Origin of the sequence: Streptococcus sp. FDAARGOS_522 (assembly GCF_003812445.1) — a bacterium.
GTDB classification, from domain to species: domain Bacteria; phylum Bacillota; class Bacilli; order Lactobacillales; family Streptococcaceae; genus Streptococcus; species Streptococcus agalactiae.
On record NZ_CP033808.1, the window covers coordinates 1,798,529 to 1,856,199 of the forward strand.

Annotated in this window: 52 protein-coding genes, 1 tRNA gene and 1 pseudogene (2 of these 54 running past the window's edge); 35 read left to right on the plus strand and 19 right to left on the minus strand. The window is 36.1% G+C overall.

What is annotated here, in order from left to right; genetic code table 11:
* Positions 1–176: the beginning of a monomeric 2-dehydro-3-deoxy-D-gluconate 5-dehydrogenase DhuD gene (gene dhuD, locus EGX70_RS09415; RefSeq protein WP_000139173.1), read on the minus strand. It extends 637 nt beyond the left edge of the window; 176 of the gene's 813 nt are visible here — the first part of the coding sequence; the start codon lies at positions 174–176; the stop codon falls past the left edge of the window.
* Positions 177–454: 278 nt separating this feature from the next.
* On the opposite strand from dhuD, the gene EGX70_RS09425 reads away from it, so the two are divergent.
* The 7 genes from EGX70_RS09425 to EGX70_RS09455 all read left to right on the plus strand — a co-directional run bounded on the left by EGX70_RS09425 (position 455) and on the right by EGX70_RS09455 (position 7,405).
* The gene (locus EGX70_RS09425; RefSeq protein ID WP_000590441.1) at positions 455–889 is read left to right on the plus strand and encodes a PTS sugar transporter subunit IIA; all 435 of its coding nucleotides are present in this window, start codon (positions 455–457) and stop codon (positions 887–889) included.
* 2 nt (positions 890–891) lie between these two features.
* On the plus strand, positions 892–2,088 hold the full coding sequence (locus EGX70_RS09430; protein ID WP_000975706.1) for a glycoside hydrolase family 88 protein: 1,197 nt from the start codon (positions 892–894) through the stop codon (positions 2,086–2,088).
* Positions 2,089–2,142: 54 nt separating this feature from the next.
* Complete coding sequence (locus tag EGX70_RS09435) at positions 2,143–2,637, plus strand: PTS system mannose/fructose/N-acetylgalactosamine-transporter subunit IIB (RefSeq protein WP_000718802.1); 495 nt, start codon at positions 2,143–2,145, stop codon at positions 2,635–2,637.
* A gap of 35 nt (positions 2,638–2,672) precedes the next feature.
* Positions 2,673–3,539: a PTS mannose/fructose/sorbose/N-acetylgalactosamine transporter subunit IIC gene (locus EGX70_RS09440; RefSeq protein ID WP_000355266.1), complete on the plus strand. Its 867-nt coding sequence runs from the start codon at positions 2,673–2,675 to the stop codon at positions 3,537–3,539.
* A complete protein-coding gene (locus EGX70_RS09445; RefSeq protein ID WP_000147947.1) occupies positions 3,526–4,341 on the plus strand; it encodes a PTS system mannose/fructose/sorbose family transporter subunit IID in 816 nt (271 codons plus the stop codon). The genes EGX70_RS09440 and EGX70_RS09445 overlap by 14 nt, the downstream gene beginning before the upstream one ends.
* A gap of 79 nt (positions 4,342–4,420) precedes the next feature.
* Complete coding sequence (locus EGX70_RS09450) at positions 4,421–6,325, plus strand: heparinase II/III family protein (protein WP_000654952.1); 1,905 nt, start codon at positions 4,421–4,423, stop codon at positions 6,323–6,325.
* A gap of 78 nt (positions 6,326–6,403) precedes the next feature.
* On the plus strand, positions 6,404–7,405 hold the full coding sequence (locus tag EGX70_RS09455) for a LacI family DNA-binding transcriptional regulator (RefSeq protein ID WP_000038817.1): 1,002 nt from the start codon (positions 6,404–6,406) through the stop codon (positions 7,403–7,405).
* Between the two features lie 70 nt (positions 7,406–7,475).
* Here the strand turns inward: EGX70_RS09455 and def are convergent, their stop codons facing one another.
* Both def and EGX70_RS09465 read right to left on the minus strand, forming a co-directional pair.
* The gene (def, locus tag EGX70_RS09460; protein WP_001272875.1) at positions 7,476–8,090 is read right to left on the minus strand and encodes a peptide deformylase; all 615 of its coding nucleotides are present in this window, start codon (positions 8,088–8,090) and stop codon (positions 7,476–7,478) included.
* A 65-nt stretch (positions 8,091–8,155) separates the two neighbouring features.
* Positions 8,156–8,800 carry a cyclic nucleotide-binding domain-containing protein gene (locus EGX70_RS09465; protein ID WP_000350697.1) on the minus strand — a complete coding sequence of 215 codons (645 nt, stop codon included), beginning with the start codon at positions 8,798–8,800 and terminating at the stop codon, positions 8,156–8,158.
* Positions 8,801–8,923: 123 nt separating this feature from the next.
* On the opposite strand from EGX70_RS09465, the gene EGX70_RS09475 reads away from it, so the two are divergent.
* Positions 8,924–10,075 carry an MFS transporter gene (locus tag EGX70_RS09475; protein WP_000413715.1) on the plus strand — a complete coding sequence of 384 codons (1,152 nt, stop codon included), beginning with the start codon at positions 8,924–8,926 and terminating at the stop codon, positions 10,073–10,075.
* A gap of 45 nt (positions 10,076–10,120) precedes the next feature.
* On the opposite strand, the gene EGX70_RS09480 is transcribed toward EGX70_RS09475, so the two are convergent.
* Positions 10,121–11,104, minus strand: coding sequence for a Gfo/Idh/MocA family protein (locus tag EGX70_RS09480; protein ID WP_000566099.1), 984 nt, complete (start codon positions 11,102–11,104; stop codon positions 10,121–10,123).
* A 147-nt stretch (positions 11,105–11,251) separates the two neighbouring features.
* Between EGX70_RS09480 and EGX70_RS09485 the strand changes: the two genes are divergently transcribed.
* Positions 11,252–13,147: a M13 family metallopeptidase gene (locus tag EGX70_RS09485; protein WP_000599033.1), complete on the plus strand. Its 1,896-nt coding sequence runs from the start codon at positions 11,252–11,254 to the stop codon at positions 13,145–13,147.
* 49 nt (positions 13,148–13,196) lie between these two features.
* On the opposite strand, the gene EGX70_RS09490 is transcribed toward EGX70_RS09485, so the two are convergent.
* Positions 13,197–14,150: a S66 peptidase family protein gene (locus tag EGX70_RS09490; RefSeq protein ID WP_000737087.1), complete on the minus strand. Its 954-nt coding sequence runs from the start codon at positions 14,148–14,150 to the stop codon at positions 13,197–13,199.
* 166 nt (positions 14,151–14,316) lie between these two features.
* On the opposite strand from EGX70_RS09490, the gene EGX70_RS09495 reads away from it, so the two are divergent.
* Entirely contained in the window at positions 14,317–14,553 is a 237-nt protein-coding gene (locus tag EGX70_RS09495; protein WP_000080857.1) for a hypothetical protein, read from the plus strand.
* A 1-nt stretch (position 14,554) separates the two neighbouring features.
* Complete coding sequence (locus tag EGX70_RS09500; protein ID WP_000393087.1) at positions 14,555–16,624, plus strand: sodium:proton antiporter; 2,070 nt, start codon at positions 14,555–14,557, stop codon at positions 16,622–16,624.
* 71 nt (positions 16,625–16,695) lie between these two features.
* Here the strand turns inward: EGX70_RS09500 and EGX70_RS09505 are convergent.
* The 3 genes from EGX70_RS09505 to ahpC all read right to left on the minus strand — a co-directional run bounded on the left by EGX70_RS09505 (position 16,696) and on the right by ahpC (position 19,011).
* A tRNA-Cys gene (locus EGX70_RS09505) sits at positions 16,696–16,766 on the minus strand.
* Between the two features lie 134 nt (positions 16,767–16,900).
* Complete coding sequence (gene ahpF, locus EGX70_RS09510) at positions 16,901–18,433, minus strand: alkyl hydroperoxide reductase subunit F (RefSeq protein WP_000242129.1); 1,533 nt, start codon at positions 18,431–18,433, stop codon at positions 16,901–16,903.
* A gap of 17 nt (positions 18,434–18,450) precedes the next feature.
* Positions 18,451–19,011: an alkyl hydroperoxide reductase subunit C gene (gene ahpC / locus EGX70_RS09515; RefSeq protein WP_000060538.1), complete on the minus strand. Its 561-nt coding sequence runs from the start codon at positions 19,009–19,011 to the stop codon at positions 18,451–18,453.
* 276 nt (positions 19,012–19,287) lie between these two features.
* Here ahpC and rpsB point away from each other — a divergent pair, with 276 nt between their 5' ends.
* Positions 19,288–20,058 carry a 30S ribosomal protein S2 gene (gene rpsB, locus EGX70_RS09520; RefSeq protein ID WP_000268453.1) on the plus strand — a complete coding sequence of 257 codons (771 nt, stop codon included), beginning with the start codon at positions 19,288–19,290 and terminating at the stop codon, positions 20,056–20,058.
* A 93-nt stretch (positions 20,059–20,151) separates the two neighbouring features.
* The gene (tsf, locus tag EGX70_RS09525; protein ID WP_000808080.1) at positions 20,152–21,192 is read left to right on the plus strand and encodes a translation elongation factor Ts; all 1,041 of its coding nucleotides are present in this window, start codon (positions 20,152–20,154) and stop codon (positions 21,190–21,192) included.
* A gap of 159 nt (positions 21,193–21,351) precedes the next feature.
* On the opposite strand, the gene EGX70_RS09530 is transcribed toward tsf, so the two are convergent.
* The gene (locus EGX70_RS09530; RefSeq protein WP_001106578.1) at positions 21,352–21,813 is read right to left on the minus strand and encodes a small multi-drug export protein; all 462 of its coding nucleotides are present in this window, start codon (positions 21,811–21,813) and stop codon (positions 21,352–21,354) included.
* A gap of 172 nt (positions 21,814–21,985) precedes the next feature.
* Between EGX70_RS09530 and EGX70_RS09535 the strand changes: the two genes are divergently transcribed.
* Positions 21,986–22,450, plus strand: a complete 465-nt coding sequence (locus EGX70_RS09535; RefSeq protein WP_000985641.1) for a CtsR family transcriptional regulator — start codon at positions 21,986–21,988, stop codon at positions 22,448–22,450.
* Positions 22,447–24,894: an ATP-dependent Clp protease ATP-binding subunit gene (locus EGX70_RS09540; RefSeq protein WP_000020283.1), complete on the plus strand. Its 2,448-nt coding sequence runs from the start codon at positions 22,447–22,449 to the stop codon at positions 24,892–24,894. The genes EGX70_RS09535 and EGX70_RS09540 overlap by 4 nt, the downstream gene beginning before the upstream one ends.
* A 219-nt stretch (positions 24,895–25,113) precedes the next feature.
* Here EGX70_RS09540 and EGX70_RS09545 read toward each other — a convergent pair whose 3' ends face one another.
* The 9 genes and pseudogenes from EGX70_RS09545 to EGX70_RS09585 all read right to left on the minus strand — a co-directional run bounded on the left by EGX70_RS09545 (position 25,114) and on the right by EGX70_RS09585 (position 34,549).
* Positions 25,114–25,605, minus strand: coding sequence for a GNAT family N-acetyltransferase (locus tag EGX70_RS09545; protein WP_000586898.1), 492 nt, complete (start codon positions 25,603–25,605; stop codon positions 25,114–25,116).
* Positions 25,606–25,618: 13 nt separating this feature from the next.
* A complete protein-coding gene (locus tag EGX70_RS09550; RefSeq protein WP_000909527.1) occupies positions 25,619–26,260 on the minus strand; it encodes a deoxynucleoside kinase in 642 nt (213 codons plus the stop codon).
* A gap of 120 nt (positions 26,261–26,380) precedes the next feature.
* Entirely contained in the window at positions 26,381–27,358 is a 978-nt protein-coding gene (gene dusB / locus EGX70_RS09555) for a tRNA dihydrouridine synthase DusB (RefSeq protein ID WP_000192732.1), read from the minus strand.
* On the minus strand, positions 27,342–28,217 hold the full coding sequence (gene hslO, locus EGX70_RS09560; RefSeq protein ID WP_000357828.1) for an Hsp33 family molecular chaperone HslO: 876 nt from the start codon (positions 28,215–28,217) through the stop codon (positions 27,342–27,344). Before hslO ends, dusB begins: the two co-directional genes overlap by 17 nt.
* Positions 28,218–28,356: 139 nt before the next feature.
* Complete coding sequence (locus tag EGX70_RS09565) at positions 28,357–29,613, minus strand: toxic anion resistance protein (protein ID WP_001285392.1); 1,257 nt, start codon at positions 29,611–29,613, stop codon at positions 28,357–28,359.
* Complete coding sequence (locus EGX70_RS09570; RefSeq protein ID WP_000239574.1) at positions 29,610–30,428, minus strand: hypothetical protein; 819 nt, start codon at positions 30,426–30,428, stop codon at positions 29,610–29,612. Before EGX70_RS09570 ends, EGX70_RS09565 begins: the two co-directional genes overlap by 4 nt.
* Before the next feature lie 123 nt (positions 30,429–30,551).
* Positions 30,552–32,804 carry a bifunctional glutamate--cysteine ligase GshA/glutathione synthetase GshB gene (gene gshAB / locus EGX70_RS09575; protein WP_000582660.1) on the minus strand — a complete coding sequence of 751 codons (2,253 nt, stop codon included), beginning with the start codon at positions 32,802–32,804 and terminating at the stop codon, positions 30,552–30,554.
* Between the two features lie 169 nt (positions 32,805–32,973).
* A complete protein-coding gene (locus EGX70_RS09580; protein WP_000356661.1) occupies positions 32,974–33,648 on the minus strand; it encodes a transcriptional regulator in 675 nt (224 codons plus the stop codon).
* A gap of 100 nt (positions 33,649–33,748) precedes the next feature.
* Positions 33,749–34,549, minus strand: a pseudogene (locus tag EGX70_RS09585) (IS5 family transposase).
* A 316-nt stretch (positions 34,550–34,865) separates the two neighbouring features.
* Here EGX70_RS09585 and EGX70_RS09590 point away from each other — a divergent pair.
* Together EGX70_RS09590 and EGX70_RS09595 are read left to right on the plus strand one after the other, a co-directional pair.
* A complete protein-coding gene (locus EGX70_RS09590; protein WP_001021303.1) occupies positions 34,866–35,888 on the plus strand; it encodes a PTS fructose transporter subunit IIC in 1,023 nt (340 codons plus the stop codon).
* Positions 35,889–36,258: 370 nt separating this feature from the next.
* Positions 36,259–37,551 carry an adenylosuccinate synthase gene (locus tag EGX70_RS09595; RefSeq protein WP_000205039.1) on the plus strand — a complete coding sequence of 431 codons (1,293 nt, stop codon included), beginning with the start codon at positions 36,259–36,261 and terminating at the stop codon, positions 37,549–37,551.
* Positions 37,552–37,573: 22 nt separating this feature from the next.
* Here EGX70_RS09595 and EGX70_RS11085 read toward each other — a convergent pair whose 3' ends face one another.
* Positions 37,574–37,867, minus strand: a complete 294-nt coding sequence (locus EGX70_RS11085) for a hypothetical protein (RefSeq protein ID WP_172581986.1) — start codon at positions 37,865–37,867, stop codon at positions 37,574–37,576.
* 338 nt (positions 37,868–38,205) lie between these two features.
* Between EGX70_RS11085 and EGX70_RS09605 the strand changes: the two genes are divergently transcribed.
* From EGX70_RS09605 to EGX70_RS09690, 18 genes are all read left to right on the plus strand, one after another.
* The gene (locus EGX70_RS09605; protein WP_001224527.1) at positions 38,206–38,823 is read left to right on the plus strand and encodes a membrane protein; all 618 of its coding nucleotides are present in this window, start codon (positions 38,206–38,208) and stop codon (positions 38,821–38,823) included.
* A gap of 167 nt (positions 38,824–38,990) precedes the next feature.
* Complete coding sequence (locus EGX70_RS09610; protein WP_000427087.1) at positions 38,991–40,430, plus strand: PTS sugar transporter subunit IIC; 1,440 nt, start codon at positions 38,991–38,993, stop codon at positions 40,428–40,430.
* A gap of 27 nt (positions 40,431–40,457) precedes the next feature.
* On the plus strand, positions 40,458–40,736 hold the full coding sequence (locus EGX70_RS09615) for a PTS sugar transporter subunit IIB (RefSeq protein ID WP_000241475.1): 279 nt from the start codon (positions 40,458–40,460) through the stop codon (positions 40,734–40,736).
* A 66-nt stretch (positions 40,737–40,802) separates the two neighbouring features.
* Positions 40,803–41,288, plus strand: a complete 486-nt coding sequence (locus EGX70_RS09620; protein WP_001049922.1) for a PTS sugar transporter subunit IIA — start codon at positions 40,803–40,805, stop codon at positions 41,286–41,288.
* A 112-nt stretch (positions 41,289–41,400) separates the two neighbouring features.
* Positions 41,401–42,066: a 3-keto-L-gulonate-6-phosphate decarboxylase UlaD gene (locus tag EGX70_RS09625; RefSeq protein ID WP_000166859.1), complete on the plus strand. Its 666-nt coding sequence runs from the start codon at positions 41,401–41,403 to the stop codon at positions 42,064–42,066.
* 3 nt (positions 42,067–42,069) lie between these two features.
* A complete protein-coding gene (locus tag EGX70_RS09630) occupies positions 42,070–42,933 on the plus strand; it encodes an L-ribulose-5-phosphate 3-epimerase (RefSeq protein ID WP_000197816.1) in 864 nt (287 codons plus the stop codon).
* A 1-nt stretch (position 42,934) separates the two neighbouring features.
* A complete protein-coding gene (locus EGX70_RS09635; RefSeq protein WP_001129979.1) occupies positions 42,935–43,651 on the plus strand; it encodes an L-ribulose-5-phosphate 4-epimerase in 717 nt (238 codons plus the stop codon).
* A 10-nt stretch (positions 43,652–43,661) separates the two neighbouring features.
* Positions 43,662–44,309 (plus strand): fructose-6-phosphate aldolase, encoded by a 648-nt coding sequence (gene fsa, locus EGX70_RS09640; protein WP_000873297.1) that lies wholly within the window; start codon positions 43,662–43,664, stop codon positions 44,307–44,309.
* Positions 44,310–44,472: 163 nt separating this feature from the next.
* The gene (locus EGX70_RS09645) at positions 44,473–45,456 is read left to right on the plus strand and encodes a LacI family DNA-binding transcriptional regulator (protein ID WP_000462143.1); all 984 of its coding nucleotides are present in this window, start codon (positions 44,473–44,475) and stop codon (positions 45,454–45,456) included.
* A gap of 234 nt (positions 45,457–45,690) precedes the next feature.
* Entirely contained in the window at positions 45,691–46,710 is a 1,020-nt protein-coding gene (locus EGX70_RS09650) for a hypothetical protein (protein ID WP_000700537.1), read from the plus strand.
* A gap of 18 nt (positions 46,711–46,728) precedes the next feature.
* The gene (locus tag EGX70_RS09655; RefSeq protein ID WP_000358401.1) at positions 46,729–47,685 is read left to right on the plus strand and encodes an NAD(P)-dependent oxidoreductase; all 957 of its coding nucleotides are present in this window, start codon (positions 46,729–46,731) and stop codon (positions 47,683–47,685) included.
* Between the two features lie 97 nt (positions 47,686–47,782).
* A complete protein-coding gene (locus EGX70_RS09660; RefSeq protein ID WP_000888347.1) occupies positions 47,783–49,234 on the plus strand; it encodes a PTS galactitol transporter subunit IIC in 1,452 nt (483 codons plus the stop codon).
* A 21-nt stretch (positions 49,235–49,255) separates the two neighbouring features.
* A complete protein-coding gene (locus tag EGX70_RS09665) occupies positions 49,256–50,245 on the plus strand; it encodes an amidohydrolase family protein (RefSeq protein ID WP_000717730.1) in 990 nt (329 codons plus the stop codon).
* A gap of 65 nt (positions 50,246–50,310) precedes the next feature.
* On the plus strand, positions 50,311–51,828 hold the full coding sequence (locus EGX70_RS09670) for an FGGY-family carbohydrate kinase (RefSeq protein WP_000222909.1): 1,518 nt from the start codon (positions 50,311–50,313) through the stop codon (positions 51,826–51,828).
* A 19-nt stretch (positions 51,829–51,847) separates the two neighbouring features.
* On the plus strand, positions 51,848–52,609 hold the full coding sequence (locus EGX70_RS09675) for a sugar phosphate isomerase/epimerase (RefSeq protein ID WP_000806824.1): 762 nt from the start codon (positions 51,848–51,850) through the stop codon (positions 52,607–52,609).
* Between the two features lie 65 nt (positions 52,610–52,674).
* Complete coding sequence (locus EGX70_RS09680) at positions 52,675–54,354, plus strand: transcription antiterminator (RefSeq protein ID WP_123948103.1); 1,680 nt, start codon at positions 52,675–52,677, stop codon at positions 54,352–54,354.
* 316 nt (positions 54,355–54,670) lie between these two features.
* Entirely contained in the window at positions 54,671–55,762 is a 1,092-nt protein-coding gene (gene ulaG, locus EGX70_RS09685; RefSeq protein ID WP_001134214.1) for an L-ascorbate 6-phosphate lactonase, read from the plus strand.
* Between the two features lie 89 nt (positions 55,763–55,851).
* Positions 55,852–57,671, plus strand: partial view of a phosphoketolase gene (locus tag EGX70_RS09690; RefSeq protein WP_001288414.1) — the 5' portion only. It continues 559 nt past the right edge of the window; the window shows 1,820 of its 2,379 coding nt (coding positions 1–1,820); it begins with the start codon at positions 55,852–55,854; its stop codon lies beyond the right edge, outside the window.

Below are 57,671 nucleotides of genomic sequence, written 5' to 3' on the forward strand. Positions count from 1 at the left end.
TTATAGGCGGAGATGCCTTTGTCAACGAGTTCCTGCTTAATATCATTGAAGACAATAGTTGCTCCAGCTCTAGCAAAAGCAGTTGCTATTGAAAAACCAATGCCGTAAGAAGCACCTGTTATTAAGGCGACTTTACCTTCTAGTGAAAAGTTGTCTTTTAAGAATTGTTCAGTCATAATATGACCTCCGTAAAAAAATTCAGGAAGTAAACCTGTTTACATGAATAGTAACAAAGTAAACCGGTTTTGTCAACTATAGAGTTCTTCTTCTATAAAACTTGGCAACATATATAATAAAGATTTATCTAGGTTATAATTCTTAAAGATAAAAAAGACATCATTATAAAAAAATCAAGTAAACTGCTCAAAAAATATAAAAAAGATGTTGACACCTAAAAATGAAAGCGCTATAATCTGATTATAAAAGTAAACCGGTAAACTCAAGAGGAGAAAATATGATAAAAATTATTATTGTAGCACACGGCAACTTTCCAGATGGTATTTTAAGCTCTTTAGAACTTATTGCTGGGCATCAGGAATATGTTGCTGGTATTAACTTTATTGCAGGCATGTCTTCTAATGATGTTAGAGTTGCTTTGCAAAGAGAGGTTATCGATTTCAAAGAAATTTTAGTATTGACTGATTTGCTAGGTGGGACCCCTTTCAATGTTTCTTCCGCCTTATCAGTAGAATATACAGATAAAAAGATAAAAGTTTTATCGGGCTTGAACCTTTCAATGTTAATGGAAGCTGTTTTATCTAGAACGATGTTTGAACATGTAGATGACCTTGTTGATAAAGTTATAACATCATCTCGTGAAGGAATTGTTGATTTTTCTAATTGCCTTGCTACACAAATTGCAGAAGTAACTTTTGAAGGAGGCATTTAATAATGATGAAAATAAAACCGGTCAAGGTTGAGTCAATTGAAAATCCAAAGCGTTTTTTAGACGGTAGATTATTAACTAAGATTGAAGTTGAGGGAGCGATTGAAAAAGCCTTGAAGCAACTTTATATTAATATTGATTACTTTGGTGAAGAGTATCCAACACCTGCAACATTCAATAATACTTATAAAGTTATGGATAACACAGAATGGACAAATGGTTTTTGGACAGGGTGCTTGTGGTTAGCTTATGAGTATAATCAGGATAAAAAGTTAAAAAACATAGCCCATAAAAATGTATTGTCATTTCTAAATCGTATTAATAATCGTATAGCATTAGATCACCACGACTTAGGATTTCTTTACACACCATCTTGTACAGCAGAATATCGTATCAATGGTGATGTTAAAGCTTTAGAAGCCACTATAAAAGCTGCAGATAAATTGATGGAGCGCTATCAAGAAAAAGGTGGATTTATTCAGGCTTGGGGAGAACTCGGGTATAAGGAACACTATCGCTTAATTATCGATTGCTTACTTAATATCCAACTCTTATTTTTTGCTTATGAACAGACAGGTGATGAAAAGTATAGACAAGTTGCGGTGAATCACTTCTACGCTTCAGCTAACAATGTGGTGCGTGATGATTCTTCTGCTTTTCATACTTTTTATTTCGACCCAGAAACTGGAGAACCGTTAAAAGGTGTCACACGACAGGGTTATAGTGATGAGTCATCTTGGGCAAGAGGGCAAGCATGGGGCATCTACGGTATTCCGCTTAGTTACCGGAAAATGAAAGATTATCAGCAGATTATCCTTTTTAAAGGTATGACAAACTATTTTCTAAATCGTTTACCTGAAGACAAGGTATCCTATTGGGACCTTATTTTTACGGATGGCTCAGGTCAGCCTAGAGATACATCCGCAACAGCAACGGCTGTGTGTGGAATTCATGAGATGCTTAAATATTTACCAGAAGTAGATCCTGATAAAGAGACATACAAATATGCTATGCATACAATGCTTCGTAGTCTAATTGAACAGTATAGTAATAATGAACTTATAGCAGGACGTCCTCTTCTATTGCACGGTGTGTATTCGTGGCATTCAGGTAAAGGAGTAGATGAAGGTAATATTTGGGGAGATTATTATTACTTAGAAGCCTTAATAAGATTCTATAAAGACTGGGAACTTTATTGGTAAGAGTATTTTACTAACAAAATAAACAATAAATAATAGAAAACGAGGAGGTCAGAAATGGCAGCAGGACCAAATATTGTAATGACACGTGTTGATGAGCGTCTTATTCATGGACAAGGACAACTTTGGGTGAAATTTTTAAGTTGTAATACTGTTATTGTGGCAAATGATGATGTCTCCAAAGATCATCTTCAACAAACGTTAATGAAGACGGTGGTGCCAGAATCAATAGCATTGCGATTTTTTGATATTCAAAAAGTTATTGATATTATTCACAAGGCCAACCCAGCACAGACGATTTTTATAATTGTTAAAGATTTGAAAGATGTCTATAGACTTGTAGCAGGGGGCGTCCCAATTAAAGAGATTAATATTGGAAATATTCATAATGGAGAAGGTAAAGAGCAGGTAAGTCGCTCTATCTTCTTAGGGATGAAGGATAAAGAGATAATTAGAAAATTAAACCAAGAATATCACATTGCATTTAATACTAAAACAACTCCAACAGGTAACGATGGTGCTGTGGAAGTTAATATTTTAGATTATATTTAGTTGGACAAACTTACTATCATATAAAGGAGAAAAATATGGATATTAGTATTCTTCAGGCTGTCTTAATTGGACTGTGGACGGCTTTCTGTTTTAGTGGCATGTTGCTTGGCCTCTATACAAATCGTTGTATCGTTCTCTCTCTAGGCGTTGGTGTTATTTTAGGAGATATTCAAACAGCTTTGGCAGTTGGAGCAATATCTGAACTGGCTTACATGGGATTTGGTGTGGGAGCGGGAGGGACAGTTCCTCCAAACCCAATCGGTCCTGGGATTTTTGGAACTTTGATGGCTATTACAACAGCTGGAACTAAAGGAAAAATCACACCGGAAGCTGCTCTTGCATTATCAACCCCAATTGCAGTTGGTATTCAATTTCTTCAAACAGCAACTTATACTGCTTTTGCAGGGGCGCCTGAAACAGCTAAAAAAGCTTTGCAAGCAGGTAATTTCCGAGGATTTAAAATTGCAGCAAATGGTACAATTTGGGCATTCGCTGGATTGGGATTTGGTTTAGGAGTACTGGGTGCTCTTTCAACGCAAACTTTGACAGATTTATTTGCTCTCATTCCCCCTGTTTTGCTTAATGGTCTAACCTTAGCTGGGAAAATGCTTCCTGCAATTGGTTTTGCGATGATTCTCTCTGTAATGGCTAAAAAAGAACTCATTCCTTATATCCTACTTGGATATGTTCTAGCTGTTTATTTTGGTTTGCCAGTTCTAACTCCAACAGCAAATGGAGACGGAGTTTTAACATCAGTGGCTACTAACAGTGTGCTTGGGGTTCCAACTATCGGGGTAGCTATAATTGCAACAATATTTGCTTTGCTTGATATTTTCAGAAAACCAGCTGCACTTACTAAAGAAACTAAGACAGAAGGAGACAACCAAGATGACTGGATCTAAAAAATTAGCAAAAAGTGATTACACTAAAACAGCTTTACGTGCCTTTTATTTACAAAATGGCTTTAATTACAGTAACTATCAAGGTCTTGGTTATGCTAATGTCATATATCCAGCTCTCAAAAAATATTATGGAGATGACAAAAAAGCTTTAGCGGGAGCTCTAGAAGAAAATGTGGAGTTTTACAATACAAACCCTCATTTCTTACCTTTTGTAACTAGCTTACATTTAGCAATGCTTGATAATGAGCGGCCAGAAGAAGAAATTCGCGGTATTAAGATGGCGCTTATGGGTCCTCTTGCAGGTATCGGTGATTCTTTATCACAATTTTGCTTAGCACCCTTGTTCTCAACGATTGCAGCCTCTTTAGCGACAGATGGTTTGGTGGTGGGACCGATTCTGTTCTTTGTGGCTATGAATACTATTTTAACGGGAATTAAATTAGTTACTGGCATGTATGGTTATCGTCTTGGGACCAGTTTTATTGATAAATTGAGTGAACAAATGTCAGTTATCTCACGGGCAGCTAATATCGTTGGTGTAACGGTCATCTCAAGTTTAGCTGCAACACAAGTTAAGCTTACAATCCCTTACACTTTTGCTCCAGAAAAAGTAACTAGTACAACGCAAAAGATTGTTACTGTCCAAGGTATGCTTGATAAAATTGCACCAGCTCTACTTCCAGCACTCTACACTTTCCTTATGTTTTACCTTATTAAAAATAAAAAATGGACAACTTATAAGTTAGTTATCCTTACAGTTATTATTGGTATCCTTGGTAGCTGGTTAGGTATTTTAGCTTAATAAAATTTTGATAAATAAGGATTATGACATATCAATGACATAGTCCTTTTTATATCGGACGAGGACGTTTTGTAAAAAAATGAAAGATCGCTTATATAATAAATTCAAGGATTTTGATAGGGAATTTTGTCAAAAGTATATTAAAACATACCAATCTAATGCCTATCAAGAAATGAAAGCCTCTGTTAATTTGATGATGAGGAACACTTTTGTATTTAATGATAATTGGGATATGGAACCTTGTTCTAAAGCATATTGTCTTGATCCTTTGGAGTGGGATAAGCCAGTAACAGATGATCCAGAATGGTTGTATATGCTAAATCGTCAAACTTATCTTTTTAAATTCCTGGTGGTCTACATTGTTGAAGGCGATAAGTCTTACCTTAGACAAATGAAATATTTTATGTACCATTGGATTGATTGTCAATTTACACTAAAGCCAGAAGGGGCGGTAAGTCGTACTATTGACACTGGGATACGTTGCATGTCATGGCTCAAAGTTTTGATTTTTTTAGATTATTTTGGATTAATAACAGAAACTAAAAAAATTAAACTATTAACTAGTTTACGGGAGCAGATAACTTATATGAGGGACTATTATCGTGAAAAAGATAGTCTAAGTAACTGGGGAATTTTACAAACAACAGCAATATTGGCGTGTTTATACTATTATGAAGATGAATTAAATCTACCTGAAATTCAGAGTTTTGCTGAAGAAGAATTATTACTTCAAATCAAGCTTCAAATTTTAGATGACGGGAGCCAGTATGAACAATCAATTATGTATCATGTAGAAGTCTTGAAGTCCTTAATGGAACTAGTTATCCTTGCGCCTAAATATTATCTACCATTAGAAGAAACTATTGAAAAAATGGTTACCTATCTAATTGCTATGACTGGTCCGGATTATTGTCAACTAGCTATAGGGGACAGTGATGTGACTGATACTCGTGATATTCTAACTTTGGCAACGCTTGTGTTGAAATCTTCTAAAACAAAATCATTTTCTTTTGATAATGTTAATTTAGAAACTTTGCTTTTGTTTGGGAAGCCATCAATTTATCTTTTTGAAGAAATACCACGTGCGACAATAGGAGAGTCTGCTTATCTTTTTCCAGATTCTGGTCATGTGTGTTTACGTGATGATAGGCGTTATATATTTTTTAAGAACGGTCCATTTGGTAGCGCTCATACTCATAGTGATAATAATAGTGTTTGTCTCTATGATAAAAAGAAACCTATTTTCATTGATGCAGGAAGATATACTTACAAAGAAGAACAACTAAGGTATGATTTTAAACGTTCGACTAGTCATTCAACATGTACCCTTGATGAGCAACCCTTAGAAATGATCAAGGACTCTTGGACATATACTTCCTATCCAAAATGTGACTATTGTCAGTTGACTTCAAAGGATAGGTACCATTTGGTCGAAGGACAACTACATGTCCAAAGAGCTTCTGATATCTATTACCATAAGCGATGGTTGTTAACTTTACCGCAGGCCATTACCTTAGTTATTGATAAGGTGAGTTGTCCAGGAGAGCATGTCTTAACAAATCAATATATTTTAGATGATCAGGTCATTTATGAAAATGGGCTTGTTAACGACTTGAAATTAGTAAGTCCTACGACCTTTAATCTAGAAGATTGCCTTATTTCTAAGCGGTATAATCAATTGACAGAAAGTCATAAATTAGTTAAGAAAATAAAATTTGTTGATGAGGTGATGGATTATACCTTGATAGTTGATCGGAACTGTCAGGTGAAATGTGTTCCTTTAGTGCAAACGAACAGTCATAAGGAACTAAGTAATAGCATTGCATTTGATATTAGGTCTCAAGACTTTCATTATTTAATTGGAGTGCTTATGGATGATATTATCTTTGGGGATAAACTCTATTTGATGCAAGGGATAAAATGCAAAGGAAAAGTCATTGTATATGATAAAAATAATGGCAAAATGAGTCGTTTAAAAAATTAAGAGGGCTATTATTATGCTATACTAGTACTATATTAACCATAAAAAATAAAATCAGTAAAATTAGAAAGGAGGTTTGTTATGTCTAAAAAAATGACCATTAATGACATCGCTCAATTATCAAAAACTTCCAAAACAACGGTTTCTTTTTTCTTGAATCAAAAATTTGAAAAAATGTCGGATGAGACGAGGCAACGTATTCAAGAGGTGATTGATGAAACAGGTTATAGACCAAGTACGATAGCAAGAAGTCTAAATTCTAAAAAAACAAAACTACTAGGTGTCTTAATTGGAGATATAACAAACACATTTTCAAATCAAATTGTAAAAGGAATTGAGCATATCACCAAACAAAAAGGCTATCAAATTATTGTGGGTAATAGTAATTACGATGCCAAAAGTGAAGAAGATTATATTGAAAATATGTTAAATTTAGGTGTTGATGGTTTCATTATTCAGCCTACATCAAATTTTCGAAAGTATTCTCGTATTTTAAAAGAAAAAAAGAAACCAATGGTATTTTTTGATAGTCAACTTTATGAACATAAGACGAGTTGGGTTAAGGCTAATAACTATGATGCTGTTTATGATATGACACAGGAGTGTCTAAATCGAGGGTATAAAAAGTTTATTATGATTACTGCTGATACGAGCTTGCTTAGTACACGTATTGAGAGAGCTTCGGGATTCATGGATGCTTTAAAGGACAATGGTTTCGGTTATGACACTTTGGTGATTGAAGATGATGATCATTCAAAAAGTGATATAGAAGACTTTCTAAAAGCGGTAGTTCCAGATAAGGAGGAGACATTAGTATTTGCACCAAATTGTTGGGCTTTACCAATGGTTTTTACTGCCATGAAGAATCTCAATTTTGATATGCCACGAGTTGGTTTAGTTGGGTTTGACAATATTGAATGGACAGACTTTTCATCTCCTAAAGTGTCAACAATTGTCCAGCCGGCTTATGAAGAAGGCGAACAAGTAGCACAGATTTTGATTAATCGTATTGAAGGAGATGACTCCGTCGATAACCAACAGATTGTAGATTGCCAGATGTTTTGGAAAGAGTCGACTTTTTAAAAAAGATTTCTTATTTTATTTGCTATTAAAAAATAAAACCTAGAGAAAATTATCTCTAGGTTATTTGTCCTTATTCTAAAATAAGTAAGCCTTCTTTGACAGCGAAAGGATTTTTCTCATTGATACGGTCGTAAAACATAATACCATCAATGTGGTCAATTTCATGTTGAACAACAATAGAGTTGTAACCTTTTAATTTGAGTCGATGTTTTTCACCAGTTTTGTCGAAATATTCAATAGTTACACGCGCGTGGCGGACGACATAGCCAGGTACTTCACGATCTACTGATAGGCATCCCTCCCCGTCAGATAAAGCAGCATCTTGAACAGAATGCGATACAACTTTAGGGTTGTACATTACTTCTTGGAGGCTATAAGCTTCTTTAGGTGGATTTCCTTGAGCATCCTCAACGTTTGGAACAAGGACGGCAATGATGCGTTTTGAGATGTCTAATTGTGGTGCGGCTAAACCAACACCACCACGTAAGCCTAGCTTCTCAGCCATAATTGGATCTTGAGAGTGTTTTAAAAATTGCATCATTTTTTCTCCGAGAATTTCTTCTTTCTCAGAAAGTGGGAATGTGACTTCTTCAGCCACTTTGCGAAGGGTTGGATTGCCTTCGCGGATAATGTCATTCATGTCAATTAAATGACTAGCTTTTACTAATTTATCAATAGCAGACATATTTTCTCCTAACTGTATTCTCTGATTTAGTTTAGCATAAAATAATTAAATGATAAAGCTACGCTTCATGGCTGAATATTTAATGATTCTAGTGCGAAACGATTTTTGATAAAGTATTTTGGTTTTTCCTTTTGGATAAGGCCTTCTTTGACCATATCGTGGATAACTCTTAATAAATGACGATAACTGACGCCAAACGAATCAGCTAAACTACTTAACTCAAGGTGAAAGTAACCTTGTTCTTCAATTGCTAAAATATGACTTGCAAGTAACTCTTTGACGGTATACCCTAGATTAGTAGACGCTTTGATGTTTTGATCATGAAAAGCCTGAGCTAGCTCTTGACTAAGTTTTAGGAGGAAAGTTGCGTCTGTTAACAGTTTCTCTTTCCGTCCTTTAAGTGATAATTGAATGACTGTAAGATCCTCTAAGGCAATAACAGATGATACAATTTGTCTATTAGTCAAAAGTTCAATATCACCAATCAGTGTTGGTTTTGTTTTAATATCTAAAATATGTTCTTTGCCATTAAAGAGTCGACGTACAATTTTAAAACGTCCCTTGACGATGTAGTGCAAGTATTCTAATTGTTCTCCCTGTTTACAGACGGGTTGGCCAGCAGTTAGGGTGATTACTTGTAAATCCTTGAAATAATGTTTTGGAAAGATAGTCTCCAAACAGTAGTCTTGGCAGTAGTTTTCTATATCCATGTATTGACTCCCTATTTGAGATAGTTTTAGGACATATGTCATATATTTCTAGTTTAATATTGATTATACTTTATTTATATAAAAAAAGACATCAGAAAGAGGTATTGTCACTTGAAAATCTTTATGGAGAAGCTAAGTTTACTCTCTTTATCACTTATCTTGCTATCAACTTTTTCGACATCACCAGCCCTACCACAAATGATATCTTATTATAGAGATAAGGGCTTACCATCACCCCAAGTTGAATTATTATTTTCAATTCCTTCGATGGCTATTATCTTCATCTTGCTTATCACACCTTGGTTAAGTAAAAAACTTTCTGAGAAACATATGATTATCTTTGGGCTATTGCTAACAGCATTAGGGGGAGGATTGCCGGTTGTCAGTCAGAACTACCTTTTAGTATTTGTATCGCGTCTTTTATTGGGGAGTGGTATTGGTTTTATTAATGCTAGGGCCATTAGTGTGATTAGTGAATATTATCAAGGCAAAGAAAGAAGAAAACTCTTAGGATTAAGGGGGTCTTTTGAAGTTTTAGGAAATGCTGGTTTGACAGCTTTAGTTGGGCTATTGTTGACTTTTGGTTGGTCCAAATCATTTATGATTTATTTTTTAGCTTTACCAATCTTAGTTCTATATCTTGTTTTTGCGCCTAAGAAAGTGGTGAAAGGTACAAATGATAAGATTAAAACTAAAGGTCAAAAAGTCCCTAAAGCTGATTTGACTTATATTGTCGCCTTAGCTATTTTAGCAGGATTTGTCATAACTATAAATACTGGGATTAATCTTAGGATACCTCTGCTAGTAGTAGAATTTGGTTTGGGTACGCCAGCTCAAGCTAGTCTTGTTCTTAGTGCGATGATGCTTATGGGAATAATAGCAGGTATGAGTTTTGGTCAGTTGATAGCTATGTTTCATAAGCAATTAATTCCAATCTGCCTCGTCTTATTTTCTTTAACATTGCTTGGAGTTGGATTGCCTTCTAATCTAATGGTACTAACAATTAGTGCGATGGCATCAGGTTTCCTTTACAGCCTGATGGTCACTGCTGTGTTTAGCCTAGTAGCAGACCGTGTTGAATATTCGTTGGTTGGTTCTGCAACGACATTAGTTTTAGTATTTTGTAATATTGGTGGAGCTAGTGCGGCTATTCTTCTGTCTTGTTTTGATCATTTACTAGGACAAATAAATGCAGTTTTCTATGTTTATGCTATTTTGAGTTTAGCAGTTGGTATGATTTATTTCTTTAAATGCCTATTTTTTAAGAAAATGTAGTGTATATTAACTAAAAAGAGCTTGACAATCATTGTCAAGCTCTCTTCATTTTTCTTCTTCTGGGTAGGTAAATCCCCATTCTTGACGTAGCTGTGTCATGATATCCATAACGTCTTTGGTATAGTTTAAGTACATGTGGTTAGTTTTTCCTGAAACGGCTTCTTCCATATCAGCTACCTCATATTGGAGAGCATTTTCAGTTTTGCCAGCTTCGATAATATCTTGATGCCCATCCTTAGTATAAGTAATAACTGCCTTTTGTCCTCGCGGATATTCAAAAAGTTCAATGTAGCCTTTATCGTAAGCGATAGTTGCTCGTTTAGGTTGTTTTGCATGTAAACTAAGGCTGACAGTCGCCATCTCATTTGCTGGATTGGTTAGTAGGATACCAACTTGTTCATCAACCCCTGTTGGTGCAAATGTAACTTGAGAGGTAATGTTGTGAGGTGCTTCTGACATAAACCAGCGAATACAAGAAAGTGCATAAACACCAATGTCCAGCAAAGCACCTCCTGCTAGGTCACGACTGAAAAAACGGTTAGTCATATCATATTCTTTATAACTTCCGAAATTCATTTGAATCATTTTTAACGGTCCTAATTTTCCACTATCAACTAATGTTTTTAATTGGCGGTAAATTGGCATATGAAAAATAGTCATGGCTTCAGCTAAGACAACATGGTTAGTTTCGGCTAAATCTATGGCTTCTTTAAGTTCAGTGCTGTTTAAAGTAATAGATTTTTCGCAAAGAACGTGCTTACCATTTGCTAAAGCCTTTCGTAAAAATGAGATGTGAGTATTGTGGGGAGTAGAGATATAAATGATATCCACTTTAGGGTCTTCAAATACTTGATCTATGTGATCATAAACTTTTTGGATACCATATTTGTTAGCAAATTCAAGTCCTTTGTCGTAAGTTCTATTAGCTACAGAATATAATTTTTGTCCACGTGCTTCCAGTGCTTGGGCTAATTCGTTGGCAATAACGCCGGTTCCAAGCGTTGCCCAATTATAATATTTGTCAATCATAACAACCTCCTTGTTGGTTTATAGTATAGCAAAAATAACAAAATGATATTTAGAGAAAGCACCAATATGAGAGTATTTTTAATAGTCAAACTCTGAATTTTCTGTTAGACTGTAAGAGATTACATATGAGATATTAAGGAGAAAATAATGATAAAATATCAAGATGATTTTTACCAAGCGGTTAATGGGGAGTGGGCTAAGACAGCTGTTATTCCTGATGACAAACCAAGGACAGGTGGTTTTTCTGATCTTGCTGATGACATTGAAGCATTAATGCTGTCAACGACAGATAAGTGGCTGGCTGATGAAAATAAACCAAGTGATACGATTTTAAATCATTTTATTGCTTTTCATAAAATGACAGCTGATTATCAAAAACGTGAAGAGGTAGGAGTATCACCAGTATTACCATTAATTGAAGAATATAAAGGCCTACAATCTTTCTCTGAGTTTGCATCAAAAGTTGCAGAATATGAACTAGAAGGTAAACCAAATGAATTTCCATTTGGTGTGGCTCCTGACTTTATGAATGCTCAATTGAATGTACTCTGGGCTGAAGCGCCTGGGATTATTTTACCAGATACAACTTATTATAGTGAAGATAATGAAAAAGGAAAGGAACTCTTTGCTCTTTGGCGTAAAAGTCAAGAAGACTTACTGCCTTTGTTTGGCCTTTCAGAACAGGAAATTAAAGATATCTTGGATAAGGTTTTAGCATTGGATGCAAAATTGGCACAATATGTCTTATCTCGCGAAGAGAGTTCGGAATATGTTAAACTTTACCATCCTTATAACTGGGAAGATTTCACAAAATTAGCACCTGAACTTCCATTAGATGCGATTTTCCAAAAGATATTAGGACAAAAACCAGATAAAGTTATTGTTCCTGAAGAACGTTTCTGGACAGAATTTGCATCTGACTATTACTCAGAATCTAATTGGGAATTATTAAAGGCAGATCTTATTTTATCAGCTGCGAATGCCTATAATGCTTACTTAACTGATGATATTCGTATCAAATCGGGAGTTTACAGTCGAGCTTTATCAGGCACACCACAAGCAATGGATAAGAAAAAAGCAGCTTACTACCTTGCTTCAGGACCTTACAATCAAGCTCTAGGTTTGTGGTATGCAGGGGAAAAATTCTCTCCAGAAGCTAAAGCTGATGTTGAGCATAAGATTGCAACGATGATTGATGTCTATAAGTCACGCTTAGAAAAGGCGGATTGGCTTGCACAGTCAACGCGAGAAAAAGCTATTGTGAAACTTAATGTTATCACGCCACACATTGGATACCCTGAGAAACTACCAGAGACTTATACTAAAAAAATCATTGATCCTAAACTATCGCTTGTCGAAAATGCTACTAATTTAGACAAAATTTCAATAGCCTATGGTTGGAGTAAATGGAATAAACCAGTTGATAGAAGTGAATGGCATATGCCTGCCCACATGGTCAATGCGTATTATGATCCACAACAAAACCAAATTGTCTTCCCAGCAGCCATTTTACAAGCACCATTTTATGCTTTAGAGCAAAGTTCATCAGCAAATTATGGGGGAATTGGTGCAGTGATTGCACATGAAATATCACACGCTTTTGACACTAATGGAGCTTCATTTGATGAACATGGAAGTTTGAATAATTGGTGGACTGATGAAGATTTTGAAGCTTTCAAAAAACTTACAGATAAAGTAGTTGAGCAGTTTGATGGACTAGAATCTTATGGCGCAAAAGTCAATGGTAAACTAACAGTATCAGAAAATGTTGCAGATTTAGGTGGAGTTGCTTGTGCTTTAGAAGCTGCGCAGCGTGAGTCAGATTTTTCAGCGAGGGATTTCTTTATTAACTTTGCGACAATTTGGCGTATGAAGGCACGTGATGAGTATATGCAAATGTTAGCTAGTGTAGATGTTCACGCCCCAGCACAATGGCGAACTAATATTACAGTAACGAATTTTGAAGAATTCCATAAAGAGTTTGATGTTAAAGATGGTGATAACATGTGGCGTCCAGTTGAAAAACGTGTTATTATTTGGTAACTCTAAATGATAAACTCCCGTTACTCAGATGAGTAGCAGGAGTATTTTTTTATTCTTTTATAGATAAAGATAATGTAGTAGTGTCAACGCTTATCTCAGCTCCAATAGTCACTGTCAAAAGAGGTTGGGTATGCGCAAAATCCATATCATAAATAACAGGAATTTCCTTGAAAATAGCATGTTTTGAAAGGATATATTCAAAGACTTGTGGAGTCATGCCGCATTCTTTAGGAAAGCGCCCCATAAGAATAGCTTGTGGATGAGGATAAGCTTGTAAAATTGCAGCAAGGTTGCGGTCAAATTCATAAAAATTACTTTCCTCAGCCTCTTCAATCAAGAGGACATAGCGTTCAATTTTCGGTGCATAAGGAGTACCTCGAAGTAGGCCAAACGTAGAGAGATTACCTCCGATAATCGTACCGGAAGCTTTTCCGTGATTATAAATTTTCCATTCTGTTGGGAAAAATTGGCGTGGTTTGCTGGGATCATACCAGGGATCACTAGACCATTCTTCACTAGGCCAAAGTTCATAGTGGTTTTCTGTCATGGCAGTAAGCCAAGTTTGTGTTTGGTAAGGTTGACCTTCCTTCATTTTGAAAGAAGAATAAGCAGGACCCATGTAAGTTTGGATTTTTGCTTTAGCAAAAATAGCATTAAGGAATGCCGTTGAATCTGAGTAACCACAAATTATTTTGGGATTCTTAGAGATTAAATCATAATCTAAATATGGTAAAAGCTCGTTGGAATTGAATCCGCCAATGGTTGCTAATATGGCATCAACAGAAGGGTCGGCAAATGCTTCATGTAAATCTTCTACGCGGCTAGCAATCGAAGCAGAATAGAGGATATCATTTTCTAGATAGTGCTTAGAGAATGACACTTGAAATCCCAGCTTTTCTAGTACTTCTTTGGCTAATAGGTTAGCCTCAAAACCACCCAGACGTTCAATGGAAGAAGAGGGACTAAGAACACGAATGTGGCTGCCTTTTGTTAATTTTTTCATTGGTTAACCTCCTATTTAAATTGTTGTTAGTCTACCACATATGGAGATAATGAGCAACGATATTCTTAAATTCTATCAATTTAAGAAATGCGTGTTATACTAGAGATAGCCGATGAAAGAAAAAATACTTATTATTAATAATTTGGTTATTAAATAGGAGGTTATGATGTCTCAATTATCTTTGGAAGAACGATTGAATCGACTAAAAGATAAATACCTTTCTTCTAAAAATCAAGAATTTTCAAATGTTCACTCAAGTAAAGTAAAGAAGAAAAAGAAGAAATTAATAATACTTGAAAAAGAAAGATGTCGCTGTCGATTGGAGAGAGAAGATACTAAAAAAATCGATGATAAAATTGAGAAATTGAAGAAAGAATTGATAGATGTTATGAAGGAGGAATAATATGGAAGAAACTATTCTAATAGTCAGCTTTCTCCTGTTTTTGATTTTATCTAATGTTATCAATAGGATATTTCCTAAATTACCATTACCATTTATCCAGTTGGTCTTTGGGATTCTCTCTGGCTTAGTTTTTCATAAGTCACAAGTCCATATCGATCCTGAGTTATTTCTTGCCTTTGTTATTGCCCCTTTGAACTTTAGAGAAGGTCAAGAAAGTGATATTGGTAGTTTTATAAAGTATCGGACTATTATTCTTTACTTAATCTTACCAACGGTATTTTTAACAGCTATTGTCGTTGGTTATGTAGCAGGGCACCTTTTGCCAGTTAGTTTACCACTTGCGGCATGCTTTGCGCTTGGAGCAGCCTTAGGTCCAACAGATGCCGTTGCCTTTATATCGATTGCTAAGAGGTTTCAATTTCCTAAACGAGCAGAGAATATCCTCAAATTGGAAGGTCTTTTAAATGACGCTAGTGGTCTAGTTTCCTTCCAGTTTGCTTTAACAGCCCTTTTAACAGGTTATTTTTCCTTAACAAAAGCTAGTCTCAAGTTAGCATTGGCCATAATGGGTGGTTTTTTAATTGGCTTGCTTTTTGCTTTTCTAACGAGGTTATGTCTCACTGTCCTAGAGAAATTTGATGCTGCTGATGTTACAGGGGCTCTACTTTTGGAATTAACCTTACCTTTTGTTGCTTATTTCGTTGCTGATTTGTTGGGATTTTCAGCTATTATTGCGGTGGTAGTGGCAGGAGTAATGCAAGCAAATCGTTTGAAAAAAGTGACTCTCTTTGATGCTCAAGTAGATCGCGTTACCTCTGTTATTTGGGAAACCTTAAATTTTATTTTAAATGGTTTAGTTTTCTTAATATTTGGAAGAGAACTGACACGTATCATTGGTCCTCTTTTAACAAGTAACGCTTATAGTAATTTTGATCTTATTAGTATTGTTGTTTTAGTTACTTGCACACTTTTTCTAGTTCGCTTTCTAGCAGTTTCTTGCTTTTATGCTTGGAGATCTTTCAAATACCATAAATCATTTAAAAAGTATTGGAGAGAGATTCAACTGTTGACTTTTTCAGGAGTTAAAGGAAGTGTTTCCATAGCAACAATACTCTTATTACCCAAGCACTCAGTCATAGGAGAGTTGGGGTATAGTTTGATTCTTTTCACTGTTGGTGCAGTAACACTAATGAGTTTTTTAACGGGACTTTTAGTATTACCAAAGTTAGCGCCTCCCTTACAGGTGAAAGATGATTATTTAATACGTCTATCGATTTTAACAAAAGTATTATCTGTCTTAGAAGAAGACGGTAAGATTTCTGAAAATCAAGCTTCATTTTATGCAGTTATAGATAATTATAATAGCCGTATTCGTCATCTCATTTTAGAACAAGAATCTAGTGACATTAAGAAGGACTTAGCTGAATTGCAACTGATGATGCTTAGTATAGAAAGCGACGGGCTTGAAGCTGCTTATCGTTATGGCAATATTTCTATCAAAGAATATCGTATTTACCAGCGTTATTTAAAATACTTAGAACGTCAAGTTAATCGTAGCTTTGTGTCAAATATCACTTATAGTTTAACGATTCTTATGCGTGTTATTCGTGGTATTGTTCATGAGTTTTTAACATTTGGACAAGGAATACGAAATCGGAAAAAACATTTCAAAAATAGGAAACGGTTGCTAGCAGAAGTCAATCGTCAGCACTTAACAGATTTGTACTTATCAAATAATGATCTCATTTTAGAAACGCTAGAAGATATGGAAGGTTATTATAATGCAACTTTGATAGATTTCTTACAAAATGAACGCATTCGAGACGCAGAATTAATTAAATCAGGTTTATTTGTAGAACGTGTCATTGCACGCATAACGCCAGATATTTTAAATGAAACCCTAAGAGGATATTACTTGGAACGCAGAACAATCTCTGAATTTGAAAGGGACGGTTTAATTAGTTCTAAAGAGTCTCAAATTTTAAGGGATAATGTCAATGAATTAGAAAGCTATTCATTAAGAGATAGTCAATCTTCTATACCTTATCAATTATTGGATTTAAAAAAATAATTCTGATAACAAAAAAATCAACGAACAATCGTTGATTTTTTGTTATCTTTGGATAAAATCTTTTATATTTAAGGCGGTAGACGGATTTGAACCGACGATCAAGCTTTTGCAGAGCCGTGCCTTACCACTTGGCTATACCGCCATAACAGATAATATTCTATCGAAAAAAAAAAGATTCGTCAAGCCTCTTTCGTAAAATAGCCAATTTTAGCCCTTAAACTTCCTCATATTACCCCAAAAAAGAGATTGATACCTATTGTATCAATCTCTTTTAGATTATTGTCTGATTAAATAATCAAATGCGCCAATGGCAGCTGTGGCACCAGACCCCATGGAAATAATGATTTGCTTGTAGGCAGCATCTGTACAGTCACCTGCAGCAAAAATACCAGGGATATTTGTTGAGCCAAATTTATCAACGACAATTTCTTGACGTTCATTGAGTTCAATGCCGCTATCCTTGAGCCAAGATGTACTTGGTACAAGACCAATTTGTACAAAAACACCTTCTAAATCAATGTGTTTTTCTTCGTTTGTATCACGATCGGTATAGTTTAAACCAGTGACATGATCTTCACCAACGATATCTTTAGTAGCAACATTCTTAAGAATAGTTAAATTATCAGTTTTAGCTGCTCGTTCTTGCAGTACTTGGTCTGCTTTGAGCTCAGGTAAGAATTCTAGGACTGTAACATGTTTAGTGACACCGGCTAGATCTAAAGCAGCTTCCATACCTGAATTACCACCACCTATAACAGCAACATCTTTTCCTTCGAAAAGAGGGCCATCACAATGTGGACAGTAAGTAACACCTTTATTGCGGAATTCTTCCTCGCCAGGAACGTTGATATTTCGCCACTTAGCACCCAGAGCTAGGATAGCAGTTTTAGCTTGTAAAATAGCTCCGTTAGCCAGTGTTACCTCAACTAATTCTTTTTTTTCAATGCCAGTTGCTAATTGACTCTTGATAATATCAATATCGTAAGATTTGGTATGCTCTTCAATTTGAGCCATCAATTTAGGGCCTTCGGTGTACAATGTACCAATCATGTTCTCAATACCAACTGTTTCGATAACTTGTCCACCAAAAGTTTCTGCTAAAATACCTGTTTTTAACCCTTTACGGGCGGCATAAATTGCAGCACTGTTACCTGCAGGACCACCACCAATAACTAGAACATCATAGACACCTTTGTCAGCAAATGCTTCAGCATCAAGAGGTCCATCTAGTTGTTCTAAAAGCTGTTCAATTGTAGCACGGCCAGAAGTAAATTCTTCTTGGTCCTTATAAACAGTAGGAACAGACATGATACCTTTTGATTTGACTTCGTCTTGATACATGCCTCCTTCAATCATAGTATGAGTGATATTCGGATTCAAAACAGCCATTATATTAAAGGCTTGAACGACATCTGGACAATTATGGCAAGTTAATGAAACATAAGTTTCTAGATTGATAGTTTTCTCAATGCCCTTAATTCGTTTGATAATGTCTTCATCAACTTTTGGTGCGCGACCAGAGACTTGCAACAAAGCTAAAATGAAAGATGTGAATTCATGCCCCATTGGCAAGCCTGAAAAAATAACGCGACTTTCATGCCCTTTTTTTGCAATCCCAAAACTAGGTTGACGTTTTAAATGTGTTGATTCAAGGCTGATGCGATCAGACATAGCGACAATTTCATCTAGAAAATCCTTTACTTTTTGAGAATTATCGTTATCTCCTAAATCAGCTTGTAATACAATATCAGATTCTAGCAAATCTAAATATTGTGCTAATTGAGCCTTGATTTCTTTATCTAAGACCATGGATTACCTCCTGGTTATTAAATTTTACCTACAAGGTCTAAACTAGGAGTTAAAGTTTCAGCTCCTTCTTTCCATTTAGCTGGACAAACTTCACCTGGATGTTGGCGGATGTATTGAGCAGCACGGACTTTATCAATGAGAGTACTTGCATCACGTCCGATGCCATCAGCATTAATTTCCATCATTTGGATGACACCGTCTGGATCAATGATAAATGTACCACGTTGTGCTAGACCATCTTGTCCAAGGACATCAAAACCTTGTGAAATAAGGTGTGAAGGGTCACCAATCATAGGATATGTGATAGTACCAACGACATCTGAGTCATCATGCCATGCTTTATGAACAAAATGAGTATCAGTAGAGACAGAATAAACTTCTACATCAAGAGATTTAAGTGTTTCGTATTGCTCTTGAAGGTCACCAAGTTCAGTTGGGCAAACAAATGAAAAGTCTGCTGGGTAGAAACAAAAAACTGCCCATTTTCCTTTAACGTCTTCATTTGTAACAGTGATGAATTTTCCATCGTGATAAGCTTGAGCTGAAAATTCAATAATTTCTTTTCCGACTAATGACATAATAATGTCCTCCTTTATTTTTTAATAGCCTAATTATAAACGAAATACTTTTAAATCTCCAATAAAAACGTTTACATTTTTCTAAGAAAAGTATGATTTTTCTAATAGAGTAGAAGATTTTATAGCTTGTCAAATCTAACTTTTTTTGATAAACTATTATAGTTGCTTAAAGTGACAAATACTCATCTTAGATCAATTGTGGTCTTGTTGCCGAAAGGTTAGGCTGCAAGTCGAAGTCTGAGAGAGGAAAAAACATTTTTAAAGGAGAACTTACTCATGGCAGTAATTTCAATGAAACAACTTCTTGAGGCTGGTGTTCACTTTGGTCACCAAACTCGTCGCTGGAACCCTAAGATGGCTAAGTACATCTTCACAGAACGTAATGGTATCCACGTTATCGACCTTCAACAAACTGTAAAATTAGCTGACCAAGCTTACGAATTTGTTCGTGATGCTGCAGCAAACGATGCAGTTATCTTGTTTGTTGGTACTAAGAAACAAGCAGCTGAAGCTGTTGCTGAAGAAGCTAAACGTGCTGGTCAATACTTCATTAACCACCGTTGGTTAGGTGGAACTCTTACTAACTGGGGAACTATCCAAAAACGTATTGCTCGTTTGAAAGAAATCAAACGTATGGAAGAAGAAGGAACTTTTGAACTTCTTCCTAAGAAAGAAGTTGCATTGTTAAACAAACAACGTGCACGTCTTGAAAAATTCTTGGGTGGTATCGAAGATATGCCACGCATCCCAGATGTAATGTATGTTGTTGACCCACATAAAGAGCAAATCGCTGTTAAAGAAGCTAAAAAGCTTGGTATTCCAGTTGTAGCTATGGTTGACACTAACGCTGATCCAGATGATATCGATGTTATCATCCCAGCAAACGATGACGCTATTCGCGCCGTTAAATTAATTACTTCTAAATTAGCTGATGCAGTTATTGAAGGTCGTCAAGGTGAAGATGCTGACGTTGACTTCGCTCAAGAAGCACAAGCAGATTCAATTGAAGAAATCGTTGAAGTAGTTGAAGGATCAAAAAACGACTAATATTTAATTTATTGTAAATCCTAAAACGGGGCAGATGCAAACCGCTCTGTCTCGTTTTTTTAATCATTATTTGAAATTAAGAGGAGAACGAAAATGGCAGAAATCACAGCTAAACTTGTAAAAGAATTGCGTGAAAAATCAGGTGCAGGCGTTATGGACGCTAAAAAAGCATTAGTAGAAACTGATGGTGACCTTGATAAAGCGATTGAATTACTTCGCGAAAAAGGTATGGCTAAAGCAGCTAAAAAAGCAGACCGTGTTGCTGCTGAAGGTTTAACAGGTGTTTATGTTGATGGTAACGTTGCAGCAGTTATTGAAGTTAACGCTGAGACTGACTTTGTTGCTAAAAACGACCAATTTGTAACATTAGTTAATGAAACTGCTAAAGTTATTGCAGAAGGACGTCCTTCAAACAATGAAGAAGCACTTGCTTTAACAATGCCTTCAGGTGAAACTTTAGAACAAGCATTTGTAACTGCAACTGCTACAATTGGTGAAAAAATTTCATTCCGTCGCTTCGCTTTAGTTGAAAAGACTGATGAGCAACATTTTGGTGCATACCAACATAATGGTGGACGTATCGGAGTAATTACTGTTGTTGAAGGTGGCGACGATGCACTTGCTAAACAAGTATCAATGCACGTTGCAGCTATGAAGCCAACTGTTCTTTCATATACTGAACTTGATGCACAATTTGTTCATGATGAGTTAGCTCAGTTGAACCACAAAATTGAGCAAGACAACGAGAGTCGTGCTATGGTTAACAAACCAGCTCTTCCATTCCTTAAATATGGATCAAAAGCTCAATTGACTGATGAAGTTATTGCCCAAGCAGAAGAAGACATCAAAGCAGAATTAGCTGCAGAAGGTAAACCAGAAAAAATCTGGGATAAAATCGTTCCAGGTAAAATGGATCGTTTCATGCTTGATAACACTAAAGTTGACCAAGAGTACACACTCCTTGCTCAAGTTTACATCATGGATGATAGCAAAACAGTTGAAGCTTATCTTGAGTCAGTAAATGCTAAAGCAGTTGCTTTCGTACGTTTTGAAGTTGGAGAAGGTATTGAGAAAGCTTCTAACGACTTTGAAGCAGAAGTTGCAGCTACAATGGCAGCAGCACTTGAAAAATAATTAACACTCGCTTTATATTATAATTTGGCAGCAAAATGTTGTCAGTAAATATATTTTAAAATAAGACACTTGGATTAAGTCAAGTGTCTTATTTTGGTATCGAATTGGTGGATTGGCAAATATTAAAAAAGGAGAGACAGTCATCTCACCTTAACTTTTCTAGAATAGGTTGAAGCCGATAATGGATAATGTTCCCATGATGCATCCAGCTAGTATAACACCTAGCATAACAGCAATAACACTATGTTTAAATTCCCAATCTAGGAGGCTAGCTGCAAGCGTGCCAGTCCAGGCTCCTGTTCCGGGTAAGGGAATGCCTACAAACAATAGCAAGGCAATAAACAATCCTTTTTCTCCAGCTACTTTTTCAAGTTTTTGACCACCGCTATGTCCTTTTTTAAGGCACCATGTGAAAAACTTACCAGTATAAGGTTTATCTGCTCCCCATTCTAGAACTTTGCGAGCAAAGAAGAAGATGATAGGTACAGGTAGCATGTTTCCAACAACACCGATAGCTAGCGCTTCCCACAAAGGTATTCCATTAGCGATTGCAAATGGCACAGCTCCTCGTAGTTCCACTAAGGGAATCATTGAAATCAAAAATGTAATAATGTAATTCATTAAATAAAACCTTTCTATGGTATTATTCCATTTTATCTTATCTTGCTAGTAATGACAACTAAAATCCGCGGTCATTCTAGTTTTACTATCCTTAGATAGATTTCATTTCCGTATCTTTTAAAAATTTGATATAATAATAGTCAGTTATAGTCAAAGAGGAAGGAGTGAATTTGTGGCCATAAAAAATACTTCCGATAATATTGAAGAATATATAAAATCATTATTAGAACAATCAGGAATTGCTGAAATAAAGCGTTCCAATTTAGCTGATACTTTTCAAGTTGTTCCTAGTCAGATTAATTATGTCATTAAGACACGGTTTACTGAAAGCCGTGGTTATGTGGTTGAGAGTAAACGAGGTGGTGGAGGTTACATCCGCATTGCTAAGGTTCATTTTTCTGATCAACACCAATTATTTGGAAATATGTTATCAACGATTGGCGAGCGTATCAGTGAACAAGTCTTTGATGATTTGATTCAATTATTATTCGATGAAGAGATAATTACAGAACGTGAAGGAAATTTGATTCTGGCGACATCAGGTGATGACGTCTTAGGAGAGCAAGCCTCTGTTATTAGAGCTCGTATGCTCCGTAAATTATTACAACGATTAGATAGAAAAGGATTCCATTTATGAGTCATTATTCCATAAAATTACAAGAAGTATTCAGATTGGCGCAATTTCAAGCAGCACGCTATGAAAGTCACTATTTAGAAAGCTGGCATCTTCTTTTAGCAATGGTTTTAGTTCATGATTCAGTAGCTGGTTTGACATTTGCTGAATATGAGTCTGAAGTTGCAATTGAAGAGTACGAAGCAGCAACAATTTTAGCTTTAGGTAGAGCACCGAAAGAAGAGATTACCGATTATCAATTTTTAGAGCAATCATCGGCTTTGAAAAAGATCTTAAAGTTAGCAGAAAATATTAGTATCGTAGTAGGAGCTGAAGATGTGGGTACTGAACATGTCTTGCTTGCTATGTTGGTTAATAAAGATTTATTAGCCACACGTATCTTAGAATTAGTTGGTTTTAGAGGTCAAGACGATGGTGAATCAGTTCGTATGGTTGATTTACGTAAGGCTCTAGAACGTCATGCCGGTTTTACAAAAGATGATATCAAAGCAATTTATGAATTACGTAATCCTAAAAAAGCAAAGTCGGGTGCTTCTTTTTCTGATATGATGAAACCACCGAGTACTGCTGGTGATTTAGCTGATTTCACACGTGATTTATCACAGATGGCGGTTGATGGGGAAATTGAACCTGTTATTGGGCGTGATACAGAAATTTCACGTATGGTCCAAGTCTTAAGTCGTAAAACAAAGAATAATCCTGTCTTAGTTGGAGATGCGGGTGTCGGTAAAACAGCTTTGGCGTACGGTCTAGCACAACGTATTGCTAATGGAAATATTCCTTATGAGCTTAGAGATATGCGTGTTCTAGAGTTAGATATGATGAGCGTTGTTGCTGGAACTCGTTTTCGTGGTGATTTTGAGGAACGTATGAATCAAATCATTGCAGATATTGAAGAAGACGGTCATATTATTCTTTTCATTGATGAACTGCATACTATTATGGGTTCTGGCTCTGGTATTGATAGCACACTTGATGCTGCTAATATTTTAAAACCAGCTTTGGCCCGAGGCACTTTACGCACTGTTGGAGCAACAACTCAAGAGGAATATCAAAAGCATATTGAAAAAGATGCTGCTTTATCTCGTCGCTTTGCAAAAGTTTTAGTAGAAGAACCAAATCTTGAAGACGCTTATGAAATTCTACTTGGATTGAAGCCAGCGTATGAAGCCTTTCATAATGTTACTATTTCAGATGAAGCAGTTATGACTGCTGTAAAAGTGGCTCATCGTTATTTGACAAGTAAGAATTTACCAGACTCAGCTATAGACTTACTTGATGAAGCTTCTGCCACTGTGCAAATGATGATTAAGAAAAATGCTCCTTCGCTTTTAACAGAAGTTGACCAAGCTATTTTAGATGATGATATGAAATCTGCTTCTAAAGCTCTAAAAGCAAGCCATAAGGATAAAAAGCGTAAGCCTATTGCCGTAACCGAAGATCATATTATGGCAACTCTCAGCCGTCTATCTGGTATTCCTGTTGAAAAATTGACACAAGCTGATAGTAAAAAATACCTCAATTTAGAAAAAGAATTGCATAAACGTGTTATCGGTCAAGATGATGCAGTTACCGCCATTAGTCGTGCTATCCGTCGCAATCAATCTGGCATTCGTACTGGTAAGCGTCCTATTGGTTCCTTTATGTTCTTGGGACCAACTGGTGTTGGTAAGACAGAGTTAGCAAAAGCCTTGGCAGAAGTGTTGTTTGATGATGAATCAGCCCTAATTCGTTTTGATATGTCGGAATATATGGAAAAATTCGCAGCTTCTCGCCTGAATGGGGCACCTCCAGGTTATGTTGGTTATGATGAAGGAGGAGAGCTGACTGAAAAAGTACGCAATAAACCATATTCAGTTTTACTTTTTGATGAAGTTGAAAAAGCTCATCCAGATATTTTTAATGTATTATTACAAGTGCTTGATGATGGCGTTTTAACAGATAGTCGAGGACGAAAAGTTGATTTTTCAAATACTATAATCATTATGACTTCTAATTTAGGAGCAACTGCATTACGTGACGATAAAACAGTTGGTTTTGGAGCTAAGGATATCAGCCATGATTATACTGCTATGCAAAAACGTATTATGGAGGAGCTTAAAAAAGCTTATCGACCAGAATTTATCAATCGTATTGATGAGAAAGTTGTATTCCATAGTCTCAGTCAAGATAATATGCGTGAAGTTGTGAAAATTATGGTTAAACCTTTAATTTTAGCGCTTAAAGATAAAGGTATGGATCTGAAATTCCAGCCTTCAGCCTTGAAACACTTGGCAGAGGATGGCTATGATATAGAAATGGGTGCTCGTCCACTGCGTAGAACTATTCAAACGCAAGTAGAGGATCATTTATCAGAACTACTATTGGCAAATCAAGTGAAAGAGGGGCAAGTAATTAAGATTGGCGTATCCAAAGGCAAATTGAAATTTGATATTGCAAAATCATAAAACATTCCAGTACCGATGGGTACTGGAATTTTAATATAAAAAGAAAATGTCCAAAATATTTTGGACATTTTCTTATAGATTTATGAAAAGTAAAAGGATCTATATCTAACAATTGCACTTGTAGATATAGGTACGACTGAAAGTCGTTGAAAAATTTTAGGATAAATATATTATAATATCCTAATCTTTTGCTAACTTAAAATAAATCTAAAGATTACCTTAAGATTTCAATCGCTTTTGTAACCATACAATGTCATGCCATTGTTCAAATTTAAATCCGATTTTTGGGAAATGTGCGACTTGATTAAATCCTCTTTTTTTGTGGAATGCAATACTTATATCATTTGGTAAACTGATACAAGCGAGTAGATTAACATACCCTTGGCTAACTAATTCTTTCTCCAATGTATCATATAGTTGGCTACTAATTTTTTTGCTACGTGCATCTTTATCAAGGTAAATAGAAAGCTCGCAAGTCCAGTCATAGGCAGCTCTAGCGTAGTAAGTTGAAGCATATGCATAACCTAATATTTTCCCATTTTCTTCAGCAACTAAATATGGGAAAGATTTGCTGATATTTTTGATACGATTGGTGAATTCCGATATACTAGGAATATCGTATTCAAACGTTATTGTAGTGTCAGTAACGTAGGGAGCATAGATAGCAAGTAATTCTTTAGCATCTGAGGGTAGGACAGGTCTTATAATCATAGATATCACCTAATTATAGTAAATCAAGTTTTTGCAATTCGGAATCAATAGTGTCAAGGACGTGTTGAAGATCCTCTGGATTTTTGACGAAATCAAGTTTGTTACCATCGATCCGAATTTTAGGTGAAACGTCGTAATTTTCATACCATTCTGGATATTTAGAATGGACTTGTTTGTAGTAGTCGTATAATTCTGGGTTAGAATCAACTTGCTCAAAGCTGCGTCCTCGTTTGTCAATACGTTCTAACATTTTATCAAATGAAACATCAATGTAGACTAGCAAATCAGGTCTCTTCTTAGGCATACCTTCTAATTCTTCCAACATATTTGCAAGAAGTTCTTTATAGATATCTAGCTCTGTTTTAGTCACATTTCCATTCTTATAATTTAGAGTGAGGAATAGTTCATCTTCAAAAATAGAACGATCCAAAACATTGTTGTTAGCCTTATAGGCTTCTTTTATAGATTGGAATCGTTTATTTAAAAAGAATATTTGTAGTAAAAAAGCATATTTTTGGGGATCTTGATAGTAAAGATCTAAAACTGGGTTATTATCAACCGCCTCATAGAAAACATCTGTCCCTAGGTGTTGTCCTAGAGCAGCTGCAAGGGAGCTTTTACCTGCTCCAATGGTTCCAGCTAAAACAATCAACATAATTCTCCTTAATTCTGTTATGCTAAAATAATTTGTTATACTTTTGAGTTTTCATTACACAATGATTTATGCTAAATTTGTACAGAGATAGGAAAAAACAGTCAAAGGACTGTTTTTGATTTAGCGTAAACCTGCAAAAAGTTCTTGAACTTCTGCTAGTGTTTCTGCACGTGAAACAGCTCCTCTAATTTTTGCTGCGCCTGATTTTCCACGCAGATAATGAGGTGCTAACCCTCGAAATTCACGAACGGCAATAGTTTCACCTTTTAAATTAACTAGTCGAGTGAGATGATCCTCGGCAACATCTAACATCTTCTCAAATGGTAGGTCAGGAAGGATTTCGCCTGTTTCAAAGAAATGATTAATTTGTGTAAAGATGTAAGGATTGCTACGAGCACCACGTCCAACCATTATAGCGTCAGCTCCAATCTCTTCAATCATAAATTTGGCATCGTGAACAGTACGAATGTCACCATTGGCAATAAAAGGAATACTAGTAACAGCTTTAGCGACCTTGCCAAGTGTTTCATGGTCACACGTGCCAGTATACATTTGTTCACGCGTTCGACCGTGCATAGCAAGTGCAGATACACCAGCAGATTCGGCAGCGAGTGCATTTTCTACAGCATTAGATGAGTCAGACCATCCTGTACGCATTTTTACTGTTAATGGAATGTCAAGTACAGACGTTACCTCTTTAACAATATGATAAATTTTTTCAGGGTCACGTAGCCATTTAGCTCCAGCTTCGTTTTTAACAACTTTGTTAACTGGACATCCCATATTGATGTCTACGATATCTGCTTTCGTATTACTTTGGATAAAGTCAGCTGCACGTTTTAAGCCTTCTGCATCGCCACCAAATAGTTGAATTGACATAGGATGTTCATTTTCATCGATATGGAGCATATGTAAGGTCTTTTCGTTGTTATAAAGTAACCCTTTCTCAGAAATCATTTCCATAACAACGAGACCAGCACCAAATTCTTTAGCGATAGTACGAAAAGCAGAATTAGTAATACCTGCCATCGGTGCTAGTACGGTACGATGAGGAATTTCAACCTTCCCAATCATAAATGAACTATTTAATTGAGTCATTAATTATCTTCTCCAAATCTTCTTCTGTGAAATAGTAAGTCTGGTTGCAAAATTGACAAGTAATTTCAACACCTTTATCTTCATCCTTCATGGCTTGCAATTCTTTAGTTCCTAAAGTCAATAGAGCGGCTTCAAAACGTTCTTTTGAACAGTCACAGTAGAAGGCTAAAGAGTCTTCCGATAAGCGCTTGTAGTCGTCTTCTCCGTAAATAGCTGAAAGGAGAGATTCTATATGATTTTCAGACTCTAGCAGACTTGAAATAGAAGGCATCTCCTGAATGCGTTTTTCATAGCGAGAAATTTCTTCGTCAGAAGCACCTGGGAGCACCTGAAGCATGAATCCACCTGCAACTTTAACCTTATCCTCGTCATCTAAGAGGACATTTAAACCGACGGCAGAAGGTGTTTGCTCACTTTCGGTTAAATAATAAGCAAAATCTTCTCCAATTTCTCCTGTAATTAGTGGAGTTGTTGAAGTGTAAGGTTGCCCAGTTCCGTAATCGGTAATAACGACAAAGTGTCCATTCCCCATGAAAGGTCCAACTAAGACCTCTCCAGTAGCTGTTTTCTTGATATCAACACCCGTATTTTGGATGTAACCTTTAACATTTCCTTTAGTATCAGCTACAGAAATAATATGACCAAAAGAGCTATCTCCAATAACCTTGACAGTTACTTTACTATTTCCTTTTTGATTTGCTGCTAAAATTTGATTTGCAATTAATGTTCTCCCAAGAGCTACAGTAGAACTTGAAAGTGTCTGATGTTTTTCTTGAGCTGTTCTTACAGTTTCTGTACAATCAAGGACATAAGCCCGGAAAGAACCGGAAGTTGAAATTGATTTTATAATTTTATCCATAAGTCATATTATAGCATAAAAGGCTTATTTTGCATTGGAGATAGTCAGGAAAATATAGATGAAAACGGTATAAATTAATGATATAAAAACGATACGGTGTTTTACAGTATCGTTTTTATTTAGTGGATATGATAGTAAGTTAAGACTCATCAACTTTTTCTTGGGTAGATTTACCTTCGTTGAGTAAGGCTTCAACTATTTTTTTATCACGAATTTTGACAGAATCATTGATTGTTTCAGCCGATTTAATAACAGCAGATTCTAATTGGGCACGTTCTTTACGTCCTTTGTCTATGGCAGCGATAATACCATTATTTTGAGCCACTAAGCTTTCAGCTAATGCAGTGACAGATTTAATAGAAACAGTGGGGCTTTGTGCGGTCTTCTCTAACATCGGAATCGCTTCTTTACTAGTTTCAGCCAGCATCTGCAATGCTGCATTATTAGCGTTGACAATAGCATCAGCAGTGACACCGGATTTGACAGATTGTTGCATCATGCCTAACTGAGCGATTGAGAGTTTCATTGTTGGAATGGTATTTCGACGTAACATGCCAAGTTTTTGACGCATATCTGACGATACTTTGACCAAGTTTCGCATCTGTGGTGTTGTTGCCCATGCAACGTAGAGACGGCTGACATATTCAGTATGTTGCTGTTCGAAGGTATTGATAACTTCAGTCATTCGAGCTAATTGGTTACTTTTAATTTGATACTCGGACGTTTGGCTATCTAATGCTAGAATTTCTTGTTGTAAGTGGCTTGCACGATTGGCAGCCTCGGCTTGACTCGATTCAATAAAAGCAATAACTCCAACCAAATTTTCAATAGATTTAGTATTATCTTCAATGAGCATTTCAGCAGAGACGATATTTCTTGCCAAAGTATCTTCTTGTTTGACAACATTCGCTGCCATCATATCCATTTTTTGCTCGATGTTTTGTGAGTCAAAATAAAATTCCTGTAGCGAGGTCTTGCTTTGTTTGAATAATTTTTGAATCAAGTTTGGTTTTTTCTCTAATTCTGCCGGAGTAGCATCTTTATATTTGGCAATAAATCCATTTAGTTCGCGATTAGCATTTTTTAGTAAATCATCAACTTGAGGAATTTGAATTTTTTTCTGCTCAGACAAGATATGATTAACAGTGGTATTAACGCCTTCTACTGCGGATTGTCCAAAATCAAGGAGCGCATTTTGGTCACCGACAAAAGTATCTACCAAAGCTGGTGTTTTTTCAGAGATAGCAGACTTTTGTGCTGGTGTTAGTTTTTCAAAAAAGGCAATTTGCCCAGTTTGGCTTGTTGTCTGGTTGGAAATAATTTCTGTTGTTTTATCTGTTTTAGTGATAGCATTGTCTGCAATTTGGTCAATATCAAAATTAAAGGTATCGCTCATTTATTGTTCCTTTCGTCTTGCATCATTCTTAGGCTAACGTCAAAATCTTTCATATCACTTTCATTCAATTGGCGCAGCGTTTCATCTAAATCTAAATTAAATTTTTTAATTGCTTGTAATGCTTGTTCTAGGCGTTCCTTAGCATTGTTAAAATTTTTAGGAGATTGTTTGATTCTGATGTAGCCAGCCAGAACATCTGTAAAACGTTTCATATTGGCTTGATGAATTGCTGCTAATTCAGCTTTGTTATCTGCCTTTTCAATCTTTTTTAAGATAGCATAGTGGTCATCTTGAATATTGTGATAGAACGGTTTTAATTCCGGAGCAATGCGTATCATTTCATCTTCCTGATCAGAAATAGGTTCTAGTTCTGGAGAGGCATGTAGCTTTATTAGTTGTTCGTTAATCTCATTACTAAATGTATTTGCTTTTTTGGTGATACGTTTATAGATATTAGGCTCAATGGCTTTTTGTAGTTGGTTTGCTTCATTACGAATTAGGTCCAATTGAGGTAATATTTGATTTGCTAATTTTATATATTCCTTAGAAAGATTGTCTTTTTTTAAAATTTCCAAGTGTCTAATGTCTTGGTCAGTCTCTTTAATATTGGATTTTAAAGCTTCAATACGTTGGTTTGATGTAAAACGTTTAAGACGCTTTTTATCATAAACGTAATAGGCACAATAACCACCACCAATAATTAACAGAGTAGCAATCACCTCACTCCAAAAGTCTGAAATCAGGGAAGCAAGAACAACAATACCAAGTAATGTTATTAGATTATGAGAATTTTTGGAATAGCGTTTTTTAACCATAATAATATTTAACCTAACTTTCTGTAGTTGTTAATATTTTATCTTAAATGAACTAGTGATGACAAGGGATAACTTTATTTTAACCAAAAATTCCTTAAGCTTAGCCTAAGGAACTCTTTTTAGTTATAATTCTGGGAACAGTTTAGCCAAAATTCGAGGTGTAATAGATTGACCAGGCCCCTCTTGACAGTAGGTGTGCATATACATCAATGGGTTAAAGTTTAGTTCAATGCAAGTAGCATTTTTCTTATCTTTTGAGTATGCTTGAGTGGCATTAGGAATAATTAAATCAACTCCACAAACCCAAGCCCCCATAGCCTCTGCCATCTCAGCTGCTAGTTGTTTATATGTAGGATCCATTGTATTTGTTACATCTATAGAGTCACCGCCAGTGGAAATATTAGAATTACGGCGAAGTTCTATTTTTGTTCCTTCTGGAGGGATACTGTTAACAGTGTATCCTTGTTGTTCCAACATTAACTGTTCTACTTCTCCGAGCTCAATAACCTCTAGAGGAGAGCGATGATCATAGCCTCTGAGAGGGTTTTGGTTTTTAAGTTTAACTAGCTGACTAATAGTATGAATACCATCTCCAACGACATTAGCTGCTACCCTAAGCAATACAGCAATACAGTCCCCCTCAAGGACGAAGAAACGGTATTCGGTACCCTCAATATATTCTTCCACAAGAATAGCACTATCTTCGGCAAAAGCGATGTCAATTGCTTTTTCATAAGAAGCTAAGTTAGCTGATGTTTTAAAAATAGAAATGCCTAAACCAAAGTTTGTTGATTTTGGCTTAACGACGATTGGTTTATCTTGGATTTGTGAAAAATAGTTAAGTGCCTCTTTACGGTCAGTAAATTCATCTCCAAAAGGAGTTGGGAAATGCTTTTCATCTAGGATTTTTTTTGTAACAACTTTGTTAGCCATAGCGAGCGGTACAATATAGTTATCTTTTGAGGTCATATTACCATTTTTAACGTACTCAATATGACTATTGTGCCATAATTTTAGGAATTGATCTTGTTCATCCAGCACTTCGAAGTTGACTCCTTTTTGGATAACGTCAAATAGTAGCAATTGGGTAGAAAGTTCCATCGTTTCATATCCCTTTAAGGCGTAGGGAGCTTCCCAAGCATAATCGTGATAAATTTGTCCTTGTCTTTGTCCAAATGTTTCTAAGGAAAGTCCTTCAATCATTTCTAAAAGTTGACCAGCTACCGTTAATTCAGGTGACTGAATTTGCCTTTTTACAGATTCCAATAGGTCTTGATAGTGAGGTGGTAAGTTAAAATGTTGGATAACAGATTGCATAGCATCCACTAAGTCAGAAACTGGTGCTTGATTAGGTAATTTTTCTAATGGATGACTGAGTGCTATAAGGTCATTTAATCTATTGGCTTCCTTGATATCTTGGTCAATATGACTACTAGAATCTATCCACAAAAGCGCCAATAAGAAAAGGTGAACAGTATCAACAGTTTCCTGCGTTATACCGATTGGACTAAATGGGTTGAGATCAAAAGTGCGAAATTCTAAATATGTAATTCCTTTTTCTAAATAATTACGACAGGCCTTACTACCACGGAGACGAACAGGTGAATAAAATTCTTTCTCAGCAATCAATTGCCCACTTTTTACAGCATTTTCTAGATCGTTGACATAATCCTTCAAGCTAGTATAAGAAATACGAATATCTTTATGATTCACATAACCTAAGTGACTATTTCTAAGTGACCGAACAGGGTTATTCAGTTTCTGATTTAAAAAGTCTTCTTCAGCTACCGGGCTCGCTCCATATAGATAAGTTAGTAACCAACGGTAACGTAAAAAATTTTGAGACAATTTCATGTAAAGCTGGTTCTGAAAATCAATAGCATTGTCTGCTTGACTCAATTCAAAGAGAGAAGTTAATAACTCTTGACCTAAACCGAGATTATAGTGAATTCCAGAGATGGATTGTATTAGTTTTCCATAAGTTTTCTCCAAATATTTGCGATAATCATATTCAAAAGCATCCTCTAATTGGGCAATCTGTATGTCTTCTTCCCTCACTTTGGGTGGCATAGAAAGCGGCCATAAGTATTCATCGTGGTTGATAGAGCGTCCAGCAACATCACTTATAGCTTTCAAAAATCGAATGGCTTCTTGGCTATCCTTTGCAATAGGTGTAATGAGTTCTAATTGAGGTTCACTATAATCCGTTTGGATATAAGGATGATAGTTACGACTCCCTAATGTTTTGGGATGGGGTGTTTGAGCAACCCTTTGAGTGGGTTGGTGAATGCGAAGGCTTTCTCTCTCTAAGCCAAATGTAGCTTGTAGAATCGGTAGATGAGAGTGGCTTCTTTGTAACAGTTGATCGATAATCACGACAACATTCCTCCTAGTAACAGATGATACTAGTTTATCAAAAAAATAATAAAAACTAAGTTTTACGGCACAGAAAACTAAAATAATCTTATACCGGTGTCATAAAAAATAAAAGATTGAACTTTTGAGTCCAATCTTATTAATCTATAAGTTAAAAAGAGTTTTAGAGTTAATGAGTTTCAATTTTTTTAAGATAACGATAGACGCTTGGTTCGGAGATGTTGAGAACTTCAGCGACCTTTGAAACGGCACCTTTTAATTGGAATACACCTTTTTCGTGAAGTTTAGAAACAATTTCTACCTTAACTTCTTGACTTAAATGAATATTCTGATTTAAAAGACTAGGATCAACAATCTCACTAATAATATCCTGAATATTGCCTGATAGAACTTCTACAGGTTCCTCCTGTTGAGGGAGAGAAATTTTTTGAGGGGACTTAGGTAGTATTTTGTTAACATTTAAATTAACTAAGTCCAGAATATCCAAAGCAATATTTTGGTATGCAGAAATATCAAGGTTGATACATAACATCCCTTCAAGTTCATTTTGAGCATTCTTGATGAAGAAAGTAGATCCACGAACTTCTTTATTGAGAGGGCTGACAATCGCCTTATAGTTAGTAACAAAATCTTTTTCCTTATAAACTTTATTCTTGATTAAATCAAGGGCGAAAGTCGTTAGAGGTGAACTTATGGTTCGTCCACTAATGTGACTATTAACCAACTCACCAATATAGATATCATTTTCATCTACTACATGCAAAACAATTTCGTAATTATCACCTAAAACATTATGGAGAAACGTTATTATCGTCTTCCAATAGTCTAATTTTTCTTTATCCATATCGTAGTTCCTCTATGCTAATCTTACTATTATAGTAATATATTTATGGTTAAAAGACAATATCAGACTATTTTAAAAGATTAATAGACTTCCTGCGAAACTAAAATCCTAGTTCACGGTTGATCATTCCAGCAATCAAATTCATTCGTAATCCAAACCGTTTGCGTCGATTTCGATAGGTTGTTGAAAATATTTTAAACGTTTTTACTTTGGCAAAAATATTCTCAACCTTGATTCTCTCTTTGGATAGCGTATGGTTATAGGTTTTATCTTCAAGAGTTAGTGGCTTAAGTTTGCTTGATTTCCTCGGAGTTTGCGCTTGTGAATACATCTTCATGATCCCTTGATAACCACTGTCTGCCAAGATTTTAGCAGCTTGTCCGATGTTTCTGCGACTCATTTGAACAACTTCATATCGTGGCAATAGTTCACTGCAATATCCAAAGAAACAATTCTCCCTTGGCTTGTGACAATCGCCTGAGCCTTCATAGCATGACATTTCTTTTACCAGAATAATTCGCTAGTTGATTTTTTAGGACGATTGATTTTACCTCTGTTGCATCCACAATCACCGTATCCTCAGCACTAAGATGAGTTTTTGAAATCGTAAACCACTTTGAATAAGAGTTGATTCAACCCATTGACTTCGACGGATTAAGTTGCTTTCGTGAATGCCAAAATCAGCCGCAATTTGTTCATAAGTGCGGTATTCTCGCATGTATTGAAGAGTAGCCATGAGGAGATCTTCTAAGCTTAACTTAGGGGTTCGGCCACCTTTTGCGTGTTTACGTTGATAAGCTGTTTTTAACACAGCTAACATCTCTTCAAAAGTAGTGCGCTGAACACCAACAAGGCGCTTAAATCGTACATCAGTTAATTGTTTGCTTGCTTCATAATTCATAGAACTATTGTACCATATTTTGTTTCGCAGGAAGTCTAATATAATAAAAAATTATCGTAATAAAAAAAAGTTAAGAAAATTAAAAATTATTATTGACTATGGTTATGCTTTCAGGTAAAATGTGATTATATTAGCAACTAAGGAGTAATCCATGAGATAAGCCTAATAATTATGTCGGACTTCTTTATTGCACCTTATCCAGTTCGTAGTACAATTAAGTTTCAGTATTACCTAAAGGCGCCTTTATTGAAATTGAAGCAGTAGTACACAGACACTGAGAATAAAAAACTTAACTATTTTTAGCGGGAGTATATTTATGAATATCATTATTGGGACCAGTCTTTTAATACTTGTATTAGCGATTTTCACTTTATTTAATTATAAAGCACCCTACGGAACAAAAGCAATGGGAGCATTGGCATCTGCGGCTTGTGCATCCTTCCTTGTAGAAGCTTTTCAAGATTCTTTCTTTGGTAAAGTTTTGGGATTTCAATTTTTAAGTGAAGTGGGTGGTGCTAATGGTTCACTTTCTGGTGTAGCTGCAGCTATATTGGTTACTATTGCTATTGGTGTAACCCCAGGATACGCAGTTTTAATTGGTTTATCTGTTTCTGGAACAGGTATTATTCCTGGTTTCCTTGCAGGATATTTAGTGGGATTTCTTGTTAAGTGGATGGAAAGAAATATTCCTGGTGGTTTAGATCTTATTTCAATTATTATTATTGGTGCACCATTAACACGTCTTGTGGCCAAACTGTTGACGCCGCTTATTAATAGCACTTTGCTCACCATTGGAGATATCTTAACATCAGGTGCTCATAGCAACCCTATTTTAATGGGGATTATACTTGGCGGGACAATTGTAGTAGTGGCGACAGCACCACTTTCTTCTATGGCATTGACAGCTATGCTAGGATTAACCGGAATGCCTATGGCTATAGGAGCCTTGTCTGTCTTTGGTTCGTCATTTATGAATGGTGTACTTTTCCATAAATTAAAACTTGGAAGTCGTAAAGATAATATAGCTTTTGCTGTTGAGCCTCTAACTCAAGCTGACGTGACTTCAGCTAACCCTATTCCAATCTATGTCACTAATTTTGTTGGTGGTGCAGCTTGTGGTATTTTAATTGCCTTGATGAAATTAGTTAATGATACTCCTGGAACAGCGACACCAATTGCAGGATTTGCTGTCATGTTTGCCTATAACCCAATGATAAAAGTACTAATAACCGCTCTAGGTTGTATTATCCTATCTTTACTAGCAGGCTATTTTGGAGGCATTGTTTTTAAAGATTATAAATTAGTTACAAAAGAAGAGCTACAGGCTAGAGATAACTAGTTACTTCATGAAAAGCTAATAGTAAATATCATTAATATAGATATGATATCTGACTTGTGATAACTGTTCTTGATAATTTAAAATTCAACGACTCTAATAAAAAGATCGTTGAATTTTTTTATTGTTAAGAATGCTGGTATCAGTAAATTTCAAGATTTCTTTATCAACTATAATGTTAGTTTTTTACCGTTTTTTTACACTTCTAATAATTATTTTTTTCCTTTTTTCCGATAATATTTGAGGAATTTGGCAAAAAAAAACATTTTTTGCTATAATAAGGTGTCAGACAAACTCGCAGGTGAAATTCCTGCCATGTTTTTCCAGAAAGGATTGGGTAGTCCTAAAAAGGCTCACTCAGTGTTAAATAAATATGACTTCAGTTGTTGTAGTAGGTACCCAATGGGGTGACGAAGGTAAAGGTAAAATTACAGATTTTTTATCTGCTGACGCAGAAGTAATTGCACGTTATCAAGGTGGTGATAACGCTGGGCATACTATCGTTATTGATAACAAAAAATTTAAACTTCATTTAATTCCTTCAGGAATTTTCTTCAAAGAAAAAATTTCTGTCATTGGTAATGGTGTTGTCGTTAATCCGAAATCATTAGTTAAAGAGTTAGCTTATCTTCACGGAGAAGGTGTAACAACGGATAACCTTCGTATTTCAGATCGTGCGCATGTTATCTTGCCATACCACATCAAGCTTGACCAACTACAAGAAGATGCTAAAGGTGATAATAAAATTGGAACAACCATCAAAGGAATTGGGCCAGCTTACATGGACAAGGCTGCGCGTGTCGGTATCCGTATTGCTGACCTTCTTGATAGAGAAGTTTTTGCTGAGCGTTTGAAAATTAATTTAGCTGAGAAAAATCGTTTATTTGAAAAAATGTATGACAGTACACCTCTTGAATTTGATGATATTTTCGAAGAATATTATGAATATGGTCAACAAATTAAGCAATATGTGACTGATACATCCGTTATCTTAAATGATGCTCTTGATGCCGGTAAACGTGTTCTTTTTGAAGGAGCACAAGGAGTTATGCTCGACATTGATCAAGGAACATACCCATTTGTAACATCTTCCAATCCAGTAGCAGGTGGTGTCACAATTGGTTCGGGAGTTGGACCAAGTAAAATTAATAAAGTGGTAGGTGTATGTAAAGCTTACACTAGCCGTGTTGGCGATGGACCATTCCCAACAGAACTTTTTGATGAGGTTGGTGACCGTATTCGTGAGATTGGTAAAGAGTATGGTACAACGACTGGTCGTCCTCGTCGCGTTGGATGGTTTGATTCTGTTGTTATGCGTCACAGCCGTCGAGTATCAGGTATTACTAACCTCTCTCTGAATTCAATTGATGTTCTTTCAGGGCTTGATACGGTAAAAATTTGTGTGGCTTATGACCTTGATGGGAAACGTATTGACTATTACCCAGCAAGCCTTGAACAGCTAAAACGTTGTAAACCAATCTATGAAGAATTACCGGGCTGGTCTGAAGATATTACAGCTTGCCGTAGCTTAGATGGTCTTCCAGAAAATGCACGTAATTACGTTCGCCGTGTTGGCGAATTGGTTGGTGTTCGTATTTCTACTTTCTCAGTAGGGCCTGGTCGTGAACAAACAAACATTCTTGAGTCTGTTTGGTCAAATATTTAATATTAAAAGTCTGACTGTACAGTCAGACTTTTTGATGTTTACTTTTTCCTTTTAATAGATAGATACTAATAAGACTTAAGAACTTCCCAGAAATCAATAAAACTACTGTAAATGATAAAAAAAGAAGTGCATTGATACTGTGAATCAAAGTATGTAATAATACTAGCGATACAACTGTTAGAATACTACCAGTCATCAATAAGCGTTCCAGAGGATAGTAGCCATGTTGCTTATGCATTTCTAATTTTAATAGTAGACCAGCTAACAATTCTGCTAGGAAACAAATAGGTAGAGCTATCAAATTAATAAGAATCATAGACCAACCAAATCCTTGACCCAAACCTATATATGATAGACTATTTTTGGGAATTGTTGACGTGTGAATTATAAAATCAATCGTAAGGATAATGTCTATAAGAAGTAGTAGCGCTAACAGATAATGTAGTAAGAAGATTGTTCTTAACCGTTTATTAATCAATATTTCATTTCCTCCTACTTATTTACCAATAAGCTTATTATATCATAATGTATAATCAAACATTCGTTAGTACTGATTAAAAGGTTTATGAAGGGGTGGTCACTATTGTTTCATTGAATTAGTAACTTTAACGACGAAATGTTATAATGTTATTAGTTTATAAAAGAGGAGATTGTATGCGTAAATTTTTCCAAGATGTTATTGTAGAGGTGGCTTATTATTTAGAGATTGCTTTGTCAGTTATTCTGGCAACAGCTATTATTTTCTTTAGTTTAGCACTCTTTCATGATTTGTTTAGCATGTTGTCTGTTGATCAAAATGTTGATAAGTTGTTCCAGACTTTCCTTGCTCGCGCCATGACAATAGCAGTCGGGATTGAGTTGATCAAAATGTTTTCAAAACCTTCCCCAGATACTTTAATTGAAGTGTTATTGTTTGCCTTAGCTCGTCAACTTGTAATTGAACATGGTAGTGTTTCAGATTACCTTATGGGGATTGCTTCAGTTGCTATTTTGTTTGCTGTTCGTAAATATCTTTTCACCCATTTTGATGGGTCAAGCAACATTGTTTTACGTGCTAATAACAAAGTCAAAAAAGCTAATATTTTAGCTAGGATTCAACTACCTTGTCAACCCAATGAAACTTTAGGAGACTTACTTGTTCGTCATTTAAATGATGAGGAAAAGGACGTTGCTATTGGTTCAGTAGTCTATATTAATAACGTTGCATTGCGTGTTGATAGTATGCACGATGGTCTTGTGACGCGTGTAGAAATCATTAGGAGTCTACATTAAAAAATATAAAAAATCATGTATCTTAGGATACATGATTTTTTTGTAAATTAGGTTCAGCACAATTTTGCACACTTAAGTGTGTACTTCTTGGTCTTTTTTAAAACGCTTACAAAAAATATAATAAAGATACAAAAAAACATTACTTAAATAAAGAGAGGTCTTTAGTTATGGAAAACTTCCTAGCTCCCCTTAATTGGTTCTCGCAAAATATCTTGCAGAATCCAGCCTTCTTCGTAGGTCTATTGGTACTCATTGGGTATCTTTTATTGAAGAAACCACTTCATGATGTCTTTGCTGGTTTTATCAAAGCGACCGTTGGATATTTGATTTTGAACGTAGGTGCAGGAGGATTGGTTAATACATTCCGTCCAATCTTAGTTGCTCTTGCTAAAAAATTTAATTTAGAAGCTGCTGTTATTGACCCTTACTTTGGTTTAGCATCAGCAAATGCTAAGTTAGAAACAATGGGCTTTATCAGTGTTGCAACAACAGCACTCTTGATTGGTTTTGGGATTAACATTCTCTTGGTTGCTCTTCGTAAAGTAACTAAAGTCCGTACTCTTTTTATTACTGGTCATATCATGGTACAACAAGCTGCAACAATTTCAGTATTTGTACTGCTCTTGATTCCACAACTTCGTAATGGTTTTGGTGCATGGGCTGTTGGTATCATTTGTGGTCTATATTGGGCGGTAAGTTCTAATATGACCGTTGAAGCAACTCAACGCCTTACAGGTGGTGGTGGATTTGCCATTGGACACCAACAACAATTTGCAATTTGGTTTGTTGATAAGGTTGCGCCATTCTTCGGTAAAAAAGAAGAAAACCTTGATAACTTAAAATTACCAACATTCTTAAATATTTTCCATGATACAGTTGTTGCATCAGCAACATTGATGCTAGTTTTCTTTGGAGGAATCTTAGCTGTCCTTGGTCCAGACATTATGTCTAATGTTAAATTAATTGGACCTGGGGCATTTGTACCAACTAAGCAAGCTTTCTTCATGTACATCCTTCAAACATCATTGACATTCTCAGTTTACCTTTTCATTTTGATGCAAGGTGTACGCATGTTCGTTACAGAATTGACAAATGCCTTCCAAGGCATCTCAAACAAACTTCTTCCAGGATCATTCCCAGCGGTTGACGTTGCAGCTTCATATGGTTTTGGTTCTTCAAATGCAGTTCTTTCAGGATTTGCTTTTGGTTTGATTGGTCAATTAATTACAATCGCTCTACTTGTTGTCTTCAAAAATCCAATCTTGATTATCACAGGATTCGTTCCAGTATTCTTTGATAATGCGGCAATCGCTGTTTATGCAGATAAACGTGGTGGCTGGAAAGCAGCAGTAGCTCTATCATTTATCTCAGGTATTATTCAGGTGGCACTTGGTGCTGTTGCTGTAGGTCTTTTAGGACTTGCAGGTGGTTATCATGGAAATATTGACTTTGAATTCCCATGGTTAGCATTTGGTTACATCTTCAAGTATTTAGGTATCGCTGGTTACGTGATTGTATGTCTCTTCTTCTTAGCTATTCCACAACTTCAATTTATGAAATCTAAAGATAAAGAAGCATACTATCGTGGTGATGCGCCTGCAGAATAATAGAAATTTATAACGGAGGAAATAAAAATGGTTAAAGTTCTTACAGCATGCGGAAACGGCATGGGATCATCAATGGTTATCAAAATGAAAGTTGAAAATGCGCTTCGTCAATTAGGCGTTAGCAACTTTGAGTCAGCATCTTGCTCAGTCGGAGAAGCAAAAGGTTTAGCTGCGAACTACGATATCGTGGTTGCTTCAAACCACCTTATCCATGAATTAGACGGACGTACAAAAGGTCATTTAGTAGGTCTTGATAACCTTATGGATGACAATGAAATAAAAACAAAACTACAAGAAATTTTGTAAGTTAATAGACAAAGGGAGTGAGACAAAAGTTTCTCTCCCATATCTTTAGACTTTTAAGGAGAAATCATGAATTTAAAACAAGCCTTTATCGAAAATGACTCAATTCGTCTTAAATTATCTGCAAGCGATTGGAAAGAAGCAATCAAATTATCAATTGATCCATTGATTGAAAGTGGTGCTGTTGATGCAGAATATTACGATGCCATTATTGAATCTACAGAGGAATTTGGTCCGTACTACATTCTTATGCCGGGTATGGCGATGCCTCATGCTCGTCCAGAAGCAGGCGTAAAACGTGATGCATTTTCATTAATTACATTAACAGAGTCAGTAGTCTTTCCAGATGGCAAAGAAGTCTCAGTATTGTTAGCACTTGCTGCAACAAGTTCAGCTATTCATACTTCTGTTGCTATCCCTCAAATTATTGCCCTTTTTGAATTGGAAAATTCAATTCAGCGCTTGACGGAATGCCAAGAAGCAAAAGAAGTCCTTGCAATGGTAGAGGAATCAAAAAACAGCCCATATTTAGAAGGTTTAGATTTAGAAAGCTAATCAATAAACTGATATTAATAGAAAGGATAGGACCTATAAAAAATCTCTGTGATAAGAAACTCTTTGCCACAAATAAAATGAGTATTTTTATCAGGTCCTTAGAATAAACAACATGACAAAACGTTTACCAAATTTACAAGTTGCACTTGACCACTCAGATTTACAAGGAGCTATCAAAGCTGCCGTATCAGTAGGACATGAAGTTGATGTTATTGAAGCTGGAACTGTTTGCCTTCTTCAAGTAGGTAGTGAATTAGTTGAGGTCCTTCGCAGTCTCTTCCCTGACAAAATAATTGTTGCTGATACAAAATGTGCTGATGCTGGTGGGACTGTTGCTAAAAATAATGCTGTTCGCGGTGCAGACTGGATGACTTGTATCTGTTGTGCTACTATTCCAACAATGGAAGCAGCCTTAAAAGCTATCAAAGAAGAACGCGGCGATCGTGGAGAAATTCAAATCGAACTATATGGTGATTGGACTTATGAGCAAGCGCAACAATGGTTGGATGCAGGTATTTCACAAGCCATTTATCACCAATCTCGTGATGCGCTTCTTGCTGGCGAAACATGGGGAGAAAAAGATCTTAATAAGGTTAAAAAATTGATTGATATGGGCTTCCGAGTTTCTGTAACTGGTGGTTTATCAACTGATACTCTTCAATTATTTGAAGGTGTTGATGTTTTTACTTTTATTGCGGGTCGTGGTATTACAGAGGCAGATGATCCAGCCGCAGCAGCACGTGCATTTAAGGATGAAATTAAACGTATTTGGGGGTAATGTATGACACGTCCAATAGGAATTTACGAGAAGGCAACACCAAAACATTTTAACTGGTTAGAACGCCTACAATTTGCTAAAGAATTGGGATTTGATTTTGTAGAATTATCCATTGATGAGTCAGATGAACGTTTGGCACGTTTGGAGTGGTCAAAAGAAGAACGACTTGAGTTGGTCAAAGCTATTTTTGAGACCGGAGTTCGTGTTCCAACAATTACATTTAGTGGTCATCGTCGTTTCCCAATGGGATCTAATGATCCTGAGAAAGAAGCGCGTGCGATGGATATGATGAAAAAATGTATCGTCTTTGCTCAAGATATTGGGATTCGTAATATTCAATTAGCAGGATATGATGTGTACTATGAAGAAAAATCTCCAGAGACACGTGCACGCTTTATTAAGAATCTTCGTCAAGCTTGTACTTGGGCCGAAGAAGCACAAGTTATTCTGTCTATTGAGATTATGGATGACCCATTTATGAATTCCATTGAAAAATATTTGGCTGTGGAAAAAGAGATTGATTCTCCTTATCTCTTTGTCTACCCAGATACTGGAAATGTATCAGCATGGCATAATGATCTTTGGAGTGAATTTTATAATGGACATCGCTCAATTGCAGCGCTTCATATTAAAGATACCTATGCTGTTACCGAAACATCTAAAGGTCAATTCCGTGATGTTCCATTTGGTCAAGGGTGTGTTGATTGGGAAGAAATGTTTGCTGTCATTAAGAAAACAAATTATAATGGTCCATTCTTGATTGAAATGTGGTCGGAGAACTGTGAGACTGTAGAGGAAACACGTGCAGCCATTAAAGAGGCGCAAGATTTTCTTTACCCATTAATGGAGAAAGCAGGAGTGAAATAATATGGCAAAATCATTGCAAGAAATGCGTGAACGTGTGTGTGAAGCTAATAAATCACTACCAGTTCATGGTTTAGTTAAATTTACTTGGGGTAACGTTTCTGAAGTTGACCGCGAAGCAGGATTGATTGTTATCAAACCTTCAGGAGTTGACTATGACCAATTGACACCTGAAAATATGGTTGTCACAGACTTAGAGGGAAATATAGTGGAGGGGGATTTGAATCCATCATCTGATCTTCCAACTCATGTTCAACTTTATAAAGCATGGCCAGAAGTCGGTGGTATTGTTCATACTCATTCAACAGAAGCAGTTGGCTGGGCACAAGCGGGTCGCGATATTCCATTTTATGGAACAACACATGCAGATTATTTTTATGGGCCAGTACCATGTGCTAGGTCACTTAGTGAAGATGAAGTTAACACTGCTTATGAAAAAGAAACAGGTAGTGTTATTATAGAGGAATTTGAACGTCGGAATTTAGATCCAATGGCTGTTCCTGGTATTATTGTACGTAATCATGGACCATTTACTTGGGGGAAAGATCCAGCACAAGCAGTTTATCACTCAGTCGTTCTTGAAGAAGTTGCCAAGATGAATCGTTTCACTGAACAAATTAATCCACGTGTTGAACCAGCTCCAAAATATATTATGGATAAACACTATTTACGTAAGCATGGACCAAATGCTTATTATGGTCAAAAAGGACAAGAACATTAAGGAGAATAATATGAAATACTTTTTAGATACTGCCGATGTTTCTGAAATTCGTCGTCTTAATCGTTTAGGAATCGTTGATGGTGTTACTACCAATCCGACTATTATTTCACGTGAGGGGCGTGACTTTAAAGAAGTTATTAACGAAATTTGCCAAATCGTTGATGGTCCAGTTAGTGCAGAAGTGACAGGTTTAACTTGTGATGAAATGGTTACCGAAGCTAGAGAAATCGCTAAGTGGTCACCAAATGTTGTTGTTAAAATTCCAATGACTGAAGAAGGTTTAGCAGCAGTTTCACAATTATCAAAAGAAGGTATAAAGACAAATGTGACATTAATATTTACTGTGGCTCAAGGTCTTTCGGCAATGAAAGCTGGTGCAACCTTTATTAGTCCTTTTGTGGGTCGTCTTGAAGATATTGGAACAGATGCTTATGCTTTGATTCGTGACCTTCGTCACATTATTGATTTTTATGGTTTCCAATCTGAGATTATTGCTGCTAGCATTCGAGGATTGGCGCATGTGGAGGGCGTCGCTAAATGCGGTGCGCACATTGCCACTATTCCAGATAAAACATTTGCATCACTATTTACTCACCCGCTTACTGATAAAGGGATTGAAACTTTCTTAAAAGATTGGGATAGTTTCAAGAAGAAGTAGTGTTACGATAAAGCAAACTCTTAATTATACTAGTGCAAGACAAACTTTGATAATGGGTTTGTCTTTTTTTATAATCTTCTCCAATAAGAACACTTATTTTCATTTTTCTTATTAAATGATATAATACGGGTAAATTAAGTCTAATTAGAATAAGGAAATAGAGATGTTTGAGAAGGTAACCATTAGTGATATTGCAAATTTAGTAGGTGTGTCAAAAGCTACAGTTTCCTATTATCTCAATGGGAACTATAAGAAAATGTCTCTGCAAACGAAAGAAAAAATACGTTTAGCTATTAAGGAGACTGGTTATCAACCAAGTAAGATTGCTCAAAGTTTAGTTACAAAAAATACCCGTACTATTGGGGTCGTTATTGCTGATATTACTAATCCCTTTATTTCGTCTGTGATGAAGGGAATACATGATACTTGTCAACAATTTGGTTACTCGGTTAACTTTACTAACTCGGATAATGATATTGACATTGAGTTGGAAAATTTAAACCGTTTAAATCAGCAAAACGTTTCAGGAATTATTTTAGATTCTGTAGATCCTAATCATTCATTTATAGAAACTTTGAGTAATGATCGTCTTGTCATGGTTGATAGACAAGCTAAAGATATTAAGGTAGATACTGTAGTATCCGACAATAAAGAATCGACTCAAATATTTCTTGAAAAAATGCAAGAAACTGGGTATCATGACATCTATTTTGTCACTTATCCCATTGAAGGAATTTCAACCCGTGAGCTTCGTTACGAAGGTTTTAAAGAAGTGGTCAGTTCAAATCCTGATAAGTTGATTATTATCACTGAAGATGGTAGTACACAGAGAATTCTTGATATTATTGAACATTCAGAGCAAAAACCAGGGTTCTTAATGATGAACGGTCCAACTCTTTTGAATTTTATGAAAAAATTAAATCAATCAACGGTCAGCTACCCTGAAGATTATGGTCTTGGGAGTTATGAAGATTTAGAATGGATGCAGGTACTTACACCAAACGTTTCCTGTATAAAACAGGATTCATATGGCATTGGTTGCCTGGCTGCCCAATGTTTAATTGAAAAAATTAGTCAAGGAAACGAGCCAACTACTGCAAGGTTACTAGAAGTAAAAAATCAAATCGTTATTCGTCAATCTTTTTAAAAATGTTTGCGAGAGCAAGCATTTTTTTATAAAAAAGCAAAAAACACTATGTAAACGCTTGCTTTTATAAAAAATGATAGTATAATAGAATTATAAATGAGTTAACCGTTTAACTTAAGAATAGGTAAGCTTTTAACGAACCATCTCTAACTCTCTTAACTCAAATGTTTTTATTTTTTTGCACCATTAGTTAAACGGTTAACTCAAGTTTTATCTTCACCAAAGGAGGATAGAATGAAGATTAATAAATTATTGTCAGACAGACTTGAAGCTTGTTATTCAGTTTGTCGTTTGCAAAATCAAGACTATGATTTTTTATTAGTAGCTTCAGAGGTTGATCAAGCCTGCTTTGCTTATGATTTGAATAGCGATTTAGCAAAAATTGTTGTTTGGGAAGATGTGGGAGGTACCATGAGTATTATTCCAATTCCCGGAACCATGGATTTTTTGGCAACCCAGAAATTTTACCCAGGGTTTAAGGCCAAAGATTGTCAGGTTGTTTATGCAAGTTTTCAAGGAGATCATTGGGACATTTGTAACGCATTTGATTTTCCGTATTTACATCGCTTTGATCTCATTAAAGGTAAAGAAAATCAACTTTACTTTATAGGTTGTACAATTGCTAACAGTAAAGCCTACACTGAGGATTGGAGTGATAAAGGCCGAATTTTTGTTGCTCGTTTTAATACTCAAAACCATACATTGGAAGGATTGCAACAATTGCCTCAAACTTTATTAAAAAATCATGGATACTATGCCATTCAGGATGAAGGATATTCATTGATTACTTCAGTGGAAGGGGTATTCAAACTCACTTATCCAGAATTTTCTACTACAGGCGACTGGCAATTAGAACGGCTTTTCGATGAGGAGACAAGCGATGTGGTGAAAGTGGATATTAATCAGGATGGCAAGGATGAGTATATGATTATCCAAGGTTTTCATGGAGATCGTTTACGTATCTTCACTGAAGATTTCGGTCGAGAATTATTCCATTATCCAGAAAAAACCCCATTTGGTCACGCTATTTGGAGTGGTCGTTTACTTAATCAGACTTGTTTTGTATTCGGGTGGCGATCAGAAAAAGCAGAATTAAGGCTTTTTCACTTTGTAGATGGGCACTTGGTTTCAGAATTAGTAGATGCAAAAGCAGCTTCTAGTAATGTCTTAGCTTTTGAAAAAGATGGAAAAGCTTATCTTTTCTCAGCCAATAACGGACGTGGCGAAGTTGCTCTTTATCAATTAGTAAAATAAATTTAAGAAGGAGACAATATGGACAAGAAAAAAATCTTAGTAACGGGTATTGTGCCTAAAGAAGGTCTAAGAAAGCTTATGGACCGATTTGATGTTACTTATTCAGAAGATCGCCCATTTTCACGTGACTATGTGTTAGAGCATTTATCTGAATATGACGGATGGTTACTCATGGGACAAAAAGGCGATAAAGAGATGATTGATGCAGGTGAAAACTTACAAATTATTTCTTTAAATGCGGTTGGTTTTGATCATGTAGATACTGCGTATGCTAAAGAAAAAGGAATTGTAGTCTCTAATTCCCCTCAAGCAGTACGAGTTCCGACAGCGGAAATGACTTTTGCTTTAATTTTAGCTGCCAGTAAGCGCCTTGCATTTTATGATAGTATTGTAAGAAGTGGAGAGTGGATTGATCCGAGCGAACAACGTTATCAAGGTTTGACTTTGCAAGGTTCAACATTAGGTATTTACGGAATGGGACGCATCGGTTTGACAGTCGCAAATTTTGCTAAAGCATTTGGGATGACTGTTGTTTACAATGATGTTTATCGACTTCCTGAAGATAAGGAAAAAGAGCTTGGTGTAACCTATCTCGAATTTGATCAGCTTATTGAAACAGCTGATGTCATAACCATCCACGCCCCAGCATTACCATCAACAATCCACAAATTCAATAAAGATGTTTTTGCTAAGATGAAAAGTCGAAGCTACTTAATCAACGCTGCTAGAGGCCCAATCGTTTCTGAAGAAGCACTTATTGAAGCTCTGAAAGAAGGTGAAATCGCGGGTGCGGGATTAGATGTTTTTGAGAATGAACCGCAGGTATCTGAAGGATTGAGAAGTCTTGATAATGTTATCATGAGTCCACATGCTGGGACAGGTACTATTGAGGGACGTAGAACTTTGGCTGAAGAAGCAGCTGACAACATCATTGCCTTCTTTGATGGCAAGCCACAAAATATTGTCAATAAATAATTGGCTAGTGAGCGCAGAGCCATCTTTTGAAAAAATGGGACCTCCCATTTTTTTACGGGTAAATGTAAGCGCTTAATAATTTAATAAAGGTGAACTTATGCTAGAAGCTTTACATAAATTCTTTGAAGTTTTTGGTGCAGCAACTGTTGTACCCGCTATGATTTTTATTGTCAGCCTTTTTCTAAAGGTCAATCCAAGGCGAGCTTTCTTTAGCGCCTTACGAGCTGGTGTTGGACTCACAGGCTTTGGTTGGATTATATCAGCTTTTGCTCCTATGGTGACTAAGTATATCCAGCAGATGGTTAAAACTACTGGGCTCCATTTACCAATTGTAGATATTGGTTGGCAGGCTGGTTCTCTCACCGCCTTTTCTTCTGAGATTGGCCTCTCTTTCTTTGTTTTTGGCTTGCTAATTGAATTGGGGCTTTTCTTGCTCGGGATTACCCGAGTATTTGTCCCATCTAATCTTTGGAATAACTTTGGCTATATGATTTGGGGTACAATGGCCTATGCAGCAACAGGTAATTTTATATTGTCTTTCGCATTTATGGTTTTTGTCTTACTCTATTCATTAGTGATGTCAGAAGTATTGGCAGATCGATGGTCGGAGTATTACGGTGTTAAAAATGCAACGATCAACTCGATTCATAATATTGAAACCCTTATTCCAGCTCTTATTCTTGATCCTCTTTGGAACCTACTTAGTGTCAATAAGGTAAAGTTGAACCCAGAATCATTAAAGACTAAGTTAGGGATATTTGGTGAGCCAATGACACTTGGTTTTATACTTGGTGTGATTATTGGTGTATTAGGTAGTTTACGTAACCTTGCAAGTATTGATACTTGGGGAGGTATACTTGGTTTTGCAGTTGCTCTTGCAGCGGTTATGACTATTTTTCCTTTGATTACGGGGGTATTTGCTAGTGCTTTTGCTCCTCTTGCTGAAGCAGTTGAACGCAATAAGAAAAAAGAAAGTCAAGCTGAGCAAGGAGCACTGGATAAAAAACGTTGGTTTATTGCAGTAGATGACGGTGTTGGTTTTGGTGAACCAGCAACTATTATCGCAGGTCTCATTTTAGTACCAATAATGGTTGTTATTTCCTTGATTTTACCTGGAAATGAAGCTTTACCAGTCGTTGACCTTATTGCTATCCCTTTTATGATTGAAGCTATGATAGCTGTGTCAAAAGGAAATATTCTTAAAGCTATTTTGAATGGAATCATATGGTTTTCACTAGGTCTTTATGCTGCTAGTGCCCTAGGTCCAATCTACACAGAAGCTGTTAAGCATTTTGGAACTGCTTTACCAGCAGGGGTAACTTTGATTATGAGCTTTAATCTCCTAGCTCATCCTTTGACAGCTCTAGTCTTCTTTGCTTGGATATCTGGGAACCCACTCTATATTGGTGTGACAGTTGTTATTTATCTTGCTTTCTTGTTCTTGCTTCGTACTCGTCGTGAATCTATTTACGCATACCTTAAAACTATGGCTGATAAGAATAGCGGATATGAAGGTAGTTGTGAAAAAATCTTTATTGCTGAAGATTAAAAATCTGTTGGAGGAATACTCATGAAAAAAATTGATGGACATGCTCATATTGTTGATACAATTGCAGGATTTAATGGTAAAGGACGCCTTAATGCCCTTGGGAACGGTTATGCTATTTGGGATGATGGTGATTTAATTAAGCTCATCCCAGACGAATACGGTGACAAAGCATTTACAGCTGAAGCTTTTTTGAAGTATATGGATGCTAATGGTGTAGATAAAGCAGTCATTTTGCAAGGTCATCTTAATGGCTATCAAAATTATTATACGCATTTAGCTATTAAACGTTATCCAGAACGTTTTACAGGCGCATTCTCTGTTGATCCATTTGCAGATAATGCAATGCAAATTGTAAAACGTCATGTTGAAGTCCTTGGTTTTCGAGCTATTAAATTTGAAATTAGTCAAGGAGGGGGTATCCATGGATACCGTGGACAAAAAACGCCTTTCCGTCTTGATACAGACCCACATGTGAGTCGTATTTTGACTTATCTGTTAGACTATCCAGGATTTGTAGTTACAGTTGATTATGGCAATTGGGATCAAATTAGTCACCAACCTGATGCTATTGCTAATTTAGCTCGCCTTTATACGAGTCTCGATTTTGTTGTTTGTCACCTCTCTTTTCCACATGTTGAGCATTCAAATCGATTGCGTGCTGAACTTAATATGTGGAAAAACTTCAACAATATCTATACTGATATTTCAGCTATTCAAGATATTGATGCCCCAGATAGTTTTCCTTTTCCAAAATCAGAACAAAATGTACGTATTGCTAAAGAAGTTCTTGGGGCTAAGCGTATCATTTGGGGAACTGATTCTCCATGGTCAGCGACCTTCAATACTTACGAAGAATTAGCTACTTGGCTAGAGAATGTTGATATCTTCAGTCAAGAGGAACTAGAAGATGTTATGTACAATAATGCTGAGCGTGTTTACTTTAAAGAAGAACATGTAAAGGCTAACAGAGCAGGTATAGATGATACAACCAAAGAGCTCAATCTCTATTAGAAGAGTTTTCAAGGTACAAGAGTTTCTTGTACCTCCTTTTTAAATCAACAATGAGGAGACAAATTATGACTTACTACCTTAGCATTGACTACGGCGGTACAAATACCAAGGCGCTTATTTTTGACAAATTAGGACACCAAATCGCTGTTTCGAGTTTTGAAACTTTAAAAAATGAGGCTCAATCTGGTCATCGTCAAGTAAACCTTGTTAAAACGTGGAATGCTATAACTTCTGCTATTAGAGAGGTTATTCAAATCTCAAAACTCAGCCCTGAGCAGATTAGTGCAGTAGCATGTATTGGACATGGGAAAGGTCTTTATCTGCTAGATAATAAGTTGGAGCCACTTGAACAAGGAATTTTGTCTACAGATAATCGTGCCAAAGATTTGGCGCAATATTTCGAATCTAAACTTGATAATATTTGGGAGTTGACTCGGCAACATATTTTCCCTTCACAAAGTCCAGTTATTTTACGTTGGCTTAAAGATTATCAGCCCGAAACCTATAAATCAATAGGGGCGGTCCTTTCTGCAAAGGACTTTATTCGGTATAAGCTTACAGGAAAAGTACAGCAAGAATATGGTGACGCTTCAGGTAATCATTGGATAAATTTCCAAACAGGAACTTATGATCCAGCTATTTTAGATTTTTTTGGCATTAGAGAGATAGAAAACTCACTTCCTGAACTTATAGATAGTGCAGATTTAGTTCCTGGGGGAATTAGTTCTCAAGCAGCAAAAGAGACTGGTCTTGTAGAAGGGACCCCCGTTGTTGGAGGGCTCTTTGACATCGATGCTTGTGCTCTTGGATCAGGTGTTTTAGAGTCAGATACTTTTAGTGTTATTTCGGGAACTTGGAATATTAATACTTATCCAAGTTTAAAACCAGCAAAGCAAGATAGTGGTCTTATGACTTCCTATTTTCCAGATCGTCGTTATCTCTTAGAGGCAAGTAGCCCTACTTCTGCAGGGAATCTTGATTTTATGTTAAAAATGCTCATGCATCAAGAAATTGATAACGCTAAATCTAGTGGAGGTTCTATCTATGATAATTTAGAAGAATTTCTCACTCATACTGATGCTACACATCATGGACTTATTTTCTTTCCGTTTCTTTACGGTAGTAACACATCACAAGATGCTAGCGCTTGCTTTTTTGGGCTAACAACTAAATCGACGAAATCTCAGATGATACGTGCGGTATATGAAGGTATTGCGTTTGCACATAAGCAGCATATCACTGATTTAATAAAAAGTAGGGGCGGTGTGCCAAAAATAATTCGTTTCTCTGGCGGAGCTACCAACTCACCAGCATGGATGCAAATGTTTTCTGATATCTTAAACCTTCCTATTGAAACAGTAGAAGGCACAGAATTAGGAGGATTAGGAGGAGCTATTTTAGCACATCATGCTTTAGATAAGATTTCGTTAAAGGAAGCAGTCCAAGATATGGTTCGTGTAAAAGCTATTTATAAACCTCAATTATCCGAAGTAAAGGGGTACGAAAAAAAATATCACGCTTACCAAAAATTATTAGAAACACTGGATCCTATTTGGTCGGAACTCGGTCATCTGAATAAGTAGGGATATCAAAGGAGTTGTTATGAAACAAGAAGATATTATTATCAATAGTATTGTATTCAAAAAACAGTTAGACAAAGGTTTTACACAAGTTCAGCTCATTAAGTTAGTAAAGGATTTAGGATTTTCACGATTTGAGATACGTCAAGAATTGCTTCAAGATCCAGATAGAGAGCTACCCGCTTTAAAAGCAGAGGCTGACTTTTATGATATCAATCTTTACTATAGTGCTAATGAAGACCTTATCAAAGGAGGGAAAGTTAATCCTTATCTTAATAAAGGCCTTAAAGAAGCATCACAGTTAGGAGCTCCTTTCATTAAACTAAATGTTGGACAAACCAGAAACTTAAGTAAAGAAGAGTTAGAACCTCTTAAAGAGATATTGAAAAGCCAAACTATTGGTATAAAGGTGGAAAATAATCAAGACCCTAAAGCAGCTACAGTGGAGAATTGCCAATATTTTATGACTCTAGTGAAAGAATTACAAATACCAATAAGTTTTGTTTTTGATACTGCTAATTGGGCCTTTATCAACCAAGATCTATACCAAGCGGTAAATAGCTTAGCTTGTGATACCACCTACCTTCACTGTAAAAATTTTTTACAGGTAGCTGGAAAGCCTCACCTCTCGAAGAGCCTCTTCGAAGGAGAGATTGATCTGACTGATTTGTTAAAGAGTTTCTCTAATTGTGAGTATCTAGCTCTAGAATACCCCACAGAGTTGGAGGTATTAAAAAGGGATGTTCAACGTTTAATCTCTATCAGCAATAGTCAAAACTTTTAATGAAAAGGCTTTAAAAAGATGTTATAATAAGTCTGTATGAATTCGAGTAGAAAAGAGGTATATTCTTGATTATTCTCGATAAAAAAAGTTATGACCTCCTCTTTTACCTATTGAAATTAGAGGAACCTGAAACAGTTATGGCAATTGCCAACGCACTTAATCAGTCTAGGCGTAAAGTGTATTATCACTTAGAGAAGATAAACGATGCACTGCCTAGCGATGTGCCTCAGATTGTTAGTTATCCACGTGTAGGAATCTTGCTAACAGAAAAACCAAAAGCAGCCTGTCGTCTTTTATTAGATGAAGTGACTGATTATAGTTACGTCATGAAAAGTAGTGAGAGGTTGCAGCTGTCTTTAGTATCTATCGTGGTAGCTAAGGACCGCATAACGATTGATAGGTTGATGCAACTAAACGATGTTTCTCGAAATACTATCTTAAACGATTTAAACGAATTAAGAAGTGAGTTAGCAGAGAAAGAATATAATTTACAGTTACAATCAACAAAATGTCGTGGTTATTTTTTAGATGGTCACCCATTGTCCATTATCCAGTACTTATATAAGCTCTTAGATGATATCTACCATAATGGAAGTAGTAGTTTTATAGACCTTTTTAATCATAAACTGTCTCAAGCTTTTGGTGCCAGCACATATTTTTCTAAAGAGGTTCTTGATTATTTTCACCATTATCTCTTCATTTCTCAACGAAGTCTAGGTAAGAAAATCAACAGTCAAGATGGTCAGTTTATGATTCAGATTTTGCCTTTTATACTAATGGCTTATCGTAAGATGCGATTAAGTCCTGAAGTACAGACCTCTCTTAATAGTGATTTTAGCTTGGTTTGGCAACGTAAGGAATATGAGATTGCTAAAGAGTTGGCTGATGAGCTGGAAGAAAATTTTCAGTTATCACTGGATGAGATTGAAGTGGGACTAGTAGCCATGCTTATGCTTAGTTTCCGCAAGGACCGTGACAATCATTTAGAGAGTCAGGATTATGATGATATGCGAGCTACTCTAACCAGTTTTTTGAAAGAATTGGAAGAACGATATCACCTTCACTTTGTTCATAAAGAGGACTTACTAAGACAACTTCTTACTCACTGCAAGGCACTCTTATATCGTAAACGTTATGGTATTTTTTCTGTTAATCCTTTAACAGAGCATATTAAAGACAAATATGAAGAACTTTTTGCCATAACCTCGTCTTCTGTAAAGCTTTTAGAGAAAGCTTGGCAAATCAAATTGACCGATGATGATGTAGCATATCTAACGATTCATTTAGGAGGGGAACTTCGTAATAGTCAACAATCTCCTAATAAACTTAAGTTAGTTATTGTATCTGATGAAGGAATAGCGATTCAGAAACTTCTTTTAAAGCAATGTCAACGCTACTTAACAAACAGTGATATAGAAGCTGTTTTTACAACCGAACAGTATCAAAGTGTGAGTGATCTTATGCATGTAGATATGGTTGTCTCTACTAGTGACGCTTTAGAATCTCGTTTTCCGATGTTAGTAGTTCACCCTGTTTTGACAGATGATGATATTATTCGCTTGATTCGCTTTTCTAAAAAAGGTAACTGTGCAAATAGTAATCAATTTACCAATGAACTTGAAAAAACGATTGCTCAATATGTCAAGGAAGATAGTGAACGCTACGTGCTGAAATCTAAGATTGAGAAACTTATTCATCAAGAATTGCTCCAAGACGTCCTTCCCCTTCAAAGTACAGTTTGTTAAAATATAATTTTATGGTAGCCTCTCAGCTTTTCTGAAGACAGAAAAAGAAGCTGGGGCTTTTTTGGTGCTTTTAAACAATGTGCTAGATATTTAATCGCAATGAGTTCCTCTATGACATGATAATTAAAGTTGAGAAAGCTAGTACTTTTAATGGGAGTACTTTTTATTTGTGCTTATTTTAATTAAAATTATGAGTCTAATTTGGAACAGACAGCCCAGTTTTGAACACATAAATGTGTGACACTTGGTCTTTTTTTCCAAAGTATTTGAACTTATACTAGTAGATGTAAGAAACAATTAATCAGGAGGAAATAAAATGCCTAACGTTAAAGATATTACTAGAGAATCATGGATTTTATCAACATTCCCAGAATGGGGAACATGGCTAAACGAAGAAATTGAAGAAGAAGTTGTTGCTGAGGGCAACTTTGCAATGTGGTGGTTAGGAAACTGTGGTGTTTGGATTAAAACACCAGGTGGTGCTAATGTTGTTATGGACCTATGGTCAAACCGCGGTAAATCAACAAAAAAAGTAAAAGATATGGTTCGTGGACACCAAATGGCTAATATGGCAGGTGTTCGTAAACTCCAACCAAACTTACGCGCACAACCAATGGTTATTGATCCATTTGCTATTAATGAATTGGATTACTATCTTGTTTCACATTTCCACAGTGACCACATTGATATCAACACTGCGGCAGCCATTATTAATAATCCTAACTTAGACCATGTTAAATTTGTTGGGCCATATGAATGTGGTGAAATTTGGAAAAAATGGGGAGTTCCAGAAGAACGAATCATCGTGATTAAACCAGGTGAATCATTTGAGTTTAAAGACATCAAAGTTACTGCTGTTGAATCATTTGACCGCACTTGCTTAGTGACACTTCCAGTAGATGGTGCAGAAGAACATGATGGAGAACTTGCTGGTTTAGCCGTGACTGATGAAGAAATGGCTCGTAAAGCAGTTAACTATATTTTTGAAACACCAGGTGGAACAATCTATCATGGAGCTGACTCACATTTTTCAAATTATTTTGCTAAACATGGTAAAGACTACAAGATTGACGTAGCTATTAACAACTATGGTGATAACCCAGTTGGTATTCAGGATAAAATGACTTCAATCGATCTTCTTCGTATGGCAGAAAATCTCCGTGCCAAAGTCATTATTCCTGTACACTACGATATCTGGTCTAACTTCATGGCTTCTACAGACGAAATCTTACAATTGTGGAAAATGCGTAAAGAACGCCTTCAATATGACTTCCATCCATTTATTTGGGAAGTTGGAGGTAAATACACTTATCCACAAGATAAAGATAGAATTGAATACCATCACCCACGTGGTTTTGATGATTGCTTCGAACAAGAATCAAATATTCAATTTAAAGCACTTCTATAATGGCTAATGAGAGACTGTATGTCGCATGATATGCAGTTTTTCAATTTTAAAATATGTTACTAAAATCACAATTAAGATTAGGAGAAATAATGTCAGAATTTGATACAAAATCATATTTAGAAAAACTTGATGCATGGTGGAGAGCAGCTAATTATATTTCTGCAGCACAAATGTATCTAAAGGATAACCCTCTCTTGAGACGAGAGCTGGTTGAAAACGACTTAAAGGTTCATCCAATTGGTCACTGGGGCACTGTACCTGGACAAAATTTTATCTATGCTCACTTAAATCGCGCTATTAATAAATACGATTTAGACATGTTCTATATTGAAGGTCCAGGTCATGGTGGTCAAGTTATGGTATCTAATTCATATTTAGATGGTTCATATACTGAATTAAACCCCAATATTGAGCAAACAGAGGATGGCTTTAAGCAGTTATGTAAAATCTTCTCTTTCCCAGGTGGAATTGCATCCCATGCAGCACCAGAAACACCAGGGTCAATTCATGAAGGCGGTGAACTTGGTTACGCACTTTCTCATGCGACAGGTGCCATCCTGGACAATCCAGATGTTATTGCTGCGACTGTTATTGGTGATGGTGAAGGTGAAACAGGACCACTTATGGCTGGTTGGCTATCTAATACCTTTATCAATCCAGTAAATGATGGTGCTGTTCTACCAATCTTCTATTTAAATGGTGGTAAAATCCATAACCCAACTATCTTTGAACGTAAGACAGATGAAGAATTATCTCAGTTTTTTGAAGGATTAGGTTGGAAACCTATTTTTGCAGATGTTGTTGAACTCTCTGAGGATCATGCGGCTGCTCATGCTTTGTTTGCAGAAAAATTAGATCAAGCTATTCAAGAGATTAAAACCATTCAATCAGAAGCACGACAAAAACCAGCAGAAGAAGCTATCCAAGCAAAATTCCCTGTCTTAGTTGCACGTATTCCTAAGGGTTGGACTGGTCCAAAAGCTTGGGAAGGAACACCAATTGAAGGTGGCTTCCGCGCTCACCAAGTACCAATTTCAGTAGATGCCCACCATATGGAACATGTTGATTCTCTTTTGTCATGGCTTCAATCATACCGTCCAGAAGAATTATTTGATGAAAATGGTAAAATCGTTGATGAGATTGCTGCTATTTCACCAAAAGGTGATCGTCGCATGTCCATGAATCCAATAACCAATGCTGGTATTGTTAAAGCAATGGATACAGCAGATTGGAAGAAATTTGCTCTTGATATTAATGTTCCAGGTCAAATTATGGCACAAGATATGATTGAATTTGGAAAATATGCAGCAGATTTAGTAGATGCTAACCCAGATAATTTCCGTATTTTTGGTCCAGATGAAACGAAATCAAATCGTCTTCAAGAAGTGTTTACACGTACTAGCCGTCAATGGCTTGGTCGTCGTAAACCAGATTATGACGAAGCTTTAAGTCCAGCTGGACGTGTTATTGATTCCCAATTGTCTGAACATCAAGCAGAAGGTTTCTTAGAAGGTTATGTTTTAACTGGTCGTCACGGCTTCTTTGCTTCATACGAATCATTCCTTCGCGTTGTAGATTCAATGGTAACACAACATTTCAAATGGTTACGTAAATCAAAAACACACACAACATGGCGTAAAAATTATCCAGCGCTTAACCTAATTGCAGCTTCAACTGTTTTCCAACAAGATCATAATGGTTATACTCACCAAGATCCAGGTATTTTAACTCACTTAGCTGAAAAAACACCTGAATACATTCGTGAATATTTACCAGCAGATACTAACTCACTTCTAGCTGTTATGGATAAAGCGTTTAAAGCTGAAGATAAAATTAATTTAATTGTGACATCTAAGCACCCTCGTCCACAATTTTACTCTATTGCTGAAGCAGAAGAGTTAGTGGCAGA

Excerpts from the sequence above, each read along its gene's own strand:
- EGX70_RS09565 (WP_001285392.1), bottom strand. The coding sequence starts at position 29,613 with ATGAGCGATACCTTTAATTTTGATATTGACCAAATTGCAGACAATGCT.
- EGX70_RS09435 (WP_000718802.1), top strand. The coding sequence starts at position 2,143 with ATGGCAGCAGGACCAAATATTGTAATGACACGTGTTGATGAGCGTCTT.
- EGX70_RS11085 (WP_172581986.1), bottom strand. The coding sequence starts at position 37,867 with ATGATTCTTATTAATTTGATAGCTCTACCTATTTGTTTCCTAGCAGAA.
- EGX70_RS09650 (WP_000700537.1), top strand. The coding sequence starts at position 45,691 with ATGAAGATTAATAAATTATTGTCAGACAGACTTGAAGCTTGTTATTCA.
- EGX70_RS09500 (WP_000393087.1), top strand. The coding sequence starts at position 14,555 with ATGGAAGAAACTATTCTAATAGTCAGCTTTCTCCTGTTTTTGATTTTA.
- EGX70_RS09455 (WP_000038817.1), top strand. The coding sequence starts at position 6,404 with ATGTCTAAAAAAATGACCATTAATGACATCGCTCAATTATCAAAAACT.
- EGX70_RS09615 (WP_000241475.1), top strand. The coding sequence starts at position 40,458 with ATGGTTAAAGTTCTTACAGCATGCGGAAACGGCATGGGATCATCAATG.
- EGX70_RS09485 (WP_000599033.1), top strand. The coding sequence starts at position 11,252 with ATGATAAAATATCAAGATGATTTTTACCAAGCGGTTAATGGGGAGTGG.
- EGX70_RS09580 (WP_000356661.1), bottom strand. The coding sequence starts at position 33,648 with ATGGATAAAGAAAAATTAGACTATTGGAAGACGATAATAACGTTTCTC.
- ahpF (WP_000242129.1), bottom strand. The coding sequence starts at position 18,433 with ATGGTCTTAGATAAAGAAATCAAGGCTCAATTAGCACAATATTTAGAT.
- dusB (WP_000192732.1), bottom strand. The coding sequence starts at position 27,358 with ATGACTCAATTAAATAGTTCATTTATGATTGGGAAGGTTGAAATTCCT.
- EGX70_RS09675 (WP_000806824.1), top strand. The coding sequence starts at position 51,848 with ATGAAACAAGAAGATATTATTATCAATAGTATTGTATTCAAAAAACAG.
- EGX70_RS09545 (WP_000586898.1), bottom strand. The coding sequence starts at position 25,605 with ATGATTATAAGACCTGTCCTACCCTCAGATGCTAAAGAATTACTTGCT.
- EGX70_RS09430 (WP_000975706.1), top strand. The coding sequence starts at position 892 with ATGATGAAAATAAAACCGGTCAAGGTTGAGTCAATTGAAAATCCAAAG.
- EGX70_RS09655 (WP_000358401.1), top strand. The coding sequence starts at position 46,729 with ATGGACAAGAAAAAAATCTTAGTAACGGGTATTGTGCCTAAAGAAGGT.
- EGX70_RS09660 (WP_000888347.1), top strand. The coding sequence starts at position 47,783 with ATGCTAGAAGCTTTACATAAATTCTTTGAAGTTTTTGGTGCAGCAACT.
- EGX70_RS09570 (WP_000239574.1), bottom strand. The coding sequence starts at position 30,428 with ATGGTTAAAAAACGCTATTCCAAAAATTCTCATAATCTAATAACATTA.
- EGX70_RS09425 (WP_000590441.1), top strand. The coding sequence starts at position 455 with ATGATAAAAATTATTATTGTAGCACACGGCAACTTTCCAGATGGTATT.
- EGX70_RS09540 (WP_000020283.1), top strand. The coding sequence starts at position 22,447 with ATGAGTCATTATTCCATAAAATTACAAGAAGTATTCAGATTGGCGCAA.
- EGX70_RS09530 (WP_001106578.1), bottom strand. The coding sequence starts at position 21,813 with ATGAATTACATTATTACATTTTTGATTTCAATGATTCCCTTAGTGGAA.
- tsf (WP_000808080.1), top strand. The coding sequence starts at position 20,152 with ATGGCAGAAATCACAGCTAAACTTGTAAAAGAATTGCGTGAAAAATCA.
- EGX70_RS09445 (WP_000147947.1), top strand. The coding sequence starts at position 3,526 with ATGACTGGATCTAAAAAATTAGCAAAAAGTGATTACACTAAAACAGCT.
- EGX70_RS09620 (WP_001049922.1), top strand. The coding sequence starts at position 40,803 with ATGAATTTAAAACAAGCCTTTATCGAAAATGACTCAATTCGTCTTAAA.
- ahpC (WP_000060538.1), bottom strand. The coding sequence starts at position 19,011 with ATGTCATTAGTCGGAAAAGAAATTATTGAATTTTCAGCTCAAGCTTAT.
- EGX70_RS09450 (WP_000654952.1), top strand. The coding sequence starts at position 4,421 with ATGAAAGATCGCTTATATAATAAATTCAAGGATTTTGATAGGGAATTT.
- EGX70_RS09440 (WP_000355266.1), top strand. The coding sequence starts at position 2,673 with ATGGATATTAGTATTCTTCAGGCTGTCTTAATTGGACTGTGGACGGCT.
- EGX70_RS09495 (WP_000080857.1), top strand. The coding sequence starts at position 14,317 with ATGTCTCAATTATCTTTGGAAGAACGATTGAATCGACTAAAAGATAAA.
- EGX70_RS09590 (WP_001021303.1), top strand. The coding sequence starts at position 34,866 with ATGAATATCATTATTGGGACCAGTCTTTTAATACTTGTATTAGCGATT.
- EGX70_RS09670 (WP_000222909.1), top strand. The coding sequence starts at position 50,311 with ATGACTTACTACCTTAGCATTGACTACGGCGGTACAAATACCAAGGCG.
- EGX70_RS09625 (WP_000166859.1), top strand. The coding sequence starts at position 41,401 with ATGACAAAACGTTTACCAAATTTACAAGTTGCACTTGACCACTCAGAT.
- EGX70_RS09490 (WP_000737087.1), bottom strand. The coding sequence starts at position 14,150 with ATGAAAAAATTAACAAAAGGCAGCCACATTCGTGTTCTTAGTCCCTCT.
- hslO (WP_000357828.1), bottom strand. The coding sequence starts at position 28,217 with ATGGATAAAATTATAAAATCAATTTCAACTTCCGGTTCTTTCCGGGCT.
- EGX70_RS09630 (WP_000197816.1), top strand. The coding sequence starts at position 42,070 with ATGACACGTCCAATAGGAATTTACGAGAAGGCAACACCAAAACATTTT.
- rpsB (WP_000268453.1), top strand. The coding sequence starts at position 19,288 with ATGGCAGTAATTTCAATGAAACAACTTCTTGAGGCTGGTGTTCACTTT.
- EGX70_RS09610 (WP_000427087.1), top strand. The coding sequence starts at position 38,991 with ATGGAAAACTTCCTAGCTCCCCTTAATTGGTTCTCGCAAAATATCTTG.
- EGX70_RS09595 (WP_000205039.1), top strand. The coding sequence starts at position 36,259 with ATGACTTCAGTTGTTGTAGTAGGTACCCAATGGGGTGACGAAGGTAAA.
- EGX70_RS09635 (WP_001129979.1), top strand. The coding sequence starts at position 42,935 with ATGGCAAAATCATTGCAAGAAATGCGTGAACGTGTGTGTGAAGCTAAT.
- EGX70_RS09465 (WP_000350697.1), bottom strand. The coding sequence starts at position 8,800 with ATGGATATAGAAAACTACTGCCAAGACTACTGTTTGGAGACTATCTTT.
- EGX70_RS09605 (WP_001224527.1), top strand. The coding sequence starts at position 38,206 with ATGCGTAAATTTTTCCAAGATGTTATTGTAGAGGTGGCTTATTATTTA.
- EGX70_RS09480 (WP_000566099.1), bottom strand. The coding sequence starts at position 11,104 with ATGATTGACAAATATTATAATTGGGCAACGCTTGGAACCGGCGTTATT.
- EGX70_RS09645 (WP_000462143.1), top strand. The coding sequence starts at position 44,473 with ATGTTTGAGAAGGTAACCATTAGTGATATTGCAAATTTAGTAGGTGTG.
- EGX70_RS09665 (WP_000717730.1), top strand. The coding sequence starts at position 49,256 with ATGAAAAAAATTGATGGACATGCTCATATTGTTGATACAATTGCAGGA.
- EGX70_RS09475 (WP_000413715.1), top strand. The coding sequence starts at position 8,924 with ATGGAGAAGCTAAGTTTACTCTCTTTATCACTTATCTTGCTATCAACT.
- EGX70_RS09550 (WP_000909527.1), bottom strand. The coding sequence starts at position 26,260 with ATGTTGATTGTTTTAGCTGGAACCATTGGAGCAGGTAAAAGCTCCCTT.
- def (WP_001272875.1), bottom strand. The coding sequence starts at position 8,090 with ATGTCTGCTATTGATAAATTAGTAAAAGCTAGTCATTTAATTGACATG.
- fsa (WP_000873297.1), top strand. The coding sequence starts at position 43,662 with ATGAAATACTTTTTAGATACTGCCGATGTTTCTGAAATTCGTCGTCTT.
- ulaG (WP_001134214.1), top strand. The coding sequence starts at position 54,671 with ATGCCTAACGTTAAAGATATTACTAGAGAATCATGGATTTTATCAACA.